45 protein-coding genes and 6 tRNA genes (1 of these 51 running past the window's edge) are annotated in these 57,671 nt (G+C 57.4%); 28 read left to right on the forward strand and 23 right to left on the reverse strand.

The features are described 5' to 3' along the window. Window positions 1-174: 174 nt before the first annotated feature. The 4 genes from DXA66_RS12490 to DXA66_RS12505 all read left to right on the forward strand — a co-directional run bounded on the left by DXA66_RS12490 (window position 175) and on the right by DXA66_RS12505 (window position 5,571). The gene (locus tag DXA66_RS12490; RefSeq protein WP_118529219.1) at window positions 175-1,785 is read left to right on the forward strand and encodes a glycosyltransferase family 39 protein; all 1,611 of its coding nucleotides are present in this window, start codon (window positions 175-177) and stop codon (window positions 1,783-1,785) included. 108 nt (window positions 1,786-1,893) lie between these two features. Then, complete coding sequence (locus DXA66_RS12495) at window positions 1,894-2,733, forward strand: CPBP family intramembrane glutamic endopeptidase (protein ID WP_118529220.1); 840 nt, start codon at window positions 1,894-1,896, stop codon at window positions 2,731-2,733. Window positions 2,734-2,891: 158 nt separating this feature from the next. Beyond that, window positions 2,892-3,146 (forward strand): 30S ribosomal protein S15, encoded by a 255-nt coding sequence (rpsO, locus tag DXA66_RS12500; protein ID WP_005933138.1) that lies wholly within the window; start codon window positions 2,892-2,894, stop codon window positions 3,144-3,146. A gap of 277 nt (window positions 3,147-3,423) precedes the next feature. Then, window positions 3,424-5,571, forward strand: a complete 2,148-nt coding sequence (locus DXA66_RS12505; RefSeq protein WP_118529221.1) for a polyribonucleotide nucleotidyltransferase — start codon at window positions 3,424-3,426, stop codon at window positions 5,569-5,571. Between the two features lie 79 nt (window positions 5,572-5,650). Here the strand turns inward: DXA66_RS12505 and DXA66_RS12510 are convergent, their stop codons facing one another. The 8 genes from DXA66_RS12510 to DXA66_RS12545 all read right to left on the reverse strand — a co-directional run bounded on the left by DXA66_RS12510 (window position 5,651) and on the right by DXA66_RS12545 (window position 16,830). After that, the gene (locus DXA66_RS12510) at window positions 5,651-6,529 is read right to left on the reverse strand and encodes a SpaA isopeptide-forming pilin-related protein (RefSeq protein ID WP_118529222.1); all 879 of its coding nucleotides are present in this window, start codon (window positions 6,527-6,529) and stop codon (window positions 5,651-5,653) included. Continuing rightward, entirely contained in the window at window positions 6,516-7,361 is an 846-nt protein-coding gene (locus DXA66_RS12515) for a class C sortase (protein WP_118529223.1), read from the reverse strand. Before DXA66_RS12515 ends, DXA66_RS12510 begins: the two co-directional genes overlap by 14 nt. Window positions 7,362-7,440: 79 nt before the next feature. Continuing rightward, on the reverse strand, window positions 7,441-9,021 hold the full coding sequence (locus DXA66_RS12520) for a SpaH/EbpB family LPXTG-anchored major pilin (RefSeq protein ID WP_118529245.1): 1,581 nt from the start codon (window positions 9,019-9,021) through the stop codon (window positions 7,441-7,443). Window positions 9,022-9,133: 112 nt separating this feature from the next. Then, complete coding sequence (locus DXA66_RS12525) at window positions 9,134-14,611, reverse strand: SpaA isopeptide-forming pilin-related protein (RefSeq protein ID WP_118529224.1); 5,478 nt, start codon at window positions 14,609-14,611, stop codon at window positions 9,134-9,136. 15 nt (window positions 14,612-14,626) lie between these two features. Continuing rightward, window positions 14,627-15,217: a signal peptidase I gene (lepB, locus tag DXA66_RS12530; RefSeq protein WP_118529225.1), complete on the reverse strand. Its 591-nt coding sequence runs from the start codon at window positions 15,215-15,217 to the stop codon at window positions 14,627-14,629. After that, entirely contained in the window at window positions 15,214-15,756 is a 543-nt protein-coding gene (locus DXA66_RS12535; RefSeq protein ID WP_118529226.1) for a hypothetical protein, read from the reverse strand. The genes lepB and DXA66_RS12535 overlap by 4 nt, the downstream gene beginning before the upstream one ends. 345 nt (window positions 15,757-16,101) lie before the next feature. Beyond that, on the reverse strand, window positions 16,102-16,323 hold the full coding sequence (locus tag DXA66_RS12540; RefSeq protein WP_242959145.1) for a hypothetical protein: 222 nt from the start codon (window positions 16,321-16,323) through the stop codon (window positions 16,102-16,104). Between the two features lie 48 nt (window positions 16,324-16,371). Beyond that, window positions 16,372-16,830 (reverse strand): InlB B-repeat-containing protein, encoded by a 459-nt coding sequence (locus DXA66_RS12545; RefSeq protein WP_242959143.1) that lies wholly within the window; start codon window positions 16,828-16,830, stop codon window positions 16,372-16,374. Window positions 16,831-17,151: 321 nt separating this feature from the next. Here DXA66_RS12545 and DXA66_RS12550 point away from each other — a divergent pair. Continuing rightward, window positions 17,152-17,225 (forward strand) — tRNA-Gln (locus DXA66_RS12550). A gap of 78 nt (window positions 17,226-17,303) precedes the next feature. On the opposite strand, the gene DXA66_RS12555 is transcribed toward DXA66_RS12550, so the two are convergent. Further along, a complete protein-coding gene (locus DXA66_RS12555; protein ID WP_097776645.1) occupies window positions 17,304-18,644 on the reverse strand; it encodes a D-alanyl-D-alanine carboxypeptidase family protein in 1,341 nt (446 codons plus the stop codon). 175 nt (window positions 18,645-18,819) lie between these two features. On the opposite strand from DXA66_RS12555, the gene DXA66_RS12560 reads away from it, so the two are divergent. After that, window positions 18,820-19,512, forward strand: coding sequence for a metallophosphoesterase (locus tag DXA66_RS12560; protein ID WP_097773889.1), 693 nt, complete (start codon window positions 18,820-18,822; stop codon window positions 19,510-19,512). A gap of 70 nt (window positions 19,513-19,582) precedes the next feature. Here DXA66_RS12560 and recG read toward each other — a convergent pair whose 3' ends face one another. From recG to DXA66_RS12590, 6 genes are all read right to left on the reverse strand, one after another. Beyond that, a complete protein-coding gene (gene recG / locus DXA66_RS12565) occupies window positions 19,583-21,643 on the reverse strand; it encodes an ATP-dependent DNA helicase RecG (protein WP_118529227.1) in 2,061 nt (686 codons plus the stop codon). Window positions 21,644-21,781: 138 nt separating this feature from the next. After that, window positions 21,782-21,856 (reverse strand) — tRNA-Cys (locus DXA66_RS12570). Window positions 21,857-21,884: 28 nt separating this feature from the next. After that, window positions 21,885-21,960, reverse strand: a tRNA-Gly gene (locus tag DXA66_RS12575). A gap of 86 nt (window positions 21,961-22,046) precedes the next feature. Further along, a tRNA-Asp gene (locus DXA66_RS12580) sits at window positions 22,047-22,123 on the reverse strand. A 29-nt stretch (window positions 22,124-22,152) separates the two neighbouring features. Next, a tRNA-Gly gene (locus DXA66_RS12585) sits at window positions 22,153-22,228 on the reverse strand. Window positions 22,229-22,258: 30 nt separating this feature from the next. After that, a tRNA-Phe gene (locus DXA66_RS12590) sits at window positions 22,259-22,334 on the reverse strand. A 354-nt stretch (window positions 22,335-22,688) separates the two neighbouring features. On the opposite strand from DXA66_RS12590, the gene DXA66_RS12595 reads away from it, so the two are divergent. From DXA66_RS12595 to ribF, 14 genes are all read left to right on the forward strand, one after another. Beyond that, window positions 22,689-24,680: a type IIA DNA topoisomerase subunit B gene (locus tag DXA66_RS12595; protein ID WP_118529228.1), complete on the forward strand. Its 1,992-nt coding sequence runs from the start codon at window positions 22,689-22,691 to the stop codon at window positions 24,678-24,680. 292 nt (window positions 24,681-24,972) lie between these two features. Further along, on the forward strand, window positions 24,973-27,222 hold the full coding sequence (locus DXA66_RS12600) for a DNA gyrase subunit A (RefSeq protein WP_118529229.1): 2,250 nt from the start codon (window positions 24,973-24,975) through the stop codon (window positions 27,220-27,222). Window positions 27,223-27,902: 680 nt separating this feature from the next. Next, complete coding sequence (gene rlmH / locus DXA66_RS12610) at window positions 27,903-28,388, forward strand: 23S rRNA (pseudouridine(1915)-N(3))-methyltransferase RlmH (RefSeq protein ID WP_044954166.1); 486 nt, start codon at window positions 27,903-27,905, stop codon at window positions 28,386-28,388. 182 nt (window positions 28,389-28,570) lie between these two features. Further along, window positions 28,571-29,992 carry a glycine--tRNA ligase gene (locus DXA66_RS12615; RefSeq protein ID WP_097773884.1) on the forward strand — a complete coding sequence of 474 codons (1,422 nt, stop codon included), beginning with the start codon at window positions 28,571-28,573 and terminating at the stop codon, window positions 29,990-29,992. A 506-nt stretch (window positions 29,993-30,498) separates the two neighbouring features. Beyond that, a complete protein-coding gene (locus DXA66_RS12620) occupies window positions 30,499-31,740 on the forward strand; it encodes an aminopeptidase (RefSeq protein WP_118529231.1) in 1,242 nt (413 codons plus the stop codon). Window positions 31,741-31,877: 137 nt separating this feature from the next. Further along, entirely contained in the window at window positions 31,878-32,363 is a 486-nt protein-coding gene (gene rimP, locus DXA66_RS12625; RefSeq protein ID WP_005945397.1) for a ribosome maturation factor RimP, read from the forward strand. 37 nt (window positions 32,364-32,400) lie between these two features. Continuing rightward, the gene (gene nusA / locus DXA66_RS12630; protein WP_097773881.1) at window positions 32,401-33,507 is read left to right on the forward strand and encodes a transcription termination factor NusA; all 1,107 of its coding nucleotides are present in this window, start codon (window positions 32,401-32,403) and stop codon (window positions 33,505-33,507) included. Between the two features lie 33 nt (window positions 33,508-33,540). Further along, the gene (rnpM, locus tag DXA66_RS12635; RefSeq protein WP_005945403.1) at window positions 33,541-33,840 is read left to right on the forward strand and encodes an RNase P modulator RnpM; all 300 of its coding nucleotides are present in this window, start codon (window positions 33,541-33,543) and stop codon (window positions 33,838-33,840) included. Further along, entirely contained in the window at window positions 33,824-34,201 is a 378-nt protein-coding gene (locus DXA66_RS12640) for a 50S ribosomal protein L7ae (RefSeq protein ID WP_097780834.1), read from the forward strand. The genes rnpM and DXA66_RS12640 overlap by 17 nt, the downstream gene beginning before the upstream one ends. After that, window positions 34,198-36,654: a translation initiation factor IF-2 gene (gene infB, locus DXA66_RS12645; protein ID WP_118529232.1), complete on the forward strand. Its 2,457-nt coding sequence runs from the start codon at window positions 34,198-34,200 to the stop codon at window positions 36,652-36,654. The genes DXA66_RS12640 and infB overlap by 4 nt, the downstream gene beginning before the upstream one ends. Before the next feature lie 169 nt (window positions 36,655-36,823). Beyond that, window positions 36,824-37,216, forward strand: a complete 393-nt coding sequence (gene rbfA / locus DXA66_RS12650) for a 30S ribosome-binding factor RbfA (RefSeq protein ID WP_005945412.1) — start codon at window positions 36,824-36,826, stop codon at window positions 37,214-37,216. A gap of 17 nt (window positions 37,217-37,233) precedes the next feature. Further along, a complete protein-coding gene (locus DXA66_RS12655; protein ID WP_118529233.1) occupies window positions 37,234-38,223 on the forward strand; it encodes a bifunctional oligoribonuclease/PAP phosphatase NrnA in 990 nt (329 codons plus the stop codon). Then, window positions 38,224-39,108 carry a tRNA pseudouridine(55) synthase TruB gene (truB, locus tag DXA66_RS12660; protein ID WP_118529234.1) on the forward strand — a complete coding sequence of 295 codons (885 nt, stop codon included), beginning with the start codon at window positions 38,224-38,226 and terminating at the stop codon, window positions 39,106-39,108. It begins immediately after the preceding gene. 17 nt (window positions 39,109-39,125) lie between these two features. Continuing rightward, entirely contained in the window at window positions 39,126-40,043 is a 918-nt protein-coding gene (gene ribF, locus DXA66_RS12665) for a riboflavin biosynthesis protein RibF (RefSeq protein ID WP_118529235.1), read from the forward strand. A 58-nt stretch (window positions 40,044-40,101) separates the two neighbouring features. On the opposite strand, the gene tsaD is transcribed toward ribF, so the two are convergent. The 3 genes from tsaD to DXA66_RS14325 all read right to left on the reverse strand — a co-directional run bounded on the left by tsaD (window position 40,102) and on the right by DXA66_RS14325 (window position 43,994). Next, on the reverse strand, window positions 40,102-41,109 hold the full coding sequence (tsaD, locus tag DXA66_RS12670; RefSeq protein WP_118529236.1) for a tRNA (adenosine(37)-N6)-threonylcarbamoyltransferase complex transferase subunit TsaD: 1,008 nt from the start codon (window positions 41,107-41,109) through the stop codon (window positions 40,102-40,104). Between the two features lie 3 nt (window positions 41,110-41,112). Continuing rightward, entirely contained in the window at window positions 41,113-43,686 is a 2,574-nt protein-coding gene (gene polA / locus DXA66_RS12675) for a DNA polymerase I (protein WP_118529237.1), read from the reverse strand. 119 nt (window positions 43,687-43,805) lie between these two features. After that, on the reverse strand, window positions 43,806-43,994 hold the full coding sequence (locus DXA66_RS14325; RefSeq protein ID WP_005945433.1) for a ferredoxin: 189 nt from the start codon (window positions 43,992-43,994) through the stop codon (window positions 43,806-43,808). Window positions 43,995-44,109: 115 nt separating this feature from the next. On the opposite strand from DXA66_RS14325, the gene DXA66_RS12685 reads away from it, so the two are divergent. Next, the gene (locus DXA66_RS12685) at window positions 44,110-44,451 is read left to right on the forward strand and encodes an arsenate reductase family protein (RefSeq protein WP_005945436.1); all 342 of its coding nucleotides are present in this window, start codon (window positions 44,110-44,112) and stop codon (window positions 44,449-44,451) included. A 107-nt stretch (window positions 44,452-44,558) separates the two neighbouring features. Continuing rightward, window positions 44,559-45,473, forward strand: a complete 915-nt coding sequence (locus DXA66_RS12690) for an Ice-structuring protein (RefSeq protein WP_118529239.1) — start codon at window positions 44,559-44,561, stop codon at window positions 45,471-45,473. 51 nt (window positions 45,474-45,524) lie between these two features. Here the strand turns inward: DXA66_RS12690 and DXA66_RS12695 are convergent, their stop codons facing one another. The 5 genes from DXA66_RS12695 to DXA66_RS12715 all read right to left on the reverse strand — a co-directional run bounded on the left by DXA66_RS12695 (window position 45,525) and on the right by DXA66_RS12715 (window position 50,179). Then, window positions 45,525-46,526: a glycosyltransferase family 2 protein gene (locus DXA66_RS12695; protein ID WP_005945443.1), complete on the reverse strand. Its 1,002-nt coding sequence runs from the start codon at window positions 46,524-46,526 to the stop codon at window positions 45,525-45,527. Between the two features lie 103 nt (window positions 46,527-46,629). Continuing rightward, complete coding sequence (locus DXA66_RS12700) at window positions 46,630-47,187, reverse strand: DUF4358 domain-containing protein (RefSeq protein ID WP_118529240.1); 558 nt, start codon at window positions 47,185-47,187, stop codon at window positions 46,630-46,632. A 151-nt stretch (window positions 47,188-47,338) separates the two neighbouring features. Continuing rightward, a complete protein-coding gene (locus tag DXA66_RS12705; protein ID WP_005945452.1) occupies window positions 47,339-47,779 on the reverse strand; it encodes an Lrp/AsnC family transcriptional regulator in 441 nt (146 codons plus the stop codon). A 532-nt stretch (window positions 47,780-48,311) separates the two neighbouring features. Beyond that, the gene (gene hflX / locus DXA66_RS12710; protein WP_097776631.1) at window positions 48,312-49,577 is read right to left on the reverse strand and encodes a GTPase HflX; all 1,266 of its coding nucleotides are present in this window, start codon (window positions 49,575-49,577) and stop codon (window positions 48,312-48,314) included. Then, on the reverse strand, window positions 49,574-50,179 hold the full coding sequence (locus tag DXA66_RS12715) for a GNAT family N-acetyltransferase (RefSeq protein WP_097776630.1): 606 nt from the start codon (window positions 50,177-50,179) through the stop codon (window positions 49,574-49,576). The genes hflX and DXA66_RS12715 overlap by 4 nt, the downstream gene beginning before the upstream one ends. Window positions 50,180-50,330: 151 nt before the next feature. Between DXA66_RS12715 and DXA66_RS12720 the strand changes: the two genes are divergently transcribed. The 6 genes from DXA66_RS12720 to spoIIAB all read left to right on the forward strand — a co-directional run. Beyond that, window positions 50,331-52,118 (forward strand): bifunctional homocysteine S-methyltransferase/methylenetetrahydrofolate reductase, encoded by a 1,788-nt coding sequence (locus tag DXA66_RS12720; protein WP_118529241.1) that lies wholly within the window; start codon window positions 50,331-50,333, stop codon window positions 52,116-52,118. Window positions 52,119-52,590: 472 nt separating this feature from the next. Then, window positions 52,591-55,296 carry a valine--tRNA ligase gene (locus DXA66_RS12725; RefSeq protein WP_118529242.1) on the forward strand — a complete coding sequence of 902 codons (2,706 nt, stop codon included), beginning with the start codon at window positions 52,591-52,593 and terminating at the stop codon, window positions 55,294-55,296. 1 nt (window position 55,297) lies between these two features. Continuing rightward, complete coding sequence (locus DXA66_RS12730; protein ID WP_101956512.1) at window positions 55,298-55,810, forward strand: VanZ family protein; 513 nt, start codon at window positions 55,298-55,300, stop codon at window positions 55,808-55,810. 3 nt (window positions 55,811-55,813) lie between these two features. After that, a complete protein-coding gene (locus DXA66_RS12735) occupies window positions 55,814-57,079 on the forward strand; it encodes a folylpolyglutamate synthase (protein ID WP_097776627.1) in 1,266 nt (421 codons plus the stop codon). 96 nt (window positions 57,080-57,175) lie between these two features. Next, window positions 57,176-57,493 carry an STAS domain-containing protein gene (locus DXA66_RS12740; protein WP_118529243.1) on the forward strand — a complete coding sequence of 106 codons (318 nt, stop codon included), beginning with the start codon at window positions 57,176-57,178 and terminating at the stop codon, window positions 57,491-57,493. A gap of 3 nt (window positions 57,494-57,496) precedes the next feature. After that, window positions 57,497-57,671: the start of an anti-sigma F factor gene (gene spoIIAB, locus DXA66_RS12745; protein WP_118529244.1), read on the forward strand. Its footprint extends 260 nt past the window's final position; the window shows 175 of its 435 coding nt (coding positions 1-175); its start codon is at window positions 57,497-57,499; the stop codon falls past the right edge of the window.

Genomic DNA, 57,671 nt, shown 5'->3' on the forward strand with positions numbered 1-57,671 from the left:
TTGTTTAGCCCGCGGGTCCCACCGGCTAGGAATGTCTAACAGGGTGCATGCTGCTAGGAGCAGCGGGATCTGCAACCCGAAAAGTTTTGACTTGTGTTCTAAATATGATATACTGGAAAAGCAAAGCCATATTTGGCTGCAGAACGGACAAAAAAGCGAGGAAAAACAGAAACTATGCAGGAAATAAAAAAGAAAAAACGGGCGGTCGCGCTTTTTGTGATCGTTCTGATCTGCCTTTGCGGCTGGTGGGCTGTGCGGAAAGAGGGTTTCTTTCTGGATGAGATCTACTCCTACGGCCTTGCAAACAGCAGTTATGTTCCGTTTTTAAGCTGGCTCCATGGTGGAGAACAGGTGGCAAACGGCAAGCTGCCGGAGGCAGTGTTCACGCAGAGCGAGTTTCTGAATTATGTTGCCCCGCAGGGAAGCACACGGTTCGACTATGCGTCGGTCTACTATAACCAGACGCAGGACGTTCATCCGCCGCTGTTCTACTTTTTGCTGCACACGGTGTGCTCATTATTTCCGGGCAGTTTTACAAAATGGACGGGTCTGGGGATGAATTTTGTGCTGCTGGGCGGCACGCTGGCAGCGCTGTATGCGCTGGGCATAGAGCTGTTTGCAGACTGGAAAAAAGCATTGTTCGTCTGTGCATTGTATGCGTTCAACCGTGAAATGATCTCGAATGTGACGATGGTGCGCATGTATATGCTCATGACCTTGCTGACGATCCTGCTTGCGCTGCTGGTGGCAAAGTCTCTTCGCAGGCCGTCTGTGCCCAAATATCTTCTGATCGGTGTAACCATCTATCTTGGCATGATGACCCAGTATTTCTTTGTGGTCTATGCCTTCCTGCTGTGCGCAGCATATGACCTTTACCTGATGTTCCGGCGCGAATGGAAAAATGCTGCTGCATTTTCGCTTCCGGCGCTTGCGGGCGTTGGCGGAATGCTGCTCACCTTTCCGTGCTGGTATGCACAGCTGCACTCGCAGGATACGGTTTCGCTGGAGTCAACAGCAAACAATCTGCTGGATCTGGCGCAGTACCCCAAAGGCCCGCTGGAGCTGATCGGCTGGAGCATCGTCGGTTTTGCTGTAGGCGCAGGCATTATGGCCGTGCTGGTCCTGACGAAGCTGGGGCAGCGCTGGCTGCCGGGCAGGCTGCGCGGCACTACGCTGATCCCCGAGGATGTCAAGCTGATCACGGTCCCGGCGCTTGCTGCATTTCTGGTTATCGCGGTGATCTCGCCGTATAAGTCGCTGCGGTATGTGTATCATCTGCAGCCGCTGGAAGCGCTGTTTTGTGGCTGCGGCCTTTTCTCCATTCTGGATACGCTGCGTGCAGGCACCAGAAAGCGCATTCTGCAGATCGTGTGCCTTGCAATGGTCGTGCTTGCATTTGTGATCGAGCCGGAGCGCATGTACAGCGGTACTTATAAGATAGACAAAGAACTGGAACAATACAGTCAGGCCGCCTGCGTGGATATTACCGGGGACCTTGGCAGTTTCACTTCCGGCGTGCAGGAGCTTCTCAAATTTCAGGAGGTCTGTGTGGTGCCGGACGATTCCAGTGAGCTGCTGGTGCAGTATAACACCGGCGAAAATGATACGCTGGTGCTGTTCATTGGAGGCCGGGGGCTGTGGCAGTTCGTGACGGCAGAACAGGTGGAGCAGATCACGGCCCAGAACATGGAAACTGCGTGGAACGTTGCCCGACAGGGCGGCTATGAGGATGTTTCGCTGCTGGCAACGCAGGAGTTTGAACAGATCTTTGTTTTGAAAAAGTGAACGCTTTGCGGCACAGCAGAAGGGAAAACTGCCTTTTTTGCGCGTGCTATATCGTTTTAAGGTAAAGTGTGCTAGAATAGTACCATCAACGATTCAGGAGGGTATCCCATGCTCAAACGACTGCGCAAAGCGCACCCGATCTTATTCTGCGTTCTGGCAGAAGTGATTTTTCTGGCAAGCCTGTTTGTAACAGATCTGGTCTTTACCATTGCATTGGTTCTTTTCCGGACGGATTTTGCGTCCATTGATACATACCTCTACAGCACTCTGCAGGAGCTGGTGGGGGCCATGGTGGCGGTGCTGTTTCTGGTACGGACAGACCGTGCCGGGCTGCTGCGCCGCCGCGGCAGCGGCTTTTTCAATGGCCTGCTGGTGGGCATGTACCCGCTGGTGTTCATTGGCTACAATGCCTTTGGGTCGCTGGTGCTGGGCCGGCCGGAGAACGGCGTGCTGCAGCCTGCGGCACGCATCTGCACCTTCCTTGTCAGCATGGCCATGGTGGGTGTGGCCGAGGAATTCATCTTCCGCGGTGTCATTGCCCAGACCCTGCTGGAGCACTTTGGCACCAGCCGTGCCGGTGTGTGGAAGGCCTGCCTTTTGTCCGGTGTGCTGTTTGGTGCGGCGCACCTGACCAATATCCTCAGTTCGGCACCCTTCGGTGTGCTGATGCAGTGCGTGTTTGCAGCATCGCTGGGCACTCTTTTTGCGGCGATCTACTTCCGCACCGGCAATTTGTGGGTGACAGTATTCCTGCATGGTGCCATGGATATTTCGTCCATGCTCATCGGTGGGCTGTACGGCACCACTACCGTGGCCGATGCGGTAAGCGGCTACGATGCATCCATGCTGCTTTCGGTGCTGCTGTATCTGATCCCCACCGCAGTTCTGCTGCGCAAAAAGAAGCTGCCGGAGGTGCAGCTGTACTGGCACCAGTACGTAAAAAAATAAAGGCAGGATGCAAAAAATATCCTTGCATTTTGCACAGGGTTCTGGTATACTGTATCTGTTACCGTGGTACGGGGTTGGGAGTATGCCCGCTTTTTGGGAATGCCGTTTCCCGCCGCTGTTCCATTGGCACATAAAATTTTATAAAGAGGTATGGTACTATGAACAAGCAGGAAGTTATGGCCAAGGTCGCTCTGACCGAGAAGGACACTGGCTCTCCCGAAGTGCAGGTCGCTCTGCTGACCGCTCACATCAACGAGCTGAACGAGCACCTGAAGAAGAACCCGAACGATCACCACAGCCGCCGCGGCCTGATGAAGATGGTTGGCCGCCGCCGCAATCTGCTGGCTTATCTCCAGAAGAAGGACATCGAGCGTTACCGTGCTCTGATCGCAACTCTGGGTCTGCGTAAGTAATTTAAACAGAGGGCAGGTACCGCAAAGGTGCCTGCCTTTTGCTTTTGTATACAAATGGCAGCGGCTGCGTATTGCAGCAGTAAATCGAACGCCTGTGCCCCGAATGCTTTTTCATGGCGCGGACGGCTCACATCAACGGCAGAGACATTCCCCCGGTGGGGGAAATATCTCAAACAAAACCGGATGTGAACGGCACGGACGCTGGATTTATTGCTATGATGCGCGTGCCACCGCCTTTTGGATAGAAAAAATCCGAAAAAACAAGGAGGCAAAAACAATGGCAATTGAATTTGGTTCCCGCAGAGAGACCTTTGAGAACTACAAGGTCTACGAGACCATGCTGGCAGGCCGCCCGTTCAAGGTAGAAATGGGCAAAATGTGCGGTCTGTCCAACGCCAGTGCGCTGATCCGCTACGGTGAGACCTGCGTGATGTGCAATGTGGTCATGAGCCCCAAGCCCCGCGAGGGCGTGGATTTCTTCCCCCTGAACGTGGAGTATGAGGAAAAGCTCTACGCCGCAGGCCGCATCCCCGGCAGCTTTATGCGCCGTGAGGGCCGCCCCGGCGAGCGCGCCATCCTGACCAGCCGTGTGGTGGACCGCCCCATGCGCCCGCTGTTCCCCAAGGAGATGCGCAACGACGTGTGCATCACCATGACCGTCATGAGTCTGGACCCCGACTGCAGCCCTGAGATCGCCGGTATGATCGGTGCTTCTCTGGTCACTGCCGTGTCCGACATCCCGTGGAACGGCCCCATCGGCGGCGTGCAGGTGGGTCTGGTGGACGGCGAGATCGTGCTGAACCCCACGCAGGAGCAGCGCAAGGTGAGCGACCTTGCCCTGACCGTTGCCGCCACCATGGATAAGATCGTGATGATCGAGGCCGGTGCCAACGAGGTGGACGAGGACACCATGCTGAACGCCATCAAGGCCGCTCACGTGGAGATCAAAAAGACCATTGAGTTCATCAACAAGATCGTGGCCGAGCGCGGTAAGCCGAAGATCGATTTTCAGGTGGTGGGTCTGGATATGGACGTGTTCCACGCCATCCAGAACAAGTATCTGGACGACTTCAAGGCCGCTATGGACACCGACGACAAGAATGTGCGCGATGCCGCTCTGCTGCCCATCATGGACAAGATCGCCGAGGAGTACCCCGACCTGACCGCTGCAGATCTTGATCTGGTCAGCTATAAGATGCAGAAGTTCGTGGTGCGCCGCTGGCTGCTGGACGAGGGCAAGCGCGTGGACGGCCGCGGCATCAACGAGATCCGCCCGCTGGCTGCCGAAGTGGGCATCCTGCCCCGCGTGCACGGCTCCGGCATGTTCACCCGCGGCCAGACGCAGGTGCTGACCACCTGCACTCTGGGCGGCACCAAGGACAACCAGCTCATGGACGACCTGACCGACGAGCAGACCAAGCGCTATATCCATCACTACAACTTCCCGCCGTACTCTGTGGGCGAGGCCCGCGCACCGCGCAGCCCCGGCCGCCGCGAGATCGGCCATGGCGCACTGGCAGAGCGTGCTTTGGTGCCTGTGCTGCCCTCGCTGGAAGAGTTCCCCTACACCATCCGCTGCGTGTCTGAGGTGCTCTCCTCCAACGGTTCCACCTCTCAGGCATCCATCTGCGGCTCTACGCTGGCCCTGATGGATGCAGGCGTGCCCATCAAGGCACCCGTTGCCGGCATTTCCTGCGGCCTGATCACCGAGGGCGACCGCTGGATGACCATGCTGGACATTCAGGGCGTGGAGGACTTCCACGGCGATATGGACTTCAAGGTGGGCGGCACCCGCAAGGGCATCACTGCCATCCAGATGGACATCAAGATCGATGGCCTGACCTACGACATCATTGCCGAGGCTTTCGAGAAGTGCCGCAAGGGCCGCCTGTATATTCTGGACGAGATCATCAAGCCGGTGATCGCAGAGCCCCGCCATGAGCTGAGCCGCTACGCACCCAAGATGTTCAGCATGATGATCCCCACCGATAAGATCAAGGACGTGATCGGTAAGGGCGGCAAGGTCATTCAGGACATCTGCGCTACCTGCAACTGCAAGATCGACGTGCAGGAGGACGGCCATGTGTTCGTCTCTGCTGTGGATCAGGAGGACGCAAAGCGCGCCATCTTTACCATCAAGACCATTGTGGAGGACCCCGAGATCGGTGCCATCTACAAGGGCAAGGTGACCCGCCTGATGAACTTTGGTGCCTTCGTTGAGATCGCACCGGGCAAGGAAGGTCTGGTGCACATCTCCAAGCTGGACACCAAGCGTGTGGAGCGCGTGGAGGATGTGGTGGCTGTGGGCGATGCCATCGTGGTCAAGGTGACCGACATCGACCAGCAGGGCCGTATCAACCTGAGCCGCCGCGATGCCATTCTGGCGCTGGAAGCCAAGCGCGCCGAGCAGGCACAGCAGCAGTAAACCCTGACTGCATAAAAGAAACCGAAAAAGAGGACCCGATGCAGATGCATCGGGTCCTCTTTGTTGTATCAGAAGGAAATTATACTGCACGGTATTTGCGATCCAGCGCCCAGCCGAATGCAAACAGCACCACACCACTGACAGCCAGCACCGGCACGGGCCAGTTCAGCTGACCGGTCTGCGGCAGACCGCTCATTACCGGGTTATCCGGGTGGCCCGGCAGAACGGGGCTGTCTGGATTACCGGGTGCTACCGGATGATCCGGATGGCCCGGAGCCACGGGATTGTCCGGTTTACCGGGAGAGACCGGGTTATCCGGGTTGTCCGGCGGGGTAGGCGTATCAGGATGATCGGGCGTATCCGGCGGCGTAGGCGGGGTAGGGGGCGTAGGCGGCGTGTCCGGCTTGGTGGGGGTGTAAGCACCCACCTTGGGGCTGGCATCCACCGCATAATTCCACTTGCCATCCTCCGCCATGGGCAGAGAGACAAGGAACGGATTGATCGGCTCATAGCCCTTGGAAGCCTCGGTCTGCACGATCAGATACAGTCCCAGTTCCAGATCACGGAAGGTCACGCTGCCGTCCTCGTCAATGGTCTTCGCAGTGCCCTCGGCGCTTTGGGGCAGATACTCCTGCAGCTGGGCCGCAAGGGTGCTGTCAGTCAAATCGCCCAGCGCAATACCGCAGCCGTAGAAATCGCCGCAGTATTCGTAGCTCAGGTCGCCGTTTTTGCGCTTTACCTCGGCCACACGGTACAAAGTGAGCTTGCCGCCGCTCAGCGCCTTATCGTTGGCGCTGTCGTACAGCGTAACGCGGATGGTGCCGGTAGTGGGATTGCCGCTGCTGTCCACCAGCTTGATGTTTGCGCTGGTGGCAAGGGCAGGCAGCGCACTTGTTACCAGAAGGCACAGCACCAAAAGCAGGGCCGCAGCGTGCTTTTTGAGATCAGTGCGTTTCATGTTTTTCACCTCTTGTAGATTTGCGTTTGCGGTTGGAGAACAGCAGCCAGAGCAGCAGCACCAGCAGCAGGGGCAGTGCCATGATGGGGGCTGTGATGATCGGTTCGATCTTGACGGCATCGGCTGTTACACGGATGTGCTTGAGCTTGTCCGGCGTGGTGATGCGGCGTCCTCGCACCAGCAGGCGGTGCGTGTTGATGCCGTAGGGGGTGCAGGTCATCAGGGTGACGTAATCCTTGCCGTCCACCACCTTGAGGTTGTCTGTCTCGGTGGGCAGAACGATGGAGATGTTGTCCACCTCGTAGGTGAGCACGCGGTCCAGCACGGTGATGGTAAAGGTATCGCCCACTTCCAGCCGGTCCAGATTGGTGAACAGCTTGGCGCTGGGCAGGCCGCGGTGAGCCGAAATGACCGCATGGGTGCTCTTGCCGCCCACCGGCAGGCTGGTGCCCTCCAAGTGGCCTGCGGCGATCTGCAGCACGCTATCGCTGGTGCCGTGGTAGATGGGCAGCTCCACACCGATCTTTTCAATGGTGATGTAGCCCATAATGCCGGTGCCGGTCACATCCAGCGTGCTTTCGTAGGTGGGAAAGCGCTGCGGAAAATACAACGCATCCGGGTCGGCGGCGATCTGCGCATTGAACGCATCTGCCGCCTCGAAATAGGCGGAGTAGTCGGCATCGGTCAGCTTGTCCACGTCCTCGGCATAGGTGGCCACAGCACGGGACTGATGCAGCTGGTTGACGTAATCGCTGAGGGTGGGGTATAACATCACGGATAGACCCACGAAAAAGACGAGGATCAGGATGATGGTGCTTTTGTTCTTTTTCATGGGCTACTCCCTAATGTTATAAGGATAGGAGCGGGGGCCTTGCGGCCCCTTTGCTCCGGGTTCTTGGGGGAAATGGAGCTTACTTGTTCTCCATGCGCTTCTTGGTGACCAGCAGAACGATGGCCGCAACCATCAGGCCGCCGCCGATGACATAGAACAGGGTAGTGCCCATGCCGCCGGTGGAGGGCAACTCCACACCGGCCTTGTTCTCAACGCGAACAATATGGTCGGCGGCAGTAGTATTGCCGTACTTAACAGTGTAAGAAACGGATTCACCTGCCTTAGTGGGCAGAGTGCCGCGATCGATCACAACCGTAATAGGATCGGTCAGCTTGTTGTAGCCAACAGGAGCCTTGGTCTCCTCCAGATAATAGGTGCCTGCGTCCAGACCTTCCAGCTTGATGTTGCCGGAAGCGGGAGTCACAACGGCAGTAGCAGCGCCTGCATCTGCCACCCAGCCAGTCAGCTTGTAGACGGAAGTACCATCCACGGTGTTGGCGGTAGAGAAGGACGCGTACTTCTTGTTTGCGTCAGCGCCCTTATACAGCTTGAACTCCGCATCTGCCAGAGCGGTATCCTCTTTGCCAGTGCCGAGGTTTGTGTACTTGTGCACACCCATCTCCCAGACGTAGGTCTTGGTGGTGGAGTGCTCGGTTTTGCTGTCGTTGCCGTATTTCAAATAGGTATCGTTGTCGTTGCCCTCACCGCCGATAACTGCATTTTCGTTAACGGTAGCGTAGTACTCAACCATGATCATATCGCCGGGTTTCAAGAAGTTATCACTTAATTGAACCTCAAAGGTGCATTTGTCGCTCAGACCAGTGGTAATAAGCTGGTAGTCAGTATCCTTGGTCAGTTTAATGGGGGTGTAAGGATTTTCCTCGGTCGGACGATAACAACTGACATTAACTGAATCTTCGTTGAAGGTCAGACCGGCGCTCATTTTATCATGCACAACGTAATTTTTGGGAGTGCCGTCAAGAACTGCAACATTGATTACAAATTTTACATTATCGCCAATGCTGGCATCGTTGCTATAGCCAGCGAGAGTGGCACCATTTTCCCAGACATGCTTTTCAATGGTGGGCTTGCTGTTCTTCTCTTTGATTTCTGCGGTCGTGTCGGTGGTATCAATGGAGCAGATAGCGCCGTTATTCAGGTCAGAAACCACCAGATACCAACCAAGGGGCAGGTTGTTAAAGGTAATGCTGGTGGTATTGTCAGTAGCAGCACCGGTATCACTTTGTCCATCTGCCGTTTCCGTATAGTCGGCCTTGATGGGTTGAGCTTTAGCATAACTACCGGCGGCATTTGCAAAAGCCTGAATGTCCGCAGCATTGTTTTTATTAGCTGACCAAGTAACGGCATTCGTTTTGGTGTCTACGACCAGATATTCTGCCTGTGTTTCAACAAAGGATTTCCAAGTATCATTCGCCGTATAACGGTAAGCTTTGGTATCTGCGTGGTACTCCAGATCCAGAATGCGGTAGATCTTATAGGTGTTGCCATTAACAGTGTTAACAATTTTAATGCTGCCAGTGCCAGTGGTGGCACCAGTGCCAGTAGCACCATCCGCCGCAAACGCGGGTACTGCCATGGCACACAGCATGGCAACTGCCAGCAGTGCGGCCAGCAGCTTTTTGATTGCTTTCTTCATCATGATTTGCGAAAGTCTCCTTTCAAGTTTTTCTGATTTTTCTGATTCCTATTTTCAGGGTCTGCTTCCGGCGCAGAATCAATTTTGCCGCCGTGTCAGGAAGGATGCAGGCTTTTTAACGTTCCCTCCTCTCGCGTCTGCGCTTTCTGCAAACCCCGCACACCAGAGCGGCAAGCATCAGCGCGCCGCCGCCTGCTGTATACAGTTTGGTACCGGCCCCGCCGGTAGAGGGAAGTACGTAGCCGCCGGATTCTTCGGCGGTGTTGGTGATGACGATGGTATCGCCGTTGCCGTTGCTGCCGGTGTTCTTGCCCAGCGCAAAGGATGCACCGGCCTCCAGAGCTTCGTTGTTCAGCGTGTAGGACACGGTGTAACCTTCTACGGACATCTCTTTTATAGTATAAGTGATGCCGTCGTCAATCTCAAGGTTTTCAAAACGGGCAGACCAGCCATTTCTGCTGTTCAGCGTAACTTTGCCGACTTCGGTGTCGGTCGTGCCGGTGATGGGAGTACCGCCAGCAGTCGTATAGAAATCGCCGCCATTGTAATAAACTTTTGTGCTCTTGATTGTAATGTCGGAGATGATATTGCTGATTTTATAAATCGGTTTTCCATCCGGAGCGCTCTCGCCAGTAGCCGTTATTGCTACTCCAGCATCCAACCAGTTTTGATAATTTTGAGGCCATACTGTGACGTAGACATCACCGCCGTCATTGATATTTTTGGCAAAAACCTTTGTACCTGAACCATCATCAAGCTGCAGAAGAATACGGTGGCCGGGGTTCGCCACATGCTTCGTCAGCGTGACCACGATCTCCGGAAGCTTCGATGTATCCGTGATATCGGTGCCATCAAAGTTCTTCCACGCCTTCTTGACCAGCAGGTCGCCTTCCTTCACATAGTCCGGGTTACGGGCATTGTTGCAGTAGTAGTAAAAGCTTCCGAACGACTCATTTTCCCCCAGCTTGTAGAGGGCGAAGGAGTCACGGCCTTCGACAAAGCCCGAATCTGTCGGCAAGGTATAGGCATTTTTGGAAATGACAAAATAGTGATACGGAGTGGGGTCTGGCAGCAGGTAACCTTCCGGCGCAGCGGTTTCATGCAGACGGTAAAGCGTATCCTGCGTAAGGCCGGACATGACGGAATTGCCGCTCTGAGAGGTGACATACTGCTTTACATCAGTCCACTGGCCATTTTTATAGGTTTCCAGCTGGAACTTTGCATCCGACAGCAGATTGCTCTGGGTACCGGAGTACTTCACGATCGTAACATTGTTGGTGTTGAAATCGATGCCTGCGTTACCGGAAGAATCGCTCTTGAAATCTACATTTTCATCGACGTAAGAATTATAGCCCTCCAACTGCACGGTATTCTTGAACTTATAGTTCTTAGCGGGCAGATTCTTGGTATTGACCGTATAGTGGAAAACCAGAACCAAAGCCTTGCCGTCTGGTACCTTCGTCCAGACTTGAATCTGGTTTCGATCCTTATTCCGTTTGGTGTAGTAGGTATCCTCAGTAACGTTTTCCGGAGCAGAGCTGCTGTCGTAATCTCCTTCAATCGGGTCGAGATCCTTGAGGAAAGTCGTTGCTTCCAGAGAGCCATCTGCCTGCAGCTCACCCTCAAAGACAGAGACACCTGCCAATGTTACACGGTCGGAGGTGGTACCATCTTTGCTGTACAGACCATCTGGAACAGACATGAAATCATACAGAGTCAACGGCACGCCATTGTTCAGTGTGACGCTGTTAGGATTGACCTGTACCTGATAGGTCAGAAGGCCGGTTGCTTCATCATAGTTGCCGTGTTTGCCCACAACATTTCGGGTGACAGTTTCCTTAAAGGAATCACTGCCGCTCTGTTCGCCGTTCCGCTCGAACGTAGCGTTGTTGACAAAGGAGGCAACATTGCCACCGTTCCAGACCTCTGTGTTATCAGGGTCCAGTGTGGTGTCGTAGGTGATAAAAACACGTTTGCTGAGCGTTTTGTTCCCATTGACTGTAAGCGTATAGCACTCGGGCTGAAGAGTGACCACCAGTTTGGTGCTGCCGTCTGCCTGCTTTTCAGCAGAAACGGTATAGTAATTGCTTGAAACTGCGTTACCGTTCAGCTCGACCCGGACGCTGCTCTCATCCAGATTCAGGCCGGCAGGGATGAGGTCCTTAACGACCCATTCTTTGTCTTTTTCAGCATCCCATACAAGACCCTCATCCGTGGTATCGTTTATAGCAATCGTCCACGGAATCTTCTGTCCGGGTTTCAGGGTGATGGTGTCTTCTGTTTTGTTCCAGTTGCTGGAATCGCCTGCAATCTTCCGGAAGTATTTACGCTGCTCGGAAGAGTTGGTGAAATCATACACATCCGAAACAATATCGCCCTGATTCAGCTGTCCGTAGTTCGTGATCTGACAGCGTGTGCCAGATGCCACCCAAGACAAATTGGCTGTGGTCTGATATTTGATGGTTGCAGGCCCCTGAATGTTCTTTTCTTTGAAATCTACCGAGAACAGTCCGACTTCAACACCGTTTTCGGTGCGCGAATACTGATAGTTGATGGTCACCTTGTCGGTTACTTCAAGATCGGATGCATCAAAAACGTGTACGCTGTCAGCAACGATTTGCTGCAGGCGGACGCTCTTGGAAGTGTCGGCATCCCAGCGGGTGCTGCTCCAATCGTAATAGACGAGGGTGTTAAGGTCTGTTGCATTGACAGTTGTGACCCAATCCATAGTTGCGGTTTGGGTATCATGACTGCCGTTTTCCAACTGCTTACTCAGCAGGGTAGAAGGAATTTTCACGTTGGAAGAGTCGGAACCATTGATACCGGTACCTTTGATCTCACCGGTGTTATTGACGATTGTCTCGGATTCAGAGGTGTTTTCAGGTGCTTTGGTACGGTAGGTGATCTCGTAAGAATGGAAACCTTCTTCCAGAGGATAAGTAAGCAGCTTGCTGCTGTTGTCATAGATGGTGTTGTCCAGTGTGACATCGGTGGATTCTCCATCCTTCGTGACAGTGATCTTATTGTCAATGGGATCATCAGGAAGCGTATCAGTAAACTTGGCATCTTTCGGCAGATAGCGCAGAGAGGTGTCATCTTGATCGATATTGATCTTCACGGTCCAGATGATCTCGCCATTCTCAAGCTTGCCGGACTTGTCGATCAATTTTGTGGTGAGAGAGGTCTCTTTCGTTTTACTGGTGTCCTTAAAAGTGACAGTGTTTTTGACCTTCTCGTTGTTGACGTAGTCAACATTGCCGAAGTTAGTAGCCTTTACCTGATAGGTGATCGTATAGGTTCCTGCAGCGAGGGTCTCGCCCTCCTGTCCCAGTGTGATGGTTTTTGTGCTGGAGTCAGTCCCATCCGTCCAGGAAACGGTTGTGTTGGACGCACCGTTCGAACCAGAAACATCCGGCGTACCAGTATACTGGAAGTCGGCATTGGTAGGACAACGCAAGGCATCGGTCAGGGTCAAAGGAGCAGCCATGTCATCCTTTAATTTGAGCGTGACCGTGTAGTCAATGTAGGCATCATGACTATCATAACGCAGAGAGCCAGCGTCCTTGGACAGGGAATAGTTCTTTTTATCGGACGGCTTATCTTCGCTCTGATCCTTGATCGTGATCGTGATGTCTTTGCCGTTAATGGTGAACTTATTGGATTTATCTGTGCTGATTTTAGCGGTATCCCACTGAAAATCGAAAGAAACGTCGGTTTTGACTTTACTGTCTTTCGTCGTTTCCTGCTGGTTGATGTAATCTTTATCATAAGTAAAGACAACATACCAGTCTCCGTCGGCATCCTGCACGAACTCGTAGGTGCCACAGATGGTTCCGTTGGGACCGAAATAAGAGGAGTCCTTTAGACTGCCTTTTTCAGCGCCGCCATTATTCAGCTTGTCGAGACCCGCTGGAATCGGGACATATACTTTATAATTATTGGCCTTGATGCGGTCAGCCGGGATATCATGCAGATCGATAAAGCCATGAAGCTTATCGGTTACGGTACTCTCTGTGACGTCAGAGTAGTCGGAGTCCTGCAGCTTCTGAATCTTGAAATCGGTCACATACTGAGAACCATTCAGCATCTTTGAAAAATCAAGATCAGTGCCATCCATCGTATCCGCTCCGCTCTCCGCGGCCTGCACAGATGCCACGGGGATCATGCCGGTGAGCTGGGACGGCGCAAGGGACACCTCGGACACCTTGCCGTCCACGTTGCCGGAGATGACCGTCAGCGTGCCGGAAGCTTCGTCCACAGCCGACACGATGCCCACGGTCTCACACGAGACAGTGCGCTCTTCGGTCTGCGGCTCGGCCGCTGCCGGGGCGCTCAAAGCCTGCAGCAGCTCGGTGTCAGCATCCGGGGAAAGGTCCTCGATCTGCGGCTCGTCTGCCACAGCGACCGTCTCGGTCGTGGTGGCGTTATAGAACACGATATCACCGGGCTGCAGGCCAGTAACAGACATGTCTGCGTCCATTTCATAGGCCGCAATGTCGCTGTCCGGGTCCAGCAGATAACCGGTGGAACGCAGCTCGCTGCGCAGGGCCAGCGTACTGGCGCGCTGAGGGATCGCGCTCTGCGGGATATTTGCATAGTTCAGGCAGTAGGACAGGAACATCACGTCCCACTCGCCGTAGGGGTTGCCGTACCACTGGCCGTAGCGGGTGTAGTAGCGCAGGGTCTCGCCGTCATCGGTATCAAGCTTGAAATTTTTCTCGCTCTGCTCATAGCCCAGTTGACCCTGTGCCACGGTGAGCAGGTCTTCGTTCCACATGCCGGTCAGGGCCGTGCCGGTCTTGTCCAGCCAGTCGTCCTCGTCCTGCGTGTCGTCCATCGGGTCGGACAGGCAGTTCACCGTGTGGTGATGCTCCGGCAGGCCGCAGACCAGCACTTCCTCGTAGCAGGCATCGGTGTGGTGGTGCACCGGGGTCTCGATCACAGGATCGACCACCACGGGCTTTGCGGCCACCGGCTCCTCAAACAGGGCCACCGGATCATAATCGGGGTTCACTTCTTCTACAAGCTCGCCCTCTTCCAGACCGCACACCAGCTCATAGGTGGTGGTGTAGCAGCTGTCGTCGTGGGTGTGCTCGAACAGATCACAGATCAGGCTGCCGTCCTCGGGGTCAAAGCAGTCGTCGGTGTGGGTGTGCTCTTCTTCCAGGCAGGTCAGCTCCTGCACTTCCTGATAGCAGTCGTCGGTGTGCTCATGGGGCACAAAGATGTACTCCGGCTCTGCGGAATAGGCTGCAATGCCGGGATCATCCGCATCCACGCCGAACGCAGCATCATCCATGCCGAATGTATCATCAAAAGACATGCCGTCGTCCGTCATGGTAGCGTTCCAGTCCTCCGGTTCGCCTTCCTCATAGCCGCACACCAGCTGCTTTTCATAGCAGGCAGCGGTGTGCTCATGCTCCAGCTCGCCGCACAGATATTCGGCCGTTTTGGCAATGCCCACGCCGTGCAGCTGCCAGTTCACGAACAGGCTGGTGGTCAGCGCCAGTGCCAGCAGCAGCGCAGTATAGCGTCTGGCGCGCTGGTGGTTCCGACGGAACTTTTCCTGATATTCTTTCACAATATCCCGCATGATTCCTAAACCTCCTTAGTGGATCAACGCGAAACTGGACAAGGGCCATACCCGCAAAAAAACCTTGCCCACGATCTGACTTTTTTCCACACAGCCGATCACACTGCTGCGGCTGTCAATGGAGGTGGCCCGATGGTCACCCAGTACGAAATACCGGTTTTCCGGCACCTGATAGGGAAATTTGATGTCGCATTCGCCCAGAGCCAGTTCATCTACATAGGGTTCATCCAGCGTCTGACCGTTCACAGTGACCACACCGTCCTCGTCCAGTTCGATCACATCACCGGGCAGGCCGATGATGCGCTTGAGCAGAAGTTTGTTCTGCCAGTAAAATCCGCAAAGGTCGCCGGTCTTCATGTCGCTGCCTTTGACCAGCAGAATGATGTCCCGGTCCTGCAGAGTGGGGTTCATGCTGTCGCCGGAGACCTGCAGCACCGGCAGAAACAGGGTGGCCAGCAGCACGGCAACGGCCGCGACCACCAGCAGCGTGTAGACCGTGCTGCGCAGCACCCGCATATAACGGCTGCGGTAGGCCAGACGTTCGCGCTCTGCTTCCACCTCTGCTGTGGATGGAATGGGCGTGAACCTGATCTTTTGCTCTTTCATTTGGCACGCTCCTCCGGCAGGAATTCCGTGCTGTGATAGCCGTCCAGCAGTTCGCTGGCCCGGTGGTCAAAAGCGGCCCAGCGCTGTTGGATCTCCTGCTGCGTCCGGGCAAGCATTGCCTTGCAGTCCGCTTCGGTCTGGGCGCGCTTGCGTGCGGCGGCTTCCACTTCCGCGTCGCACTGCTGCTGGGTGCGGGCCTTCAGGTTCGCGGCCTCAGTCTGTGCCTGTGCAAGGATCTGCTGGGCTTCGGCTTCCGCCTGAGCGCGCAGAGCGCTGGCGGCGGCATTGGTGTTTTTGTTTGCTGCGTGCACCGATGCAACGTATTCATCGGCCGCAGCCTGCGCCGCTTCAAACACCTTGTTCAGCTCCAGTGCAGCCTGCGCAATGGAACCTGCGTTTTCAATATGGATCTGCCGTTCCTGCAGCTGGGCAGACAGGGCAGCGTTTTCTGCCCGGAGCTGGTCCTCGCTCTGCTTGAGCGCCAGAATGATCTCGACTAATTCGGTGCGGCGCATGTGCCGCAGTTCACGGTCCGGCATAATGATCGATTTCTCCCGCAAAAAGTGGTCGGATCAGGCGAACGAAAACTTTCGACAAATCCGAAAATTTTCGCACCACAAAACCACATTTGATATATTAGTTTTCGACGTGACAGCGCCAGTTTGATGGATAAACTTCTACCCTGTATGTTAGCACAACATGCGCAACAGAAGCGTAACAAAAATGCTTTTTCTGTGCATTTTTTTGCCAAAGAATAAAAAAATTGTTTCTTTTGATGTAAACGATTACGCCGGATACACCGGACTGAAAATGCATTAAAAACAAAAAGAACTGTCCCCACAACGGAAACAGTTCTTGAAAAACAGATGAAAATAGAAGCCGGATCAGAAGCTCTTCAGCAGATCGCCCAGAGTCAGGAAGGACTGGTAGATCACGTTGACATTGTTGATGATGGAGCTTGCACCGGAGAAGATACGGGCAATGGCGTTGAACACCTTACCGATATTCAGGAAGCTGTTGTAAGCGTCGCTGGCACCACCGTCCAGATAGACCATTTCCTCTTCGCTGATGGAGGCATAGTTTGCAGGCAGTTTCATAGTAGACATGGAGATTTTCCTTTCTATTGATAAAATTGATACAGTGCGTGGAAAGACTTAAATAAAGGCAGCCACGGCCAGCGTGGTGATCAGAGCACCGGCTACCGCCAGAACGCTCAGAACCGGGCCGTCATCGTATTCCTGCGCGGTCTGTTCCGGCTGAGCGGGTGTGGATGTGCTGGTGGAAGTGGTGGCGTTTTTCACGGTCCAGTGTGCGTACACAGTGGTATCACCGGTAAACACCGTAGAGGTGCTGATTTTTGTGCCGCCCACCGGCTCGGTATACCAGCCGTCAAAGGTGTAGCCTTCCAGCGTAGGCTGCGCGGGCAGGGCACTGAGTTTGCCGCTCAGATTGGTGGTGACTGCCACAGCGGAGCTGCTGCCGCCCATGGCATCCAGACCAATGGTGTAGACCTGCGAATCCTTGTCTTCTGCGGCAAAGGCAGAGGGCAGTGCACAGCAGAGCAGTGCAGCGCTGAGCAGACCGAGGACCAGCATTTTCAAGATCTTTTTCATATGACTCCTCGCTTTCCTGACGAATTGGGATGTGGTGCCTGCCGGGAACGGAAACACCAGAACAGACCTCGATGTCCCCGCCATGAGGCAGTAGACGAAAAAGCCGGGAAGAGGAGGTTTATTCAATCCTATATTTACCACATATAATGCAACAAAAGTGCAACAAAATGGGCGTATTTTGTTGCTATGATGAAAAAATTGGTTTTTCACAAATTGCAGGCTGCAAAAGGCATCACAGAGCCGCCGCAAAAGCGGAAAAGCGGAAAAGTGGAACCTTCCCCTTGTGGAAAAACAAAGAATATGGTATAATACCTTGCATGATGCGCCATCGCCAAGCGGTAAGGCAGGGGACTTTGACTCCCCCATCGTAGGTTCGACTCCTGCTGGCGCAACCAAAAGCCCCGTCATCCTGAAAAGGCTGACGGGGCTTTTTGCGTCACTTTTCCACAAAATGCGGCTGAACGGTACAAAGCTCAGCGGCGGCGGATCTTTCTGGTGGGCTTGCGGCGGTTCCAGTTGTTCAAAAGGACCCACGCAAAGTAGATGATGATGGAAATAATACTCAATGTTATTACAACTTTGAGGTACAGACTGCCTAAGAATTCCTGAAAACGCGCCACAGTGAACAGCAGTGGGTTGCGGCTGACATCCTGCCCGGCGATCAGGTCCACCACGCCAATGGTCTCACCGGCAAGCTTCAGCTCCACGGTGCCCACCACATCGCCCTGCTGGACGGGGGCACACACGTGATCCGGCAGGTGGAAATATTTCTGGGTCACGCTGCCGTCGCCGGTGGAGGGCAGCAGGGTCATCATGCTGTCGGCGGGATACAGCTGCAGGGAGCTGGTATCGGAGGAATACTTCACCGGGATCTCAGCCAGCGTAAGGTCGGTATCCAGCGCGGCCTGAATGGAAAAGCTGTCGAACACCCAGTCCATCAGCTTCACGGTCTCGCACAGGGCCGGGCGGCGATTGGCGTAGCCGAAATCGTCGCAGGTGTCCGGGCTTTGCATCACGCAGAAAATATAGGTGGCACCATCCTTATTGGCCCATGAAACATAGCTCTGATTGCCACTGTCGTTTTTGAATGCGGTCACATCGCACATGCCGCCCTGCATGGCGCTGCGGTAGTATTTGCCGCCGCTGGATTTGCTCAGCGCGGCGTTCTGGCTGACCAGAACAGACGAAGAACGGTGTTTTTCTTTGGCGGGCATGGTAAAGCTGGGCGCACCGGAAACCTCCACAAAGGCATCAAAGCTCATCAGATAGCGCAGGATCAGGTACATATCCACGGCACAGGTCACGTTGCCGCTGTCGATGCCGCAGGCATCCGTCCATGTGCTGCCGGTGGTGCCGATGCGCTGGGACAGGGTGTTCATCTGGCTCACCCAGCCCGCGAGGTCGCCGCCGGAAAGGGCATAAGCAAGGCCCATGGCGGCTTCGTTGGCGTTGCGGGTCAGCATGGCGTACATGGCTTCGCGGTAGGTAAAGGTCTCGTTGGAGCGCATATCGGCGTTGTTGGTGTTATAAACGTAATCCGAGATGGCAAAGGGCATCTGGAAGGTGTCGTCCAGATGGTCGGCATAGTTGGTCAGCAGCAGGGCGATGGTCATGTACTTTGTCAGACCACCGGCGGATACCTGCTTTGTGCTGTCCTTATCATAGACGATGATATTGGTATCGGTGTTGACGATATAGGCACTCTGTGCCTGCACCTGATAGACCGGGGTGGGGTCGAACATAGCCCCGGCGGGCAGCACAAGGCAGCTGAACAGGACAGCGAACGATAAAACCAGCGCAAAAATACGTTTCATGTGGACAATTCCTTTAAAAAGCGATAATATAAAACAACAGGCAGCACGGCACAGGTGCAGTGCGCCGGATAAGAACGAGATCACAGCGGAAGGCTGTATTCTTTATAATAACAGGTTTGGCGGGGTGTGACAAGGCTTATTGTGCCGATTTCACATCCGGTCAGGGAGGACAGGAATGGTATATCTGACAGGGGACACCCACGGCGACATCGACCGCTTCAAGCACGGCAAGCTGCGCTGGCTGGGCAAACGGGATACCGTGGTGGTACTGGGCGACTTTGGCTTTGTGTGGGACGGCAGCAAGGAGGAACAGAAAAAGCTGGATTGGCTGCGCAAGCGCCCGTATACCCTGCTGTTTCTGGACGGCAGCCACGAAAACTACGATCTTTTGAAGCAGTATCCCACCGAGGAACGCTTTGGCGGCAAGGTGCAGGCACTGGGCGGCAATGTGTACCATGTGTGCCGCGGCAGTGTGCTGGAATTGGAGAACAAAAAATACCTGTGCTTTGGCGGTGCGGAAAGCCAGGATGTGGAGGATCGGGAACCCGGCGTGAACTGGTGGAGGGAAGAAATGCCTTCGGAGGAGGAATACGCCTTTTGTGAGGAGAACCTTGCAGCGTGCGATTACAAAGTGGATTATGTGCTGACCCACGATGCGCCAAGCAGATTTTTGGATTTTACCGCCCTTGCCAGCGGCGAGACCAACCAGCTGCACAGCTTTCTGGATAAAATTTTGTTGAAGCTGACCTACGACAAGTGGTTTTTTGGCTGCTACCATAAGGATACCCAGCTTTCCACCAAAAGCCGCTGCGTGTTCTGCGATGTGATAAGCATGGGCGAACGGCACGCAAAGCGTTCCGTTCGATAACAGGGGCCGCTGCACCAGCCGTGCAGCGGCTTTTGCAATTGCTGTTGCTTGTGCGCAAAAAACCTCCGGATCAGTTCATGGCTCCGGCTTTCTCGAACATCTGCTGCACCTGCTGTTCCAGCAGTGCGTGCTCCGGCGCTTCCAGCAGCGGGTCGTCGGCCAGCATGGCAATGGCTTCCGCCTGCGCAGCGTGCAGGGTGCGGGTGTCGTTCATCAGGTCGGCGATCTGCAGGGTGGGCAGGCCGTGCTGGCGGCTGCCGAAAAAGTCGCCGGGGCCGCGGGTCTCCAGATCGTACTGCGCCACCGCAAAGCCGTCCGTGGTGCTGCACAAAAATTTCAGCCGCTTTTGTACGTTTTCGCTTTGGTTGTCGCTGACAAGAAAGCACCAGCTCTCCGCTGCACCGCGTCCCACGCGGCCGCGCAGCTGGTGCAGGGCGCTCAGACCGTAGCGCTCTGCGTTTTCAATCACCATTACGCTGGCATTGGGCACATCCACACCCACCTCAATGACGGTGGTGGACACCAGTGCGTCCAGCCGTCCGGCTTTGAAGTCCTCCATCACGGCAGCTTTCTCCTTGGGTTTGAGCTTGCCGTGCATCAGGCCTACCCGGCGCTCCGGCAGCAGGGCCTTGGCAATGTCCTCGTAGTAGCTCTTAACGGCGTTCAGCCCGCCATCCGGTGTGTCCTCGATGGCGGGGCAGACCAGATACACCTGCCGCCCGCGCCCGATCTCCTGATCGAGAAAATGGTAGAGGTCGCGTCGCTTTTTGCCGGTGATGCAGCGGGTCTTGACCGGTGTGCGGCCCGGCGGCAGCTCGTCCAGAATGGAGATGTCCAAATCGCCGTAGATGAGCAGGCCCAGCGTGCGGGGAATGGGCGTTGCGCTCATCACCAGCAGGTGCGGATTCGCGGCCTTTTCGGCCAGCATTCCGCGCTGCCGTACCCCAAAGCGGTGCTGCTCGTCGATCACGGCAAGACCAAGCCGGGCAAACTCTACGCCTTCGCTGAGGATGGCGTGGGTGCCCACCACAAGGTCGGCTTCGTCGTTCCGGATGGCGGCAAGGGTGGTGCGGCGTGCAGCGGCCTTCATGCCGCCGGTCAGCAGGGCCACCCGCATCCCGAAGGGGGCAAGCATCCGGTTCAGGCCTTCGGCGTGCTGGGCGGCCAGAATTTCTGTCGGGGCCAGCAGCGCGGCCTGATACCCCGCCCGGATGCAGGCCCAGATGGCGGCAGCCGCCACCAGCGTTTTGCCGCTGCCCACATCGCCCTGCAAAAGGCGGTTCATGGAAGTCTCGCCCGCCATGTCGGCCAGAATCTCGCTCACGGCCCGGCGCTGGGCTCCGGTGGGGGAAAAGGGCAGGCTGGCCCAGAACAGGGACGGGTCGGCAAGCTGCATGGGCGCACCGGTGGCAGCGGCACCCCGGTTTTTCATCCGGCCAATGCCCAGCTGCAGAACCAGAAGTTCTTCATAGATCAGCCGCCGCCGGGCTGCATAGGCCTGCTCTTCGGTGGCGGGGCAGTGGATGGCCCGCACGGCATCTGCCTTGGAGAGCAGACGGTATTTTGTCAGCATTTCCGGCGGAAGAGGGTCGGGCAGAAGCTCTGCATGGGGCAGCAGCTGCCGCACGCACTTGGCGATGGCATTGCTGGTCAGGCCCTCGGTCTGGGGGTAGACCGCTTCAAAGGGAGAAGCCTTAATCTGCTCGGCGGTGCGCACCTGCGGGTTGACCATCTGGCGGCGCAGCATCCCGCCGGTAACGATGCCCTGAAAATAATATTCCTGCCCCAGCTGCAGCTTCTGGGCGGCATAGGGATTATTGAACCATGTGATCTCCAGACTGGACACATCGTCCCCGGCAGTGATGCGCTCCATCCGCCGCCCGCCCGGCAGGATACGCCCGCCGGGTTTGGCGAACACCTCGGCCCTGACGACGCACTCCACATCGGTGGGCGCTTCGGCGATGGAATAGGGTTTGGTGAAGTCGATATATCTGCGCGGGTAGTGGCACAGCAGGTCGGCCAGCGTCACGATGCCCAGCTTCTCGAACCGCTCAGCGGTCTTGGGGCCAACGCCCTTCAGGTAGCGCACCGGCGTATCCGGGGTGAGGGTGGTATGGTTTTCGGCGGGCACAGGCATCAGCTCCTTTGCAAAGTAGTATAGCCATTGTAGCACCTTCCCGTTTGCAAATCCAGCTAAACCGGCGATAATCATTCCGGGAACAACGCAAAACAAAAAAAATCCCGGAAGCCGAAGCTTCCGGGAATCTTTTGGAGGTGACGACCAGATTTGAACTGGTGGATGAGGGTTTTGCAGACCCTTGCCTTACCACTTGGCCACGTCACCATATTTAGGAGTGAATTTCCACTCCTGTTGGAGCGGCCGACGAGGCTCGAACTCGCTACCTCCACCTTGGCAAGGTGGCGCTCTACCAGATGAGCTACGGCCGCATATTCGGTGCATTTTACCTTGCACCCATCATTTCTGATGCCCTGAAAACAAGTTTCAAAGTAGGTGAAAGCTTGCGCTTTCTTGGTGGCGACCCGGATCGGGCTCGAACCGACGACCCCCAGCGTGACAGGCTGGTGCTCTAACCAACTGAGCTACCGGGCCATATTGGAGCAACTGTTGCTGCTCCGTTATGGAGCGGCCGACGAGGCTCGAACTCGCTACCTCCACCTTGGCAAGGTGGCGCTCTACCAGATGAGCTACGGCCGCATATTGGAAACCCTGCTGGGTTTCCTTGACTGGTGCCTCCGATCGGAATCGAACCAATGACACGGGGATTTTCAGTCCCCTGCTCTACCGACTGAGCTACAGAGGCGCACCGGACGATGATTATTATACCTGAAATTTCGATTTTGTAAAGGGGTAAATCCAAATTTTTTTCAGAAAATTGAAACTTTCTTGATTTTGGTCGCTCCAGCGCGTAAAATAAGAATGACTTTTTCAACCTGCTTTCGGCACATCCGGCACAGGACGTGCTGTGTGCGGGCGCGCCAAACAGAAATTGACAAATTCAACAACCTATGGTTTAATGAAAATGAAATGATTCAGGCGCTTTTGCCCTTTTTCTCTGTGTATACCTATATTATAGTAAGAAAAGGGCAGAGGCGTTTTATGATTTGACTACAGACGGCCCGCTTTTTGCAAGAAAGGCCGGGCCGGGAGGAGCAGCATGGCAAAAAAACAGGAATATGGCAACGAGAGCATTACTTCTTTGAAGGGTGCCGACCGTGTGCGTAAGCGCCCGGCCGTTATCTTTGGCTCAGACGGCGTGGAGGGATGCGCCCACTCCATCTTTGAGATCGTCTCCAACTCCATCGACGAAGCCCGCGACGGCCACGGCGATACCATCAACGTGACCCGCTGTAAGGATGGCAGCGTCATCGTTGAGGACTTTGGCCGCGGTATGCCCGTGGACTGGAACAACGGCGAGGGGCGCTACAATTGGGAGCTGTTGTTCTGCGAGATGTATGCAGGCGGCAAGTATGGCGAGGGTGAGGATAACTACGAGTTCAGCCTTGGCTTGAACGGTCTGGGCCTGTGCGCTACCCAGTATGCTTCTGCATGGATGACCGCCGATATCTACCGTGACGGATACCACTATCACCTTGATTTTAAAAAGGGCGAGAATGTGGGCGGCCTGCAGAAGGAAGCCTACAAGGGCCGCCGCACTGGCAGCATCATTCACTGGAAGCCGGACGACGAGGTGTTCACCGACATCGATGTGCCCGGCAGCTACTATAAGGATACCCTGCGCCGTCAAGCGGTGGTCAACGCAGGCCTGACCCTGAACTTTACCGATGAAAAAGAGAAAGACCCTGCCACTGGCAAGGCGTGGTACGAGAGCTGGTGCTATGAGCACGGCATCGCGGACTATGTGGCCGAGGTGGCAGGGGAGGATACCCTGACCCCGGTGTTCAGCTGCGAGAGTGAGGCATCCGGCCGAGACCGCGAGGATCAGCCGGATTACAAGGTGCGCATGAGCGCGGCGTTCTGCTTCTCCAATAAGGTGCAGATGCTGGAATACTACCACAACTCTTCCTGGCTGGAGCACGGCGGCAGCCCGGAGCATGCGGTGCGCACCGCCTTTGTCTACCAGATCAACAAGTACCTGAAGGAAAAGAACCTCTATAAAAAAGGTGAGAGCGCCATCAGCTTTCAGGATGTGCAGGACTGCTTGGTGTATGTCTCGTCCAGTTTTTCCACCCGCACCAGCTACGAGAACCAGACCAAAAAGGCCATTACCAATAAGTTCGTCTCGCAGGCTATGACCGACTTCCTCAAGCATTATCTGGAAGTGTATTTTCTGGAAAAGCCGGACGAGGCCCAGAAGATCTGCCAGCAGGTGCTGGTGAACAAGCAGAGCCGCGAGCACGCGGAAAAAACGCGCCAGAGCATCAAAAAAACGCTGTCCACCCAGATCGACCTTGCCAACCGGGTGCAGAAATTCGTGGACTGCCGCACCAAGGATGCATCCCGCCGCGAGCTGTATATCGTGGAGGGCGATTCCGCTATGGGTGCGGTCAAGTCCAGCCGCGACAGTGAATATCAGGCCATCATGCCCATCCGCGGCAAGATCCTGAACTGCCTGAAGGCCGACTATGCCCGCATCTTTAAATCGGATGTCATCGTGGATCTCATCAAGGTGATGGGCTGCGGCGTGGAGCTGGGCGGCAAACACAACAAGGAGCTGGCGACCTTTAACCTCGACAATCTGCGGTTCAATAAGATCGTCATTTGTACCGATGCCGATGTGGACGGCTACCAGATCCGCACGCTGGTGCTCACCATGCTCTACCGCCTGACCCCGACCCTGATCGAGAAGGGCTATGTGTATATCGCAGAGTCGCCGTTGTATGAAATTACAACGAAAGAACGAACTTATTTTGCCTACACCGAGCCGGAAAAGACAGCGTTTCTGGAAGAGATCGGCGAGAAAAAATACACCATCCAGCGCTCCAAAGGTCTGGGTGAGAACGACCCTGAGATGATGTGGCTGACCACCATGAACCCGGAGAGCCGCCGTCTGATCAAGGTGATGCCCACTGATGTGGTGCAGACCGCGCAGGTGTTCGATATCCTGCTGGGCGATAACCTTGCAGGCCGCAAGGAACACATTGCGCAGCACGGCGCAGAATATCTGGACGATCTGGATGTGAGCTGATGATTTTAAATTGCCTCCGCTTGCGCTCTGGCAATGACAGAGGTAACGTTATTTTAATTTGGTGATTTGTCGCAGCCTGCGGGCTGCTCCAAATCACGTTTTCACGAAGAAGGCCCCAACGGGTCACGGCATTTTAAGGGAAAAATGCAGAAAACCGGAACGGCTCCATCTGTGAAAGAGCAGCTCAGGATGGCCCGCAGGCCATCCTGAGCTGCAAAAATAAAAAATATTTTCCGCTGAATATGGGCAGAGCGAGAGCGGCGCCCATTTAAAATCGTCAAGAGGTTAGAAGATGCCTAGAAAATCGACCAAGAAAACCTTCAAGCCGGTGCGCCCGCAGTTGGGCGACGGTGTTGAAATTTTAAATGCTGGCAGTGTGCTGGAGGACCCCATCACCCGCACGCTGGAAACCAACTATATGCCCTACGCCATGAGCGTTATCGTCAGCCGCGCGCTGCCAGAGATCGACGGCTTCAAACCGGCGCACCGCAAGCTGCTGTACACCATGTACGAGATGGGCCTGCTCAAGGGCGCACGCACCAAGTCTGCCAACATCGTGGGCAGCACCATGCACCTGAACCCCCACGGCGATGCCGCCATCTACGACACCATGGTGCGCATGGGCCGCGGCAACGAGAGCCTGCTGGTGCCCTTTGTGGACAGCAAGGGTAACTTTGGCAAGGCCTACAGCCGGGATATGTCCTGCGCTGCTGCCCGTTACACGGAGGCAAAGCTCGAGGGTGTGTGCGAGGAGCTGTTCCGGGATATCGACAAGGAGACCGTGGACTTTGTGCCCAACTACGACAGCACCACCACCGAGCCTACCCTGCTGCCGGTCACATTCCCCACCATTCTGGCAAACAACACGCTGGGCATCGCGGTGGGCATGGCCTGCAACATCTGCTCGTTCAATCTGGCAGAGCTGTGCGCCACTACCGTGGCCCTGATGAAGGACGAGCACCACGACATCTCCACCACCATGCCCGCCCCGGACTTCGTGGGCGGCGGTCAGATTTTGTACGATGAAGCGCAGATGCGTGAAATTTACGAGAACGGCCGCGGCAGCGTGAAGGTACGCGCCCGCTACAACGTGGTACCCGGCGAAAACATGATCGAGGTCACCCAGATCCCGCCCACCACAACGGTGGAGGCCATCATGGATAAGATCGCGGAGCTGGTCAAGGCCGGTAAGGTCAAGGAAATCAGCGACATGCGTGACGAGACCGATCTGAACGGCCTGAAGCTGACACTGGACCTCAAGCGCGGCGTGGATGCCGATAAGCTGATGGCAAAGCTGTTTAAGGCTACCCCTCTGGAAGACAGCTTCAGCGCGAACTTCAATATTCTGGTGTCCGGCCAGCCCCGCGTGATGGGCGTGCGCGAAATTCTCAAGGAGTGGACGGCCTTCCGCGTGGAGTGCGTGCGCCGCCGCACCTACTACGACCTGCACGGCAAGGAAAAGCGCCTGCACCTGCTCAAGGGTCTTGCTGCTATCCTGCTGGACATTGACAAGGCAATCAAAATTATCCGCACCACCGAGGAAGAGACCGAAGTGGTGCCCAACCTGATGATCGGTTTTGGCATCGATGAAGTGCAGGCCGACTATGTGGCCGAGATCAAGCTGCGTCATTTGAACCGGGAATATATCCTCAAGCGCACCAGCGAGATCGAACAGCTGGAAAAGGATATTGCCGACCTGAACGATATCCTTGCAAAGCCCGCCCGCATCCGCCGCATCATCATCAATGAGCTGAACGATGTTGCCAAGAAGTACGGCCAGTCCCGCCGCAGCGAGATCCTGTACGATCTGCCTGAGGAAGAGAACGGCTCCGAGGAGGAAGAAACGCCGGATTACCCCGTGACAGTGTTCTTTACCCGCGAGGGCTACTTCAAAAAGATCCCGCCGCAGGGTCTGCGCACCGCCGGTGCCCATAAGCTGAAAGAAGGCGACGAGATCGTGCAGCAGATCGAGACCCGCAACAACGTGGAAGCGCTGTTCTTTACCGACAAGCAGCAGGTGTACAAGGTGCGTCTGGCAGAGCTGGAGGACGGCAAGGTGGCCCAGATGGGCATTTTCATCCCGGGCCGTCTGGGCATGGACGAGGGCGAGAACGTGCTCTCCATGGTGATCACCAGCGACTACAGCGGCTATATGCTGTTCTTCTTTGCCAGCGGCAGGTGCGCAAAGATCCCGCTCAGCTCCTATGCCACCAAGCAGAACCGCCGTAAGCTGCTCAAGGCCTACTGCGACAAGGAACCGCTGGCGAAGCTCTTCTTCCTGCCGGAGGAGACCGAGCTTGCCATCCGCACCAGTGCCAGCCGGATGCTGCTGGTTGGCACGGCGCAGATCGCGGCCAAGGCCACCCGCGACAGTCAGGGCGTGGCGGTCGTTACCCTGAAAAAGAACCAGACCATCGCGTCGGTCGTCCCGGCGGACACGCTGGAGCTGGCGAACCCCCACCGCTACCGTGTGCGCAGCCTGCCCGCTACCGGTGCGCTGCTCCGCGCCGAGGACGAGGGTGAGCAGATGAGCCTGCTGTGATGTTTCCCGTGCAGAGCGTTTTCGCGTGGGGCAGGTTCTATGGCTTTTGCAAAAGGCATTGCCGCCGGGTACGTTCTCTTTTGCGTGCCAAAAGAGAACCAGAAAGGACGGCGGTGCCCACAGGGCATGAAAGCCCCAGTGGGGCTTTTAAGCCGCAGACCGGTTTGCGCAGCAAATGCCGCGTGTTCAGCGCGGCAAGGTCTCCGCTACTTTCGAGGCGCGGGAGGCAGCGGGTTGCGGCTCCCTGCGTCTGCTTCGTGCCTTGGACGGCACTCGCATCCTGCAGGCCGCTGCCCCAACAGCTCCTCCCTGTTTCGGCCACTGGCCGCGGTCGTCGCTGTTGCAAACTAAGGGCTGCTCGCCCTTAATAATCCCAAAGCAGATGGGCTCCATACAAAAAATCCAAGTCGCTGCGCTAGAGGATTTTTTGTGTTGCGCCGATTTTGAGTCGCTGCGCGACGAGCCGTGCGGGTGAGTTTACGCTTTATCTGCTGCGCGACAGCCGCAGGCTGACAGCAGCAAGATGCCGCTTGCCATTACGACCCCTCCCGTGAAAAAGCAGCTCCGAAACGACCGCAGTCGTTTCGGAGCTGCAAATTATAAAAATAATTTTCCGCTATTATTGTCAGAGCGAAGCGGAGACAATTTTAAATCGTTTCTATATAAAAGAGGAAACTGCAATGCAAAACATCGACCTGATCTGTGTGGGCAAGCTGAATGCAAAATATTTCGCCGAGGGCGTGGCCGAGTACCAGAAGCGCCTTGCCGCCTTCGCGTCCTTCCGCATCATCGAGCTGCCGGAGGAAAAGATCGAGGAGAAGAACGCCTCGGATGCCGTGGTAAAAAAGGCACTGGACAAGGAGGGCAAGGCCATTCTGTCCAACGTGCGCAAGGGTGCTGCCATCGTGGCCATGTGCATTGAAGGCAGGCAGATCTCCTCCGACGAGCTGGCCCAGTTCCTTGCCGACCGCGCAAACAGCGGGGCAGGGGATGTGGCGTTCGTCATCGGCTCGTCCCACGGCCTGTCCGATGAGGTGAAAAAGGCCGCTGCACTCAAGTTCAGCATGGGACGCATCACCATGCCCCACCAGCTGGCCCGCCTTGTGCTCACGGAGCAGATCTACCGTGCCTGCACCATCAATGCAGGGATGAAATACCATAAATAAGTGCAAAAACCGGTCTGTTCCCCAAAGCAGGCCGGTTTTCGGCTTTACAAGCGGCGCAAAACATGGTACAGTAAAGATACTGTGCTTTCCCTTTGAAAAGCACGCCCGGCAGTGGGGAAAGCTGCCGGAATGATACAACAACGACACGGCAAACCAGCCGCGGACGGAAAGGATGTACTACAATGGAACAGAGCGAAAAGACCCTTGATATGATCGTCAATCTCTGCAAGAACCGTGGTTATGTGTTCCCCGGTTCCGAGATCTACGGCGGTCTGGCCAACAGCTGGGATTACGGCCCGCTGGGCGTCGAGTTCAAGAACAACGTCAAAAAGGCATGGCTGAAGAAATTCGTGCAGGAGAGCCCCTACAATGTGGGTCTGGATGCAGCCATCATCATGAACCCTCAGACCTGGGTGACCACCGGCCATGTGTCCAGCTTCTCGGACCCCCTGCTGGACTGCCGCGCCTGCAAGGCGCGCCACCGCGCCGACAAGCTGATCGGCGAGGAGCACCCCGAGGTGAACGTGGATGCCATGAGCTTTGACGAGATGGATGCTTTCATCGCAGAGCATGAGGACATCGTCTGCCCCGTCTGCGGCAAGCACGATTTTACCCCCATCCGCAAGTTCAACCTGATGTTCAAGACTGCCATCGGCGTTACCGAGGACAGCTCTTCCACCTGCTATCTGCGTCCTGAGACCGCACAGGGCATCTTTGTCAACTTTGCCAACATCCAGCGCACCACCCGCCGCAAGCTGCCCTTCGGCGTGTGCCAGGTGGGCAAGGCCTTCCGCAACGAGATCACTCCGGGCAACTTCACCTTCCGCACCCGCGAGTTCGAGCAGATGGAGTGCGAGTTCTTCTGCAAGCCCGGCACCGATCTGGAATGGTTCGCTTACTGGAAGGACTATTGCGAGAACTGGCTGCTGAGCCTTGGCATCAAGAAGGAGCACCTGCGCCTGCGTGACCACGAGCCTGCAGAGCTGGCCTTCTACAGCCGCGCTACCACCGATATCGAGTACGCCTTCCCGTTCACCGACTGGGGTGAGCTGTGGGGCATCGCGGATCGTACCAACTACGACCTGACCCGCCATCAGGAGGCTTCCGGCAAGAGCCTGGAGTACTTCGACAGCGAGACCAACGAGCACTACATCCCCTACGTCATTGAGCCGTCTCTGGGCTGTGACCGTGTGGCTCTGGCCTTCCTGTGCGAAGCATACGACGAGGAGCACCTGACCGACAGCAAGGGCAAGGAGGATATCCGCACCGTGCTGCATCTGCATCCGGCTCTGGCTCCCTACAAGTGCGCCGTGTTGCCCTTGAGCAAGAAGCTGGGCGAGAAGGCCATGGAAATCCGCAACGAGCTGAGCAAGTACTTCATGGTGGATTACGACGATACCGGTTCCATCGGCAAGCGTTACCGCCGCGAGGACGAGATCGGCACCCCGTACTGCATCACTGTGGACTTTGATACCGTGGGTGACGAGGCCAAGGGCATTGCCGCCGACAACTGTGTCACCGTCCGTGACCGCGACACCATGGAGCAGGTGCGTATGCCCATCTCCGAGCTGAAAGCTTATATCGAGAGCAAGATCGAGTTCTGAGAAAATTTCGCTTTCAGTCGATAAAAAACAGCCCCGCCGTTGCAATTTCGGCGGGGCTGTGCTATAATACAAATAAAGAAAGTGCTGTCTGGCAAACGGTCAGTACCTTTCCGGCGCGATAATCAAAAGATGACCGCTCAGGTTTGGACGCTGAGGGCGGTCATTTTTTGTTGTTGAAGATCTTCCACGCGATATCGAAAATGCCAAAGCTCACGGTTGCAAGCAATGTGAGCAGAGCCAGAGTTTCTAAAAGCGTCATGAAGCATCACCCCCTTCGCTGCAAAGCGTCGGGGTACGACAAAAATGTTCGCCTTCCCGACGCAGGGCCGAAAAGGCATAGACCGCCTGCCGTATGTAGACAGCACTCTCAAGAGACAGTATAACAGACGTTTCCTGCTTTTTCAACAGCGGGAGGTGTCTGTTTTCTTTTTACTGGACAGAACGGCTTGTACCGGGTATACTGAAAAACAGAAAAACATGATTTTTACACCGCAGGAGGTTCTACCGTGGAAAATTTTGACGAACTGCTGAAAAAATATGCCGATTTCATCGTCCGGGTGGGGGTGAACCCGCAGCCGGGCCAGACCCTCATCATCAACTGCCCGCTGGAGGGCGCGCCGCTGGCGCGGCTGTGCGTGCGCAGTGCCTACGAAGCCGGTGCCCGGGATGTGCAAGTGAACTGGAGCGATGACGCTGTGGCCCGTGCCCGCATGGAGCTGGGCAGCGAGGAGGCCCTGACCGACCTCAAGCCATGGCAGCTGCGCCGCTATCTCGACTATGCTGAAAGCGAGGGCGGCGTGTGTGTACTGCATCTCATTGCGGACGACCCGGAGCTGTATGCGGGCATTGACGGCAATAAGATCAGCAGGGTGAATGCCGCCCGCCGCGCCTTTATGGAGGAGTGGCAGGAGTACACCATGAACGACCGGGTGCAGTGGTCCATTGCGGCCCTGCCCAGTGTGCCGTGGGCAAAGAAGGTCTTCCCGGAGCTGGACGCGGATGCCGCCATGGAAGCGCTGTGGAAGCTGATCTTTGACGTGTGCCGGGTCACCGGCGGCGACCCGGTGAACGAGTGGAAGGCCCATATGGAGCGGCTCAGCACTCTGCGGGATAAAATGAACGCGCTGGACTTGGAAAGCGTGCATTTTGAGAGCAGCAACGGCACGGACCTGACCGTGGGTCTTGCGGATCGGGCTGTGTGGGAAAGCGCCGCCAGCAAGAGCGAAAAGGGAGTGGTGTTCCTGCCCAACATCCCCACGGAGGAAGTGTTCACTGCGCCCCACAAGGACAGGGTAGAGGGCGTTGTCTACGGCACAAAGCCCTATGTGTTCAACGGCCAGCTCATCAAGAACTTCCGTGTCACCTTTGAGAAGGGCCGGGTTGTGGACTACCACGCCGAGCAGGGACAGGTGCTGCTGGGCCGTCTGCTGGACGGCGACGAAGGCTCCCGCAGCATTGGCGAAGTGGCACTGGTGCCGGCAAGCAGCCCCATCAACCGCAGCGGCAAGCTGTTCTACAGCACGTTGTTTGACGAAAATGCCGCCTGCCACATCGCGTTCGGCGCCAGCTACCCCGGCACCACGAAGGGCGGCACGGCGCTGACGAAGGAAGAGCTGCTGGCCCGCGGCATGAACCAGTCCCGCCTGCATGAGGATGTGATGATCGGTGCAGAGGACAGCCATATCACCGGCAAATGCCGCGATGGCCGCACCGTGGAGCTGTTCCGGGACGGCGTGTGGGTGCTGTAAAAGACCCTGCGGCGAAAAAAATCTGCGAAAATGCTTGCATAATCGCGGGATGTATGGTATATTCTAGTAGTACGATATAGTTTAACCTGAAACGTGGGCCGCAAGGTCCGCGTTTCTTGTTTGTTTGGAGGTTTTTTATGGCGAAGCAGTCTGGCGGCAACACCGCCCAGAGAGTCGAAGCGCTTGTCCGCCCCACCGTGGAGGGCATGGGCCTGCGCCTGTGGGATGTGGTTTTTGAAAAGGAAGGTCCAGACTGGTATCTTCGCGTGCTCATCGACAAGGACGGCACCATGGATACCGACACCTGCGCGGATGTTTCCCATGCGCTGGACCCCATCCTTGACGAGGCAGACCCCATCGACCAGAGCTATTATCTGGAAGTGGGCAGCCCCGGCCTTGGCCGTAAGCTGACCCGCCCGGAGCACTATGAAGCCCTCAAGGGCCAGAAGATCCGGGTAAAGCTCATCCGCCCGAATGCAGACGGCGTGCGTGAGTTTTCCGGTATCCTGACAGGCCGCGAGGGCAGCACCGTTACGGTGAACACCGATGCGGGCGCTGTCACCTTTGAGGTGAACGCCGCATCCAGCGTGAACCTGTGCGACGATGAAGACCTGTTTGACTAACATAGATAGAGAGTAAATTACAGGAGGAACCCGAAAAATGGCAGCAGCGAACAATGAATTTTTTGAAGCTCTCTCCATGCTGGAGCACGAGCGCGGCATCACCGCAGAATACCTGATCGAAAAGATCAAGGCTGCGATCATCATTGCCGTCAAGAAGAACTATGAGGTGGAAGAGGACCACGTGAAGGTGGATATCGACCCCGCCGCAGGCCGCTTTGACGTGGCCCTGATCCAGGACGTTGTGGCCGACGAGGACTGGTACGACGAGCACTCTGAGATCGGCATTACCGAGGCACAGAAGATCCGCAAGAGCTACGAAGTGGGCGACCGCATCGTGACCCCCCTCAAGACCAAGGACTTCGGCCGCATTGCAGCCCAGACCGCAAAGCACGTGATCCGTCAGGGCATCCGCGAGGCTGAGCGCAGCCAGCAGCTGAGCGAGATCCAGTCCCGTGCACACGACATCGTGCAGGCCACCGTTACCCGCGTGGACCCGGAAAAGGGCATCGTTGCTCTGGATCTGGGCAAGGGCGGCGAGGCTATCCTGCCCCACAACGAGCAGGTGCCCGGCGAGGTGTACACCGAGGGCCAGACCCTGCAGGTCTACGTTGTGGATGTCGTCAGCACTGAGCGCGGCCCCCGCGTTATGATCAGCCGCACCCACCCCGGCCTTGTCAAGCGCCTGTTTGAGCTGGAAGTGCCCGAAATTTTTGACGGCACTGTGGAGGTCAAGGCCATCAGCCGCGAGGCCGGTGCCCGCACCAAGATGGCTGTTTGGAGCAAGGACCCCAACGTGAACCCTGTTTCTGCCTGCATCGGCGAGCACGGTGCCCGTGTGGCTGCTGTTGTGGAAAAGCTGGGCGGCGAAAAGATCGACATTGTGAAGTGGAGCGAGGATATCTCCGAGTTCATCTCCGCAGCACTGAGCCCGGCCAAGGTGGTCAAGGTGGAACTGCTGCCCGGCGAGACCCGTTCCTGCCGTGTGACCGTGCCCGACCAGCAGCTGAGCCTTGCCATTGGCAACAAGGGCCAGAACGCACGCCTGTGCGCACGCCTGACCGGCTACAACATTGATATCCGCCCCGAGAGCGGCTATTATGGCGAGGAAGAGCCGAAGAAGGAAGCCGAGACCGACACCGAGTAATTCTGGCGCAGATGGCCAAAGGAGGGAAACCGGATGGCACAGAAAAAGATCCCTTCCCGCCAGTGCATCGGCTGCATGACCAGCCGCCCCAAAAAGGAGCTGGTGCGTGTGGTGCGTGCACCCAGCGGAGAGATCAGCATTGATCTGGTCGGCAAAAAGCCGGGCCGCGGCGCGTATCTCTGCCCGAACCCCGACTGCCTGACCAAGGCAAAAAAGAAAAAGGCGCTGGAGCGCTGCTTTGAGCAGCCGGTTCCCGCCGAAGTTTACGAGGCTCTGGCCGCACAGCTGGCCGAAGCCGCAAAGGAGGCAGCAGCAAATGGCAAAGAAGAATAACACCCCCGCAAAGCCCAAGCTGCCGCCGGAGGAAGCGCTGTATCAGGCGCTGAGCCTGTGCCGCAAGGCGGGCGCACTGACCATGGGCTTTGATGCCGTGGAAGATGCCTGCGTCAAGAGCAAGGCATGGCTGGTGATGGTGGCAAGCGATGCCAGCGCCAAGACCGTGCAGCGCCTCGACTATTCTGTGGGCGATCTGGTGGATGTGATCACCATGCCGCTTACGCAGGATAAACTGGCCGATATCAGCCGCAAGCCTGTGGCTGTTTACGCGGTGACTGACCGCAACCTCGCAAAGCTCTGCTTTGACCGCCTGTCGGACTGCGGAGCAATCAAAAATGAGGAGGATATGACCGAATGATCGTAAAATATAAAGTGAGTGATTTTGCAAAGGACCTGAACCTTTCTGCCAAGAAGGTCCTGGATGAGCTGAACGCCATGGGCAGCACCGGCAAGAAGAACAGCTCCAATCTGGAAGAGAACGAGCTGAACTACCTGCTGGAAAAGTTCAGCAAGGATAACAGCGTGGCAAATCTGGACGAATTCCTGAACAGCGCCAAGGCCGCAAAGGAAGAGCCGAAGCCCACTGAGAAGAAGGCCGAGAAAAAGCCCGAAGCTCCCAAGGCAGAAAAGAAGCCGGAGCAGCCTGCCGCCAAAAAGGCAGAGCCTGCCCAGCAGGATAAGAACGGCAATAAGCATAACGAAAAGAAGAACGAGCAGCACAAGAAGCGCGAGGAAAAGACCGTTTCTCTCAGCGAACTGGCTCGTGAGACCGGTGCCAAGGCATCTGCTGCTCCGGCACAGGCTGTGTCCGTGCGCCGCGAGGACAATCAGGTCACCGTGGATACCCGCACTGTGGATATGAACGTGGACCGCTTCGATGCCCGTTACGATGATCTGGCTTCCACCAAGAACACCGAGAACCGCCGCAAGCCCACCCCGCAGGGCAACAAGCAAAAGTTCACCCAGCGCGGTCAGCGCCAGCGCCAGCAGTTCCAGAAGGGCAAGCGCGAGACCGAGTTTGAGCGTCTGCAGCGCATCCAGCTGGAAAAGGCCCGCAGCGCACAGCTGAAGGTGATGATCCCCGACGAGATCACCGTGGGCGAGCTGGCTGCCCGCCTGAAGCAGCAGGCCGGCAAGGTCATTGCCAAGTTCATGCAGATGGGCGAGATGCACGCCATCAACGACGTGATCGATTTCGATACCGCTTCTCTGCTGGCAGAGGAGTTCCACGCAAAGGTCGAGCACGAGGTGCATGTGACCATCGAGGAGCGCCTGTTCACGCAGGAAGAGGATTCGCAGGAGGACCTGGTGGAGCGTCCCCCGGTGGTCTGCGTCATGGGCCACGTTGACCACGGCAAGACCAGTATTCTGGATGCCATCCGCAAGACCAACGTTACCGCAGGCGAGGCCGGCGGCATCACGCAGGCCATCGGTGCATATCAGGTCAAGGTCAACGACAGCCTCATCACCTTCCTGGATACCCCGGGCCACGAGGCGTTCACCTCCATGCGTGCCCGCGGTGCCAACATGACCGATATTGCAGTTCTGGTGGTTGCTGCCGACGACGGCATCATGCCCCAGACCATCGAGTCCATCAACCACGCCAAGGCTGCAAATGTCAAGATTATCGTGGCAATGAACAAGATGGATAAGCCCACCGCAAACCCCGAGCGCGTGATGGAAGGCCTGACCAAGTACGGCATCATCACCGAGGACTGGGGCGGCGATGTGGCCTGCATCCCGGTGTCTGCCCTGACCGGCATGGGCATCAACGACCTGCTGGAGCGCATTGCTCTGGAAGCTGAGGTCATGGAGCTGAAGGCCAACCCCAACCGCCGCGCCAAGGGTGCGGTCGTCGAGGCCCGTCTGGACAAGGGCCAGGGCCCCATTGCCACCATTCTGGTGCAGAACGGCACCCTGCACTCCGGCGATGTGATCATTGCCGGTACCGCTGTGGGCCGCGTGCGCACCATGCGCAGCGACAAGGGCCAGCTGCTGAGCGATGCCGGCCCCTCTACCCCTGTGGAGATTACCGGCCTGACCGCAGTGCCGGAAGCAGGCGACCTGTTCGAGGCTGTTGAGGATGAGCGTCTGGCCCGTGAGCTGGCCGAACAGCGCGTTGCTGCCGCCAAGGAAAAGCAGTTCTCCTCCTTCCAGAAGGTCACGCTGGATAACCTGTTCAGCCAGATGGCTCAGAACGACATGAAGGAACTGGCTATCGTGGTCAAGGCCGATGTGCAGGGCTCTGCCGAGGCTGTGAAGCAGAGTCTGGAGAAGATCTCCAACGAAGAGGTGCGCGTGCGCGTCATCCATGCCGGTGTCGGTGCCATCAGCAAGTCCGACGTGGATCTGGCCGATGCCTCCAACGCCATCATCATCGGCTTCAACGTCCGCCCGGACAATGTGGCCAAGGAAGAAGCTGCTGCCACCAAGGTGGAAATGCGTATGTACCGCGTCATCTATGATGCCATCAACGATGTCACCGACGCTATGAAGGGCATGCTGGCTCCCAAGTTCCGCGAGGTGTCTCTGGGCGAGCTGCAGGTCCGTCAGGTGTACAAGATCTCCAATGTGGGCACCGTTGCAGGCTGCCGCGTGACCAGCGGCAAGATCACCCGCGACAGCAAGGTGCGCGTGGTGCGTGACGGCATCGTGATCACCGAGGACGAGATCGCATCCCTGAAGCGCTTCAAGGATGATGCCAAGGAAGTGGCCGAGGGCTACGAGTGCGGCGTTACTCTGGCAAAGTTTGCCGACGTTAAGGAAGGCGACGTGTACGAAGCCTTCAAGATGGAAGAGTACCGCGATTAAGATCTGAAATAACCCTCTCCGTCATTGCTGGCGCAATGCCACCTCCCCCGAGGTGGGAGGTTTGCAGAGAAACGGAACGTTTGCCGTATCCACGCAAAAAGCTCGCCCCTCGGGAGAGCTGCCGAGCGAAGCGAGGCTGAGAGGGTTTTCTTTTATAGGGAGAAATACTATGTCTCAGAAGAATATGGGCCGTCTGGCACAGGATATGAAGCGCGAGATCATTGCCATCATCGGAAGGCTGAAGGACCCGCGTCTGGAGGGCGGTCTTTTGACCGTCACCCGTCTGGATGTGACCCCTGATCTGGATGTGGCCAAGGTGTATGTGAGCGTGATGGGCCGCGAAGACGGCCCGAAGCCCGCCATCGAGGCACTGAACCGCGCGGCAGGCCATGTGCGCACTGAAGTGAGCAAGAAAATGCACATCCGCAAGGCTCCCCGCTTCATCTTCGTAGAGGATGACGGTGCCGCCTATGCAGCCCACATCAACGAGCTGCTCCGCACGCTGAACGTGAACGGCGACGCTGACACCGAAGCCAGCGCACCGGAGGAGACCGAAGAATAATTCCGCCTGCGGAAAGGATGGATCATGGAATGACAGAACAGTTGAATGTGCAGCAGATGGCCCAGCGCCTGATGACGGCGGACAACATTTTGATTCTGTGTCACAAAAACCCGGATGGCGATACCATTGGCTGCGGCAGCGCGCTGTATTGTGCATTGAAAGCACTGGATAAAAACGTGGCAGTGCTTTGCTCCGATGCCATTCCCAACCGGTATGCGTTTACCAACGCACATATGTTCAAAGGCGAGTTTGAGCCGCAGACTGTGGTAGCGGTGGATGTCGCCAGCGTGCAGCTGTTTGGAGAAAACAACGGTATGCCGCAGTTCTCGCGCCATGTGGACCTGTGCATCGACCACCACGCAGGCAACAGCGGCTATGCCGACTTCACCCTGCTCAATGGCAGCGCCGCAGCGGCGGCAGAGCTGCTGTACGAGGTGATCAACGCCATGGGCGTTGCCATTACGCCGCACATTGCAGACTGCCTTTACACCGGCCTTGCAACCGACACCGGCTGCTTCCGGTTCTCTTCCACCACGGCAAACACCCACATCGTGGCGGCAAAGCTCATTGAGGCGGGCTGTCATGTGGAAGAGCTGAACACCCTGCTGTTCGATACCAAGCCCCGTGAGCGCATGGAGGCCGAGCGCATTGCCCGCAACCATCTGGAATACTATCTGGACGGCCGGTGCGCGCTCATCTACCTCACCCGGGACGAGATCGAGCAGAGCGGTGTGGACCCGGCCGATCTGGAAGAACTGACCAGCCTGCCTGTGAGCATTGAGGGCGTAAAGGTGGGCCTGACCCTGCGGCAGCAGCCCGGCGGCAGCTACCGCATCAGCGTGCGCACCGCAAAGGGCGTGGACGCCTGCGCCATCGCTCGGCGTCTGGGCGGAGGCGGTCACAGCTGCGCTGCAGGCTGTGAGCTGCTGGGCAATCTGGAAAACGCAAAAAATGCAATTCTGGCAGAGGTGGAAGCCGAGCTGGACGCACCGCAGGAGGAAGCATAAATGCAGGGCATCCTGATCGTTGACAAGCCCATGGACTGGACCAGCTTTGATGTGGTGGCAAAGCTGCGCGGCGTGCTGGGCACCCGCAAGCTGGGCCACAGCGGCACGCTGGACCCCATGGCCACCGGCGTGCTGCCGGTGTTCTTCGGCGGTGCCAGCAAGGCAGTGGACCTGCAGCTGAACCACGATAAAAGCTACCGTGCGGTTTTAAAACTGGGCGCGCGCACCGACACCGGCGATGTGACCGGCACTGTGCTGGAAACGGCTCCGGTCACGGCGGGCGAAGGGGAACTGCTGGCCGTGCTGCCACAATTCGTCGGCCCGCAGATGCAGGTGCCGCCCATGTACTCGGCCATCAAGCTGAACGGTCAGCCGCTGTATAAGCTGGCCCGTGAGGGCGTGACCGTGGAGCGCAAGGCGCGCCCCATTGAAATTTACAGCATCACCTACGGCGGAAGCCCGGCAGAGAATGAGTATGTGCTGGATGTAACGTGCTCCAAGGGCACTTATATCCGCACATTGCTGGAAGACATTGCCGCCGCCATGGGCCAGAAGGGCACCATGAGCGCACTGCGCCGCACCTCGGCGGGCGTGTACACCGAAGCCGATGCCCACACGCTGGAGGAAATTCTTGCCGCAAAAGAGCAGGGCATGGACGCACTGGAAGCGCTGATGCTGCCGGTGGAAAGCGTGTTTGAAAGCCTGCCGCTGCTGGTGGTGGAGCCTTGGGTGGAACAGCATTTGTACAACGGCTGCCCCACCAGCCGGTATCCGGCAGCAGATGGCCGCTACCGGGTGCGCAATGCCGCCGGACAGTTTTTGGGCCTTGCCAATATTGTGCAGGGCGTGCTGCGGGTGGAAAAACTGTTCATAGAACGTAATTGAAAAAGGAAACAAAACCCATGCAGATCATTTCACAATTTGCACCGCTGCCGCTGGCGCAGCCGGAAAAAGGCACCGCAGTGGCAATGGGCTTTTTTGACGGCATCCACATCGGCCACCGTGCGGTGATCGAAAGCGCCGTGCAGTGGGCCAAAGAACACGATGCCGCCCCGGCGGTGTTTACCTTCAAGCTGCCGATGGTGAATAAGATGAAGGGCAAGCGCCTGCTTTCCACAGCGGATAAGCATGCTCTGATCGCAAGCCTTGGCGTGGAGTATTACCTCACGCCGGACTTTGAGGAGATCAAGGGCCTGACCCCGGAGCAGTTCGTGCTGGGCATCGTGCGGGACTGCAATGCCCGTGCGCTGGTCTGCGGCGAAAACTTTACCTTTGGCGCCAAAGCGGCCGGCAACCCGGAGCTGCTGCGCACCCTCTGCGCTCCGTTGGGCGTGGAGGTGATCGTGGTGCCCATGGCGCAGTTTGAGGAAAAGCCGGTGTCTTCCACCCGCATCCGCACCGCGCTGGAAGGCGGCGACATCCCGGCAGCAAACGCCATGCTGGGGATGCCCTACGCCATCCGGTTCGAGGTGCAGCACGGTGCAGGTCTGGGCCACACGCTGGGGGTGCCTACCATCAACCAGCTGTATCCCGAGGGCTTTCAGCTGCCCCGCAGCGGCATTTATATCACCCGCACCCGCATTGGCGGGGTGTGGTATCCTTCGGCCACCGGCCTTGGCAGCCGCCCTACCGTCAACGATGATGCCACCAAGGTGACCTGCGAGACCTTTATCCCGGGCTTTTCCGGCGACCTCTACGGCACCGACCCGGTGGTGGAGTTCCACGCCTACCTCAGCCCCAGCAAAAAGTTTGATACGCTGGACGAGCTGCGGGCCTGCATCAACAACGCTGCAAAGCGTGCACAGGAATATTTTGCATAAGAAAAAATCCCGTCTTCTGTTGCAGAAAGACGGGATTTTTTGCGCAAAAGCGCCTGTTTTATTCGTAGTCGATGGGTAAAGTGGGCAGACCGTTCAGTTCAAGGCCCGCTGTGTGGCCTGCAATGTACTGGTAATACCCCTGCGCCGCGATCATAGCGCCGTTGTCACCGCAGAATTTCAGCTCCGGCAGATAAACTTTTGCACCCAGCTTCTGGGCACCGTCGTTCACCAGCTGGCGCAGCCGTCCGTTGGCGGCAACTCCGCCTGCCAGACACACCTGCTTTGCGCTGGTGTCCGCTGCGGCCAGCAGCAGCTTTTCGGCCAGAATGCCCGCAATGCGGTCCTGAAAGCTGGCGGCAAGGTCGGGCACATTCACTTCTTCGCCCTTCATCTGGGCCTTGTTCACCTCATTGAGCACGGCGGTTTTCAGGCCGGAAAAGCTCACGTTGTACTTGCCGTCCACATGGGGCACCGGCAGGCGGTAGGCCTTGGGGTTGCCGGTCTTGGCGGCATTGGCCACGCTGGGGCCGCCGGGATAGGGCAGACCAAGCGTGCGGGCCACTTTGTCAAAGGCTTCACCGGCGGCATCGTCCACCGTGTGACCAAGGATGTGGTAATGGGTGTAGTCCTGCACCTCCACGATGTGGCTGTGCCCGCCGGAGGCCACAAGGCAGAGGAAGGGCGGCTTCAGCTCCGGGTGGGTGAGGTACAGCGCGGCAATGTGTCCGCGCAGGTGGTGCACCGGCACCAGCGGCTTATTGGCCGAGTAGGCCAGACCCTTGGCAAAATTCACGCCCACCAGCACTGCACCGATGAGGCCCGGCGCAAAGGTGACGGCCACGGCATCCACATCGTCGATGGTCTTGCCTGCATCCAGCAGGGCTTTTTTGACGGTAGCACTGATAAACTCGCAGTGGCGGCGGCTGGCGATCTCCGGCACAACGCCGCCGTAAAGAGCCTGTTCTTTGACGCTGGTGGAAATGACGTTGCTCAGCAGGTGCCGGCCATCCTCCACCAGAGCTGCGGCGGTCTCGTCGCAGGTGGATTCAATTCCCAAAATAATCATGTTTTAGTGGGCCTCCAGCCAGTTTTTGCCTGCGTGCACATCGGTGCTCAGGGGCACGGCGTACTGCACGCAGCCTTCCATTTCCTCCCGCAGGATCTGCGCAGCCTTTTCGGCTTCGGCCTGCGGGGCTTCCACGATCAATTCATCGTGGACGGTCAGGATCAGGCGGCTTTCCATCTTTTCGTTCCGCAGCCGCTTCCATACCCGCACCATGGCCAGCTTGATCACGTCGGCCGCAGTGCCCTGAATGGGGGTGTTGCGGGCCATGCGTTCGCCGCTGGAACGCACATTGAAGTTGCTGCTTGCCAGCTCCGGCAGAGCACGGCGGCGGCCGAACAGGGTGGATACATAGCCCACGGCCTTGGCGTCCGCGATGGTCTTATCCATGTAGCCGCTCACCTTGGGGAACGCGGCCAGATAGTTCTTGAGGAAGGCATCTGCCTCCTTCACACTCACGCCGATGTCCTTGGCAAGGCTGTAAGCGCCCTTGCCGTACATGATGCCAAAGTTGATGGCCTTGGCAGAAGAGCGCAGCCGGGAGGTGACTTCTTCCTGCGGGATGCCGTAAATTTTTGCGGCGGTGCTGCGGTGGATGTCCTCACCGTTCAAAAACGCCTGCTGCATGTGCTCATCGCCGGTAATGTGGGCAAGGATGCGCAGCTCGATCTGGCTGTAGTCGGCATCCACCAGCACACAGCCGGGCTTTGCAATAAAGTAGGCGCGCAGCTGGCTGCCCAGCTCGGTGCGGATGGGGATGTTCTGCAGGTTGGGGTTATCGGAGGAAAGCCGTCCGGTGCGGGCCTCGGTCTGGTTGAAGGTGGAGTGGATGCGGCCATCCTCGCCGATCACCTTCAAAAGGCCCTCCACGTAGGTAGAGTTCAGCTTCTGGTAGGCGCGGTACTGCAGAATGTCCTCCACCAGCGGGTAATCCCGCAGGCTTTCCAGTGTTTCGGCATCGGTGGACCAGCCGCGCTGGGTCTTTTTGCCGTGGGGCAGGCCCATAGTGTCAAACAGCATTTCGCCCAACTGCTTGGGGCTGTTGGGGTTGAAGCTGGCGCTGCCGGTCTCCATATGGATGCGGCCCAGCACCTGCTCCAGCTCGGTGCGCAGCTTCACACCGAACTGCTCGATGCCGTCCTTATCCACCAGCACACCGGTGCGGGTCATATCGGCCAGCACCTGTGCCAGCGGGAACTCGATCTCATTGTAAAGGCTGTCCTCACCGCAGGCGGTGATCTCGGCCTTCATCTTGCAGAACAGGTCGGCAAGGCGGCCTGCATCCGGGTAATCGGCACAGGTAAAGGCAGCAGCGGCGCGGTAGCTGGCGGTCAGCTCGCTGATCTGATACTTGGAAGCAGAAGCATCCAGCAGGTAGGCGGCAAGCTTGCCGTCCCACACGATGCTGCTGCCCCAGCCGCCTGCGGCCATGGCCTTGGCATAGAGGGGCGCTGCGTTGAACACTTCCAGCGTTACGTCTGCGTTGTCCAGCAGGCGCATAAGGTCGGCATCCTCCAGCGGGTAAACGGTGCAGTCCTGCACGGCGTACCAGCTCTCCGGCTGCAGCACCACGTTGCGGGTGCCCTGCTTGCCCATCACGGCCGGGCGCGATGCCACCAGATAGGTGCCGGAAGGAGCCAGCGGCAGAGCTTCCAGCTCTGCTTCAGCCAGCTCGATGCCGTCCTCTTCTTCCGGGGCGGCAGGTGCAATGCCGTCCAGCCCAAAGCGAGGGATCAGAGAGTGGATCTCCAATTCCTGCAAAAGGCGCACGGCCTCGGCTTTGTTGCCCTCGCCCACGGCATAGGTGCCCTCGGCCGTGTCGATGGGTGCATCGGTGCGGATGGTGCCAAGGGTGTGGCTCAGCTGGGCCATCTCGCGGCATTCCAGCAAATGTTCCCGCTGTTTGGGCTTGATGAGCTTATCGTCGATGTGCTCGTACACGCCTTCCAGCGTGCCAAAGTTCTGCACAAGGGTCAGGGCGGTCTTTTCACCAATGCCCTTCACGCCCGGAATATTATCCGAAACATCGCCCATCAGGCTCTTCACCTCAATGAGCTGTCTGGGCTGGATGCCGTATTTTTCCTGAATGGCATCCACGTCCATCGTCACCGTCTTGCTGCGTCCCATGACAGTGGCGGCAAGCAGCACAGTGGTGGTGTCACTGACCAGCTGCAGGCTGTCCCGGTCTCCCGTAGCAAGGAAGCAGTCGTCCTTCCGGGCGGCGCAGGCAGCGGCCAGTGTGCCAAGGATATCATCTGCTTCCCAGCCTTCGGCGGTGACGGTGCGGTAGCCGAGGTCTGCCAGAAGTTCCTTGAGCACCGGCATCTGCTGGGCCAGCTCTTCGGGCATGCCATGGCGGGTGGCCTTGTAGCCATCGTACATTTTGTGGCGGAAGGTGGGAGCCTTCAGGTCAAAGGCAACAGCCACCTCGTCGGGTTCGCACTCCTTAAGCAGGGAGAGCAGGATATTCAGAAAGCCATAGATGGCGTTGGTGTATCGTCCGTCCTTGGTGGTCAGCAGCTTGATGCCAAAAAAAGCACGGTTGGCAATGCTGTTGCCGTCAATGACCAGTAAACGCATAGTCGTGTTCCTCCATTGCATTATTACACATTCTGCATTATACCACAAAACCGTGCCCAGCGGGGGATTTTTGCGCAAAAAAGAGAGAAAGCCGCCAACATGGTTGACGGCCTTCCCTCTTACTCCTCGATGCGGATCGCGCTTACCGGGCAGGCGTTGGCTGCGTCCACAGCCTGCGGCACCTCCTCCGGTGGGATCGGCCCGGGCTGGGCCACGGCCAGCGTGCCTTCCATCTGGAACACGGCGGGGCAAAGCCCGGCGCACTGGGTGCAGCCAATGCACAGATCAGGGTCAACATATGCGTTCATAGAAAAACCTCCTTCTGATAATGCCCTGCGGGCAGTATGGCCCATCCGGCTGCGAATTATGCCTATGCAGAGGGCACAGGATGTGGTACAATAAAAATTCAGGAGGGTACAGACCATGAATATTCAGATCTTTGGCACAAGCAAGTGCTTTGATACCAAAAAGGCCCAGCGCTATTTCAAGGAGCGCGGCATCAAGTTCCAGATGATCGACCTCAAGGAAAAAGAGATGAGCCGCGGCGAGTTCGAGAACGTGGCCCGCGCTCTTGGCGGCTGGGAAAAGCTGGTGGACCCCAATGCGAAGGACAAGCAGACCCTTGCACTTCTGGACGCACTGGTGGACTGGCAGAAGGAGGACAAGCTGTTTGAGAACCAGCAGCTGTTTTTAACGCCCATTGTACGCAATGGCCGCAAGGCCACCGTGGGCTACCAGCCCGATGTGTGGAAGACATGGGAATAAGGAATGCGCTTTTCACAAAAAAACCACGGGCATAGTTTTGCACAATGGGCCGGTATGTGGTATACTGGACACTGTAGCATTTGAGAACCCTGGGAGATAAAACAACTATGAAACATTATATTACCCCTGAAGAACATGCCCGGATGCAGCGCCGCCGCGGGCGGCAGGCACTGGGCCTTCTGGTTGCCATTCTGGTGATCGTGGGCTTTGTTACCGTGCTGCGGGCCGGTGTGGGCGCGGTGGCGAACCTGTTCGATGATACCGCCCAAAAGCAGGAATATGAAGATAAGCTGGAAGGGCTTGTGCTGTTTGACCCCATGCCATTTGACGGCATTGAGAACATCGACGACCTGACTCTGCGCGAAGCTGCGGTGTGGGGCTGCATCTATAATATTCAGGAAACGCAGGGCGGCTTTGACAACTACAATACCGACCCCGACACCGAACAGCTGCTGCTGCCCTCGCTGGATGTGGATGCCTACCTTGCAAAGCTGCTTGGCCCCGGCTTCAAGCTGACCCACCGCAGCTTTGAGATGGAGGATATGACCATCGAGTTTGACGATGCCACCCAGTGCTATAAGATTCCGGTCACCGGCACGGTGGGCTACTACCGCGCAGTCGTGACCAAGCTGTTCAAGCGCAGCGGCAAGCTGCATGTGACCGTGGGCTATATCCCCACCGCCAGCACGGACGACAGTATCATCAATGTTTCTTCGGATACGCCCACCAAGTACATGGATTATCTGTTCGAGCGCCAGAGCGGCAGCTGGTATCTCACCGGCCTGACCGAGAGCGAGACCAAGGCCGAGAGCACGGAAAGCACACCGGCCGCGAATGTGCCGGAACCCATGGCAGAAAGCGATGTGCAGGATGCCATTCTTGCAGCAGCCGGTTCGGATTCTGCTTCGGCTGAGGCAGACAGCACCGCTGCAGACGAGGGCGTGGATACACAGGCGGAGGAACAGCCCGCCGACAGCACCGAGGCACAGGCGGACGAAAGCACAGCCAGCCCGGCGGCATAATACAAAACAAAAATACCGGATACAAGGCAGATGCTTCGTATCCGGTATTTTTTATTTGAGGTCAAATTTTACGATCACCAGCCGGTACCACAGGTACGGCACCATGTTCCAGATCATCCACAGCTCCATCAGGATGTAGTTGGGCAGATCCTTCAGGCGGAAAGGCCGCTTGCCCAGCCTGCCGCTTTTCAGCAGGGCAAAGGCTTCGTGCATCCCCTTGTCCCACGCCTCGCCAAAGCCCTGTTTGTGGAACTTGTAGCACTTGAGCAGGTAGCCCACGGCCAGCGGGATGAAGTTTAAAATCAGCATCAGCAGCGGTTCGTTTTTGAGCGGCAGCAGGATGCTGTTGCGGCCGCTTTGCTGGCTTTTGAAGGCGTTGTACTTCACCGCGCCGGTGCTGGCACCGCAGATGTGGTAGCACTTGGCGGTGGGGCAGAGCAGGTTTTTATAGCCTGCATTGTTGGCACGCCAGCTCAGATCCACATCCTCAAAGTAGGCAAAGAAGTTCTCGTCAAAATTGCCGATCTCGTCCAGAATGCTCTTGCGGTAGAGCGCCGCACCGCCGCAGGCCGAGAAGATGCGCTTTTGCCGGGTGTAGCGGCTTGCGCGGCGGCCATCACCGGTCTTGCAGGCAAAGCCCATCCATGTGACATAATCGCCCGCGTCGTCGGCCAGCTCCCGGTCAAAGTGTCGGATCATCAGGCTCTGCACTGCAAAGATTTTCGGGTCGGTCTCAGCGGTGCGGATCAGCTCTTCCAGCCACTGGGGTTCGGCAAAGGCATCGTTGTTGAACAGCACCACATATTCACTGTCCGCCAGCGCAATGCCCTGATTCACTGCATGGGAAAATCCGGTATTGGTGCCGTTTTCGATGAGGGTGAAATTTTCGCGGCTGCAATAGCTGCGGGCCTGCTCAAGGCTTTCGTCGGTGGAGCCGTTGTCCACCACAATGAGCCGGAAGTTCTGTTCGGTCTGGGCATAGACCGACTCGATGGAATCCTTGAGCCAGCCCTTGCCGTTGATGTTCGGGATCACGATGGTCGCTTTATACATAAAGACACTCCTAAGTCTGTGCACAATTACAATGCCAGTATAGCATATCTGCGCACAAAAAGAAACCGCATCCCGGCAGGATGCGGCTTCGGCAGGGCAAAAATTATGCGGCAAGGGCTTTTTCAATGTTGGCAAGAATGGTGTCGTGATCCTCGGCACACACCAGGATCACCTCGCCGGTGGGGGCTACGGTGACGGTGGCCGCCTTGGCGACCTGATACTGGTCCTCAAGGTAGTGCTCCATGGACTGCTGCTCACTCTGCACATAGGCTTCCAGTGCGGCTTTCACGGCATCGGTCTTGCCCTCGGCGGGCTTCACGATGGCAACGGCGTAGCTGCGCACCATCATGGAGGAAACAGAGGCGGCAAAGCTCTCGTAGCTGCCGTCCTCAAGGCCCAGCAGGGGGAACACGATGTCTTTCAGCTCGTCATTCAGCTGGTCGGCCTCATACTCGGCGCTGTAGCCGTCGATGGCGGTGAATTTGCCGTCCTCACCTTTGGTAAAGATCATATCGTATTCGTTGTCCTCGTCGGTGCGGGCATCGTGGATGATCTGGGAGTAGTCCTTCGGGGTGGCAGAGTCGGCCTTGCTGCCGGCAGAGCAGCCCACCAGAGCAAGCAGGCACAGACCGGCAAGCAGGGAAGCAATGATACGTTTCATAAGTGAAATCCTTTCGTGTGTGAAAATCTTCGTGTGAAAGCGGGCGCAGCGGTTTTGAAGCTATTGTGTGCTGTTTTGCGCCTGCTATCCATAATACGAAAGAACAGCCCGGCAGAATTGCACCGCAAACGTAACCATTTTATGAACAGCGTTACAGCATAAGGGCATCCAGCTCGCCGTGGTTCACCGGCGTGGAAAGGATGATCTGGGTGCTGGTGGTACCCAGCTTCTGGAACTGCAGGATCAGGTGTTCCAGCTGGGGCATGCTGCCGCAGCTCACCTTGACAAGGAAGGTGTATGCACCCGTGACGTGGTAGCACTGCAGCACTTCCTTGCTGCTTTGCAGCAGCTCCAGAAAGGCATCCTGCTTGGAAGGTGCTACCGAAAGGCTGATGAGGGCATCCACATACATCCGGTCAGCGGGGCGGTTCAGGGTGACGGTGTAGCCGCTGATGATGCCATCCGTTTCCAGCTTGTGAATGCGGCTGGAAACAGCAGGACTGGTCAGCGATACCTGCTCGGCGATCTCCTTGACCGGCATCCGGGCGTTCTTGGCCAGCAGGGAGAGAATCTTACGATCCAGATCATCCATGGGGAATACTCCTTTTTGAAAATATGTTGGATTGTATAAAATTTTTTGAAAGTAAAGTTTTATTGTTGGTGCAAACATACAAAAGTCAAAAAATTTTGCTTTTGCTTTGCTTTGCGTTAATTATATAAAGTTTTATCGAAAAAGTAAAGACTTAATTTAAAGCAAAACCGGAAAATTTTGTTTGACAAGAAAATAAAAAGGGGTATAATACATCATGCAAGGCAGCGCAGAACAGAAAGCGCCTGCCGCTTTGAATTTGAGATTCACCACTTTATATACTTTCCCACCCCTCTATACACAAAAGCCCGCTGCCAGGCGGGTTTTTGTGTTTGTTGGGGATTTTTTCTTTTTGAAAAAAGCAGTGGCAGACAATGTACTCGACCCATAGAGCAGCTGCTTTCGGCTGCGACCCCGCCCGTGAAAATGCAAGCCCGGAAAGTCCGCAGACTTTCCGGGCTTGTTCTATCTCAAAATATTATTCCGCTGATGATAGCCGGAGCATAGCGAAGGCGATTTAGATCGTGTACACCTATCAGACCAGATACCCTTCAAAGCAGTGCAGGTCTTCCGTCTTGACGATGCCCTCCAAATACAGCCCGTCCTCCCGGTATTCCTCCACCTGCACGCTGCCGCGCTCCCGCATGGGGGCGGCAAGGCCCAGTTTATCGTAGGGCAGCAGCACCTTTAAGGTGTGCACCCGGTCGCTGAGCATCTCGTCCAGCTTTGCCAGCAGGGTGTCCAGACCGTAGCCGGTCTTGGCACTGGTGAGCAGGATGTCCGGGTCAAAGCTCATGGCACCCGGCTTATCGCACTTGTTGTAGACGGTCAGGCGGGGGATGTCCGCACAGTCCAGCCCGTCCAGAACCTCGTCCGTGACGGCCAGCTGCTCTTCCCGCTGCTCATCGCCTGCGTCTGCCACACGGATGATCACGTCCGACCATGCCGCTTCTTCCAGCGTGGACTTGAAGGCTTCCACCAGATTGTGGGGCAGGCGGGACACAAAGCCCACCGTGTCCACCAGCAGCACCGCCATGCCGCTGGGCAGTATCAGCTTGCGGCTGGTGGGGTCCAGTGTGGCGAACAGCATGTCCGCTTCCGCTACGCTGGGGCCGCACAGAGCATTCATCAGGCTGGATTTGCCCACGTTGGTATAGCCTACAAGGCTGACCACCGGCATCCCGGTCTTGGCACGGGCCTTGCGGCTCTCGCCCCGGCGCTTTTCCATTTCGGCCAGCTTTTCGGCCAGCGCATCGATGCGGGCATGCACATGGCGGCGGTCCAGTTCCAGCTTGGTCTCACCGGCACCGCGGCGGGCACCACCACCGCCGCCGCCACCGCCGCCCTGACGGCTGAGCGCTTCGCCCATGCCCTGCAGACGGGGCAGGCGGTAGCGCAGCAGGGCCAGCTCGGTCTGCAGTTTGCCTTCGTTGGTGACGGCGCGGCTGCGGAAAATTTCAAGGATCAGCATGGTGCGGTCGATCACTTCCAGTCCGCCCAGCGCATTGGAGATGTTGCGGATCTGGCTGCCGGTCAGTTCACCATCAAATACGGCGCATTCCGCGCCCAGCGTTTCGGCGGCAAGGCTGGCTTCCTCCAGCTTGCCGCTGCCCAGCACGATGCCGGTCTCCGGGGTCTGGCGCTTCTGGGTCACCTGCGCCACGGCTTCCATGTGATTCGCCTCACACAGGGCGGAAAGCTCTGCAAGGCTGCGCTCGCAGTCCCACAGGCCCTGATCCAGCGCCAGCAGAATGACCTTCGTCGGGGGTGTTTCTACCAAAATATCGTAAAGTTCGCTCAAGGTAAGTCCTTTCTGTTATATCGTTCTCTTGTCAGCAGATAGCTTCTGCACTCCACCGGTGTGCCGTCAAATTTATGATCAATGGCATCGTGGTGGTAGAGAAAGCCTGCTTTTTCCATCACCCGGCCGCTGGCAGGGTTCTCTTTTGCGTGGCAGCAGGTGAGCCAGCCGCCATCTGTATTCTCAAACCAGTAGTTTACTGCTGCTTTTAAAGCTTCGGTTGCAAAACCATGGTTCCACCAGTGCTTCCCGATGCAGTAGCCTGCTTCCCAGATGCCGTCTGTGCAGTCCTGCTGCGGCCAGAGCGCTTTCTGTGCCGGGTCACCGAGCAGAGCATTGAAGATGCTGATGCTGCCAAACACCTGCCCGGAAGCCTTTTCCACAATGGCCCACTGGTAGTAGTCCGGGTTCGGGTAAAGGGTGGCCCATGCCGCCAGCAGACCTACGGTCTCCAGCGCATTTTTGTGCGGCTCCCACCGCAGAAAGCGGGTCACTTCCGGGTCGGATGCCCAGTTCGTATACATCTGCTCGGCATCCTCGGGCAGAAGCTGGCGCAGGAAAAGCCGGTCGGTCTCAAGCGTTTGCGTCCCGGCATGGCGCATGGCACACACCTCCCCACTTTATAAAGTATGCATAGGATAGCACAAATTTTGCGTTCCTGCAAGCGCCACCGTGAAAAAACGCTTGACCGGACGGCATTTGTGCATTAAACTGAAAGCCAAGCGTTTTTGTAGGAAAAAGGAGAACTCCCTCATGAAGGATGTGCGTGAAATTTTAAAAAAGCGCCCGCTGCTGTTCGATGGCGGCATGGGTACATATTATAAGGCAAAGCCCGGGCAGGAATGTGAGCAGGCAAACCTGCTGGACCCGGACGGCGTTTTGACCGTGCACCGCGCGTATCTGGAAGCGGGTGCCGATGCGATCAAGACCAACACCTTCGGCCTGCCGCGCATGGCAGCAGCGCAGAACCCCATGTGGGAGGCCATGGCGGACGAAGGCTGGAAGCTGGCTGCACAGGCCGCTGTAAAGACCAGCGCTGCCGTGTTTGCCGATCTTGGCCCGGCCCCGGACACCGAGGCACTCCCGGCGGCACAGATCTATACGGCCCTTGCCGAGCGGTTTGCCGCATTGGGTGCAAAGAACTTTTTGTTTGAGACGCTGAGCAGCGATGCCGGTGTGGCCGAAGCGGCAAAAAAAATCAAGGAGACCGTGCCGGATGCCTTTGTGCTGGTGTCCTTTGCAGTGCTGCCGGACGGCTACACCCGCGAGGGCCGTCACTGCGCAGAGCTTGTGCGCAGCATGACTGCCTGCGGTGCAGTGGATGCTGTGGGCCTGAACTGCGTTTCTGCTCCCGGTGCCATGCGCACACTGGTGCAGCAGCTGGGCAGAACAGAGCTGCCTCTGTCTGTCATGCCCAACGCAGGCTACCCGGTGGTCACCCGCACCCGGGTGCAGTATCAGGGCAGGCCGGAGTACTTTGCCCGGGAGCTGGTCGGCCTTGCCGCCGAGGGTGTGCGCATTCTGGGCGGCTGCTGCGGCACTACGCCTGCCCACATTGCGGCCCTGCGTGCGGCACTGGATGCCTTGCCGGAAACACTGCCTGCAGCCCCGGCAGCAGCAGTCTCCACTGCCGCAAAGCCGGAAGTGGAAACGGACGATGCCTTCCTGCGCAAGCTGAACGCGGGCAAAAAGGTGATCGCCATTGAGCTGGACAGCCCCAAGGATGCCGACCTGACCGGCTATCTGGACGGTGCACGCCGCCTGCAGGCTGCTGGTGCAGACCTTTTGACCATTGCGGACTGTCCTATTGCCCGGGCAAGGATGGATTCCTCGCTGGTGGCCTGCCGGGTGCACCGGGAGCTGGGGCTGAACGTGCTGCCCCACATGACCTGCCGTGACCGCAACCTGAACGCCACCAAGGCCCTGCTGCTGGGCCTGTACGCCGAGGGCGTGCGGGAGGTGCTGGCCATCACCGGCGACCCCATCCCCACCGCAGAGCGGGACGAGGTGAAGAACGTGTACCAGTTCAACTCCCGCAAGCTGGCGCAGTACATCGTCTCGCTGGCAGGGGAGGGCCGGGAGATGCCCTCGCCCCTCACCGTGTTCGGTGCGCTGAACCTGAACGCCCGCAACTTTGATGTGGAGCTGCGCCGCGCACAGGAAAAGCTGCAAAATGGCATGAGCGGCTTCCTTACCCAGCCGGTGCTCTCCGCACAGGCGGTGGTGAACCTGAAAAAGACCCGCGAAACACTGGGCGAAAAGGCGAAAATTCTGGCCGGCATTATGCCGGTGGTGAGCCAGCGCAACGCCATCTTTATGGAGAACGAGGTCAACGGCATCCATGTGGACGCTGAGATCATCGAGCGTTTTGCCGGGCTGGACCGTGCGCAGGGCGAAGAGCTGGGGCTGGAAGTCTCGGTGAAGGCCGCGCAGGCTGCAGCGCCCTATGCAGACGGTTTTTACCTGATGACCCCCTTCAACCGCATCGCCCTGATGGAGCGGCTCATTGCAAGGCTGAAGGATGAAGGAATCGCGGATTGAAAATAGCCGATGCGTTTGCTCTGGCCATTGATAGCGGAAAAAATATTTTTTATATTTGCGTTTGTCGTGGCCTGCGGGCCACTCCAAACGCGCTTTCACGAATAAGGCCCAAACCGTAAGATGCATCGGGATAAATTCTTTTGAAGAAAAAGTAATTGACAAATCGCACAAAAAACGCTATATTCTTTTTATAAATGCGTTGAAGAAGAGTGTGTATCGCTTTTGCCATCCAGAGAGCCGGGGGCTGCTGAAAACCCGGTATGGCCCGGCGGTGTGCTGTCACTTTGGAGCAGGAGCGGTGAGCTGAAGAGCAAGCCGCTCTCGGAGCTGTCCCACGTTACCGGGGCATCAAGGGGCGCAGGATGCTCTGCGCAATTTGGGTGGTACCGCGGTTATTACAGCCGTCCCATGGAACGTTCCGTGGGACGGCTTTTTTCGTCCCACTTCATCATTTTTTTACTGGGAGGACCCTATGAAAGAACTTGCAAAACAGTACGATCCCAGCCAGGTGGAAGACCGCATCTACCAGTTCTGGCTGGACGGCGGCTACTTCCACACGAAGGCCGACCCCGACAAGAAACCCTACACCATCGTCATGCCGCCCCCGAACGTCACCGGTCAGCTGCACATGGGCCATGCGGTGGATAACACCATGCAGGACATCCTCATCCGCACCAAGCGGATGCAGGGCTATGCCGCCCTGTGGGTGCCCGGTACCGACCATGCATCCATCGCTACCGAAGCCAAGGTGGTGGAGGCCATGCGTGCCGAGGGCCTGACCAAGGAGATGGTGGGCCGCGATGGTTTTCTGGATCGTGCATGGGCATGGAAGACCAAGTACGGCAACCGCATCGTCAGCCAGCTGAAGAAGCTGGGCAGCAGCTGCGACTGGGATCGTGAGCGCTTTACTATGGACGAGGGCTGCTCCGAGGCTGTCAAGGAAGTGTTCGTGCGCCTGTACGACAAGGGCCTGATCTACCGCGGCAACCGCATGGTCAACTGGTGCCCCCACTGCAACACCTCCATTTCGGATGCCGAGGTGGAGTACGAGGAGAAGGACGGCAGCTTCTGGCACCTGCTGTACCCGGTCAAGGAGACCGGCGAGATGCTGGAGCTGGCTACCACCCGTCCCGAGACCATGCTGGGCGATACCGCTGTTGCCATCAACGGCGATGACCCCCGCTATGCCCATCTGCACGGCTGCCATGTGGTGCTGCCCCTGCTGAACAAGGAGATCCCCATCGTCTGCGATGAGCACGCCGACATGACCAAGGGCACCGGTGTGGTCAAGATCACCCCCGCCCACGACCCTAACGACTTTGAAGTGGGTCTGCGCCACGACCTGCCCATCGTGCGTGTGTTCACCTACGACGGCCACATGACCGGTGCTGCCGACAAGGCTGCTGCCGATGCCCTGTTCGCCGCCGGCAAGAACGCCATCAATGAGCCGGAGGTGCTGGACTGCGGCAAGTACGCCGGCATGACCACCCTCGAGGCCCGCAAGGCCATTCTGGCCGATCTGGAAGCAGGCGGCTTCCTGAAGGAAATCGAGCCCCTCAAGCACGAGGTGGGCACCTGCTACCGCTGCCACTCCACCATCGAGCCCATGGTGTCCAAGCAGTGGTTCGTCAAGATGGAGCCGCTGGCAAAGCCCGCCATCGAGAGCGTGGAGAAGGGCGAGATCAAGTTCGTGCCCGAGCGCTTCACCAAGAACTATATGAACTGGATGAAGAACACCCGCGACTGGTGCATCAGCCGTCAGCTGTGGTGGGGCCATCAGATCCCGGCATGGTACTGCGACGACTGCGGCGAGACCGTGGTGGCAAAGTCTGCTCCCTGTGCCTGCCCCAAGTGCGGCAGCGCAAAGCTCACGCAGGACCCCGATACGCTGGATACCTGGTTCTCCTCCGCTCTGTGGCCCTTCAGCACGCTGGGCTGGCCCAATGAAGAGAGCGAAGACCTCAAGTATTTCTACCCCACCAACACCCTTGTTACCGGCTACGATATCATCGGCTTCTGGGTCAGCCGCATGATCTTCTCCGGTCTGGCCTACACCGGCAAGGCACCCTTCAGCACTGTCTGCATCCACGGTATCGTGCGCGACAGTCAGGGCCGCAAGATGTCCAAGAGTCTGGGCAACGGCATCGACCCGCTGGAAGTCATTGCCCAGTACGGTGCAGATGCTCTGCGCTTTATGCTGGTGGATGGCTCCACCCCGGGCAACGACATGCGTTATATCGAAAAGAAGGTGGAGGCTGCCCGCAACTTTGCCAATAAGCTGTGGAATGCTACCCGCTTTGTGCTGATGAACCTGCCCGAGGACTTTATCCCGGGCCTGCCCAGTGAGGACAAGCTGGACATGAGCGACAAGTGGGTGCTCACCAAGCTGAATCAGGTGGCCGGTGCCATGACCGACAACCTCGACCACTACGAGATGGGTCTGGCCGCTGCCAAGATCAACAGCTTTATCTGGGATGTCTACTGTGACTGGTTCATCGAGATCGCAAAGCCCCGCCTGAACTCCGGCGATGCCGAGCAGGCCGACACCGCCCGCCGCGTGCTGGTGTATGTGCTGGATAAGGCCCTCAAGCTGCTGCATCCCTTCATGCCCTTCATCACCGAGGAGCTGTATCAGGCTCTGCCTGGCTCTGCCGAGACCATCATGACCCAGAGCTGGCCCACCTTTGACGAAGCTCACAACTGGGCCGACGAAGAGGAAGCTTTTGAAAAGGTCATGGACTACATCAAGGCTGTGCGTACCATGCGCACCGAGATGAATGTCCACCCCGCCAAAAAGACCAGCATGATCATCGAGACTGCCGATGCAGCACCCTTCCAGAAGGCACAGGTCTATCTGGCAAAGTTCGCCTTTGCCACCGACGTGACCTTTACCGAGAAGTATGAGGGCAGCACCGACGGCATGGTGCAGGTGTCTACCCACGCCGCCCGCGGCTTCATCCCCATGATGGAGCTGATCGACCGCGACAAGGAACTGGCCCGCCTGAACAAGGAAAAGGCCAAGGCCGAAAAGGAAATGGCCATGTTCGCGAACCAGCTGAACAACCCCAAGTTCGTGGAGCGCGCCCCGGCGGCACTGGTGGAGGATATCCGCAATAAGTACGCCAAGAGCCAGGATAAGCTGGCCAACATCGAGCAGAGCATCAAGGCTCTGGGCTGATTTGAGCGGGGAATATAACAGCAGCGCACAGCGCACTTCGCCGTGGGTGACCGCAGGGCGGGTGATCTTTACCCTTGCTCTCATCGGCTGCATCGCGTTCATCTTTTCCAATTCCATGAAGATCGCCTCGGTGTCTACTGTGTCCAGCAGCCGGGTGCTCACTCTGCTGCAGGCGGCTCTGCGCCGTCTGGGCCATCCGGCCCTTGCCCAGCGCCTGACCGACCACATCGTGCGCAAGCTGGCACACTTCTGCGAGTATATGCTGGAGGGCTTTCTGCTCATGCTGTGTATGCGGGTGTATACCCGGCAGTATATCTGGCACATCAGCGTGCCAATGCTGGGCGGCGTGCTCACTGCGCTGACCGATGAGACCATCCAGATCTTTTCGCCCGGACGCAGCAGTCAGGTCACCGATGTGTGGCTGGATTCAGCCGGTGTCTTGGCGGGCATCCTTACGGCGCTGGTGCTCATGGCGCTGTGCAGATTGTTGTTCAATCATCGTAATAAGGAGTAACCAATGACCATCGAACAGGCAAATCAGTATTTTGCCGCCCTGCCGGACGGTTTTGCCTCCACCGAACAGCTGCGCGCCGCGTTCACCGCGCCGGTGCAGAAGGTGCAGTTCGTGGGCGTGGCAGGCACGGCAGGCAAGACCGTGACGGCCCGCCTGCTGGCGGCCATCCTGCACGCACAGGGGATCCATGCCGGCCTGTACCATGCCGGGTGCCGCCCGCTGTCGGAGCGCATCTGCATCGATGATGCCCCGGTGGACGAGGGCCTGCTGGCGCTGACTGCGGATGCCCTTTCCGCAGCCGAAGCCCTGCCGCAGGATGCAGCGGAGCTGGCCGCTGCGGCCAACTGCTTTGGCGCAGCGGGCTGCACGCTGGCCGTGGTGGAACTGCCGGATGCGGGCCTTGCGGAAGCGCTGCCCGGCATGCCGGTGTGCGCCGTCACCTCGGTCGGCCCGGACGGTGTAAGCCGCTCGGTGGAGCGCCTTGCGGCTCTGGCAGCAGGTGTCATGCGCAAGGAAAGCATCTGCGTCACTGCGCCGGAGCAGCCCAAGTCTGTGCTCAGCGAGCTGATCGTGGCCGCAGGCAAGTGCGGCTGTGAGCTGGTGGTGCCGGACCCGGAGGATATCACCTTTCTGGAGGCAGAAAAGTTTGCCAGCAAGGTGGACTACGGCGGATATACCGTGCCGCTGGCTTTTCTGGGCCGTCATGCGGCGGGCAGCGCTGCCATGGCTGTGGAGCTTTCGCTGGCGCTGTGCCGCAAGGGCTTTGATATTACCGACGATGCCATTCTGGAAGGTCTGGCTGCGGTGGAGAACCGCAGCAGCATCCGGGTCATCTCGCAGCGCCCACTCATCATTCTGGATGCCTGCCGCACCCCGCAGCAGGCAGCAGCCTTGCTGCGTGTGCTTAACATGGCCAAGGTGCGCCATATGAGCGCCATCATCGGTCTGGCAGAGGAGGAGGGAGCCGAAGCGTTCTTCTCCGCACTGGAGACCGGCCTGACCCCTGAAGAGCAGAAAAAGGATAAGTCCACCATGCCCGGCATGAGTGAGAACCCCTTTGATAAGGTGTATCTTGTCACCCCGGCAGGCGGCGATGACGAGATGACGGCCCGTTTGACCGAAAAGGCAAAATATCATTTTGATGCCGAGATGTGCACCTGCATTGCCGAAGCAGTGGAGCTGGCTCATGCCAACACCCGCCGCGGTCTGCTGGTCTGCGGCGGTGAAGCTGCCGCGCTGGAAGCGGCCGAACTGCTGGTGAACAGCTGAGCCGACACGCTTCCCTAAAAAATAAACGAAAGATCCCGTACACTGAAACCATGTGTACGGGATCTTTTTATTTTTGGCAAAGGAGATGGACAAACCATGGCAACGGTGAGCTTCAGCCCGGCGGGCAATGTGCTTTATGCCTACCTTGCGGGCGAGATCGATCACGATGCGGCGCAAAGCCTGCGCATCCAGCTGGATGATGCACTGGTCAGCCGTGCCCCGCAGACCATGATCCTGGATTTTGGCGGGGTCGGATTTATGGATTCATCCGGTGTAGGGCTGATCCTGGGGCGGCAGCGCATTGCCCGCACACTGGGCACGGCACTGCGGGTGCAGCACACACCGTCCCAGCTGGCAAAGGTGCTGCAGCTGGCGCGCATCCCCTGCACGGATGCAGGACAGAAGGAGGAATAAACCATGAAAGCGGAAAACACAACAAAGATCCAGTTCGATTCCCTCAGTGTGAACGAAAGCTATGCCCGGGGCGCAGCGGCGGCCTTTCTTGCCCGGTACGACCCCACCGTGCCGCAGCTGGCCGATATCAAAACGGCAGTGTCTGAGGCGGTGACCAACTGCATCGTCCATGCCTACC

This window comes from Faecalibacterium sp. OF03-6AC (assembly GCF_003478175.1).
Taxonomy (GTDB): domain Bacteria; phylum Bacillota; class Clostridia; order Oscillospirales; family Ruminococcaceae; genus Faecalibacterium; species Faecalibacterium taiwanense.

Excerpts from the sequence above, each read along its gene's own strand:
- DXA66_RS12490 (WP_118529219.1), top strand. The coding sequence starts at position 175 with ATGCAGGAAATAAAAAAGAAAAAACGGGCGGTCGCGCTTTTTGTGATC.
- DXA66_RS12495 (WP_118529220.1), top strand. The coding sequence starts at position 1,894 with ATGCTCAAACGACTGCGCAAAGCGCACCCGATCTTATTCTGCGTTCTG.
- rpsO (WP_005933138.1), top strand. The coding sequence starts at position 2,892 with ATGAACAAGCAGGAAGTTATGGCCAAGGTCGCTCTGACCGAGAAGGAC.
- DXA66_RS12505 (WP_118529221.1), top strand. The coding sequence starts at position 3,424 with ATGGCAATTGAATTTGGTTCCCGCAGAGAGACCTTTGAGAACTACAAG.
- DXA66_RS12510 (WP_118529222.1), bottom strand. The coding sequence starts at position 6,529 with ATGAAACGCACTGATCTCAAAAAGCACGCTGCGGCCCTGCTTTTGGTG.
- DXA66_RS12515 (WP_118529223.1), bottom strand. The coding sequence starts at position 7,361 with ATGAAAAAGAACAAAAGCACCATCATCCTGATCCTCGTCTTTTTCGTG.
- DXA66_RS12520 (WP_118529245.1), bottom strand. The coding sequence starts at position 9,021 with ATGATGAAGAAAGCAATCAAAAAGCTGCTGGCCGCACTGCTGGCAGTT.
- DXA66_RS12525 (WP_118529224.1), bottom strand. The coding sequence starts at position 14,611 with ATGCGGGATATTGTGAAAGAATATCAGGAAAAGTTCCGTCGGAACCAC.
- lepB (WP_118529225.1), bottom strand. The coding sequence starts at position 15,217 with ATGAAAGAGCAAAAGATCAGGTTCACGCCCATTCCATCCACAGCAGAG.
- DXA66_RS12535 (WP_118529226.1), bottom strand. The coding sequence starts at position 15,756 with ATGCCGGACCGTGAACTGCGGCACATGCGCCGCACCGAATTAGTCGAG.
- DXA66_RS12540 (WP_242959145.1), bottom strand. The coding sequence starts at position 16,323 with ATGTCTACTATGAAACTGCCTGCAAACTATGCCTCCATCAGCGAAGAG.
- DXA66_RS12545 (WP_242959143.1), bottom strand. The coding sequence starts at position 16,830 with ATGAAAAAGATCTTGAAAATGCTGGTCCTCGGTCTGCTCAGCGCTGCA.
- DXA66_RS12555 (WP_097776645.1), bottom strand. The coding sequence starts at position 18,644 with ATGAAACGTATTTTTGCGCTGGTTTTATCGTTCGCTGTCCTGTTCAGC.
- DXA66_RS12560 (WP_097773889.1), top strand. The coding sequence starts at position 18,820 with ATGGTATATCTGACAGGGGACACCCACGGCGACATCGACCGCTTCAAG.
- DXA66_RS12595 (WP_118529228.1), top strand. The coding sequence starts at position 22,689 with ATGGCAAAAAAACAGGAATATGGCAACGAGAGCATTACTTCTTTGAAG.
- DXA66_RS12600 (WP_118529229.1), top strand. The coding sequence starts at position 24,973 with ATGCCTAGAAAATCGACCAAGAAAACCTTCAAGCCGGTGCGCCCGCAG.
- rlmH (WP_044954166.1), top strand. The coding sequence starts at position 27,903 with ATGCAAAACATCGACCTGATCTGTGTGGGCAAGCTGAATGCAAAATAT.
- DXA66_RS12615 (WP_097773884.1), top strand. The coding sequence starts at position 28,571 with ATGGAACAGAGCGAAAAGACCCTTGATATGATCGTCAATCTCTGCAAG.
- rimP (WP_005945397.1), top strand. The coding sequence starts at position 31,878 with ATGGCGAAGCAGTCTGGCGGCAACACCGCCCAGAGAGTCGAAGCGCTT.
- nusA (WP_097773881.1), top strand. The coding sequence starts at position 32,401 with ATGGCAGCAGCGAACAATGAATTTTTTGAAGCTCTCTCCATGCTGGAG.
- rnpM (WP_005945403.1), top strand. The coding sequence starts at position 33,541 with ATGGCACAGAAAAAGATCCCTTCCCGCCAGTGCATCGGCTGCATGACC.
- DXA66_RS12640 (WP_097780834.1), top strand. The coding sequence starts at position 33,824 with ATGGCAAAGAAGAATAACACCCCCGCAAAGCCCAAGCTGCCGCCGGAG.
- infB (WP_118529232.1), top strand. The coding sequence starts at position 34,198 with ATGATCGTAAAATATAAAGTGAGTGATTTTGCAAAGGACCTGAACCTT.
- rbfA (WP_005945412.1), top strand. The coding sequence starts at position 36,824 with ATGTCTCAGAAGAATATGGGCCGTCTGGCACAGGATATGAAGCGCGAG.
- DXA66_RS12655 (WP_118529233.1), top strand. The coding sequence starts at position 37,234 with ATGGATCATGGAATGACAGAACAGTTGAATGTGCAGCAGATGGCCCAG.
- truB (WP_118529234.1), top strand. The coding sequence starts at position 38,224 with ATGCAGGGCATCCTGATCGTTGACAAGCCCATGGACTGGACCAGCTTT.
- ribF (WP_118529235.1), top strand. The coding sequence starts at position 39,126 with ATGCAGATCATTTCACAATTTGCACCGCTGCCGCTGGCGCAGCCGGAA.
- tsaD (WP_118529236.1), bottom strand. The coding sequence starts at position 41,109 with ATGATTATTTTGGGAATTGAATCCACCTGCGACGAGACCGCCGCAGCT.
- polA (WP_118529237.1), bottom strand. The coding sequence starts at position 43,686 with ATGCGTTTACTGGTCATTGACGGCAACAGCATTGCCAACCGTGCTTTT.
- DXA66_RS14325 (WP_005945433.1), bottom strand. The coding sequence starts at position 43,994 with ATGAACGCATATGTTGACCCTGATCTGTGCATTGGCTGCACCCAGTGC.
- DXA66_RS12685 (WP_005945436.1), top strand. The coding sequence starts at position 44,110 with ATGAATATTCAGATCTTTGGCACAAGCAAGTGCTTTGATACCAAAAAG.
- DXA66_RS12690 (WP_118529239.1), top strand. The coding sequence starts at position 44,559 with ATGAAACATTATATTACCCCTGAAGAACATGCCCGGATGCAGCGCCGC.
- DXA66_RS12695 (WP_005945443.1), bottom strand. The coding sequence starts at position 46,526 with ATGTATAAAGCGACCATCGTGATCCCGAACATCAACGGCAAGGGCTGG.
- DXA66_RS12700 (WP_118529240.1), bottom strand. The coding sequence starts at position 47,187 with ATGAAACGTATCATTGCTTCCCTGCTTGCCGGTCTGTGCCTGCTTGCT.
- DXA66_RS12705 (WP_005945452.1), bottom strand. The coding sequence starts at position 47,779 with ATGGATGATCTGGATCGTAAGATTCTCTCCCTGCTGGCCAAGAACGCC.
- DXA66_RS12715 (WP_097776630.1), bottom strand. The coding sequence starts at position 50,179 with ATGCGCCATGCCGGGACGCAAACGCTTGAGACCGACCGGCTTTTCCTG.
- DXA66_RS12720 (WP_118529241.1), top strand. The coding sequence starts at position 50,331 with ATGAAGGATGTGCGTGAAATTTTAAAAAAGCGCCCGCTGCTGTTCGAT.
- DXA66_RS12725 (WP_118529242.1), top strand. The coding sequence starts at position 52,591 with ATGAAAGAACTTGCAAAACAGTACGATCCCAGCCAGGTGGAAGACCGC.
- DXA66_RS12735 (WP_097776627.1), top strand. The coding sequence starts at position 55,814 with ATGACCATCGAACAGGCAAATCAGTATTTTGCCGCCCTGCCGGACGGT.
- DXA66_RS12740 (WP_118529243.1), top strand. The coding sequence starts at position 57,176 with ATGGCAACGGTGAGCTTCAGCCCGGCGGGCAATGTGCTTTATGCCTAC.